Origin of the sequence: Hydrogenophaga sp., from assembly GCF_030158645.1 — a bacterium.
Taxonomy (GTDB): Bacteria; Pseudomonadota; Gammaproteobacteria; order Burkholderiales; family Burkholderiaceae_C; genus Hydrogenophaga.
In genome coordinates this window covers 1-56,486 of sequence record NZ_JAOASO010000038.1, presented here as the reverse complement: position 1 = coordinate 56,486, position 56,486 = coordinate 1, and the positions used below count along the sequence as shown (strand labels likewise).

Annotated in this window: 50 protein-coding genes and 1 other RNA gene (1 of these 51 running past the window's edge); 24 read left to right on the top strand and 27 right to left on the bottom strand. The window is 66.5% G+C overall.

Annotation, left to right across the window (positions count from 1 at the left end; all coding sequences use genetic code 11):
• The 4 genes from Q1W68_RS04175 to glp form a co-directional block, all read left to right on the top strand.
• A protein-coding gene (locus Q1W68_RS04175; protein ID WP_300653764.1) for a metal-dependent hydrolase crosses the window boundary here: on the top strand, nt 1-761 show its 3' portion. 61 nt of this gene lie to the left of the window's left edge; only the last 761 of its 822 coding nucleotides appear in the window; its start codon lies beyond the left edge, outside the window; its stop codon occupies nt 759-761.
• A gap of 48 nt (nt 762-809) precedes the next feature.
• Entirely contained in the window at nt 810-1,925 is a 1,116-nt protein-coding gene (gene moaA / locus Q1W68_RS04170) for a GTP 3',8-cyclase MoaA (protein ID WP_300715665.1), read from the top strand.
• Between the two features lie 101 nt (nt 1,926-2,026).
• Nucleotides 2,027-2,650, top strand: coding sequence for a molybdenum cofactor guanylyltransferase MobA (mobA, locus tag Q1W68_RS04165; RefSeq protein WP_300653544.1), 624 nt, complete (start codon nt 2,027-2,029; stop codon nt 2,648-2,650).
• Nucleotides 2,651-2,654: 4 nt separating this feature from the next.
• Nucleotides 2,655-3,932 (top strand): gephyrin-like molybdotransferase Glp, encoded by a 1,278-nt coding sequence (gene glp, locus Q1W68_RS04160; protein ID WP_300715664.1) that lies wholly within the window; start codon nt 2,655-2,657, stop codon nt 3,930-3,932.
• A gap of 86 nt (nt 3,933-4,018) precedes the next feature.
• On the opposite strand, the gene Q1W68_RS04155 is transcribed toward glp, so the two are convergent.
• The 4 genes from Q1W68_RS04155 to Q1W68_RS04140 form a co-directional block, all read right to left on the bottom strand.
• On the bottom strand, nt 4,019-7,096 hold the full coding sequence (locus tag Q1W68_RS04155; protein WP_300653957.1) for an efflux RND transporter permease subunit: 3,078 nt from the start codon (nt 7,094-7,096) through the stop codon (nt 4,019-4,021).
• A 25-nt stretch (nt 7,097-7,121) separates the two neighbouring features.
• On the bottom strand, nt 7,122-8,282 hold the full coding sequence (locus Q1W68_RS04150) for an efflux RND transporter periplasmic adaptor subunit (RefSeq protein ID WP_300653955.1): 1,161 nt from the start codon (nt 8,280-8,282) through the stop codon (nt 7,122-7,124).
• Between the two features lie 158 nt (nt 8,283-8,440).
• Nucleotides 8,441-8,875, bottom strand: a complete 435-nt coding sequence (gene rnhA / locus Q1W68_RS04145) for a ribonuclease HI (protein ID WP_300653953.1) — start codon at nt 8,873-8,875, stop codon at nt 8,441-8,443.
• A gap of 57 nt (nt 8,876-8,932) precedes the next feature.
• Nucleotides 8,933-9,733, bottom strand: a complete 801-nt coding sequence (locus Q1W68_RS04140; protein ID WP_300653952.1) for a class I SAM-dependent methyltransferase — start codon at nt 9,731-9,733, stop codon at nt 8,933-8,935.
• 110 nt (nt 9,734-9,843) lie between these two features.
• Between Q1W68_RS04140 and gloB the strand changes: the two genes are divergently transcribed.
• Complete coding sequence (gene gloB / locus Q1W68_RS04135) at nt 9,844-10,623, top strand: hydroxyacylglutathione hydrolase (protein ID WP_300653950.1); 780 nt, start codon at nt 9,844-9,846, stop codon at nt 10,621-10,623.
• Nucleotides 10,620-12,281, top strand: coding sequence for a transglycosylase SLT domain-containing protein (locus Q1W68_RS04130; RefSeq protein ID WP_300653947.1), 1,662 nt, complete (start codon nt 10,620-10,622; stop codon nt 12,279-12,281). Before gloB ends, Q1W68_RS04130 begins: the two co-directional genes overlap by 4 nt.
• 11 nt (nt 12,282-12,292) lie before the next feature.
• Here Q1W68_RS04130 and Q1W68_RS04125 read toward each other — a convergent pair whose 3' ends face one another.
• From Q1W68_RS04125 to dnaX, 5 genes are all read right to left on the bottom strand, one after another.
• Entirely contained in the window at nt 12,293-13,351 is a 1,059-nt protein-coding gene (locus tag Q1W68_RS04125) for an ABC transporter substrate-binding protein (RefSeq protein ID WP_300653944.1), read from the bottom strand.
• A 143-nt stretch (nt 13,352-13,494) separates the two neighbouring features.
• Nucleotides 13,495-13,899 carry an MAPEG family protein gene (locus Q1W68_RS04120; RefSeq protein ID WP_300653942.1) on the bottom strand — a complete coding sequence of 135 codons (405 nt, stop codon included), beginning with the start codon at nt 13,897-13,899 and terminating at the stop codon, nt 13,495-13,497.
• Nucleotides 13,900-13,934: 35 nt separating this feature from the next.
• Nucleotides 13,935-14,549, bottom strand: coding sequence for a recombination mediator RecR (gene recR / locus Q1W68_RS04115; protein WP_300653939.1), 615 nt, complete (start codon nt 14,547-14,549; stop codon nt 13,935-13,937).
• Nucleotides 14,550-14,564: 15 nt separating this feature from the next.
• Nucleotides 14,565-14,897, bottom strand: coding sequence for a YbaB/EbfC family nucleoid-associated protein (locus Q1W68_RS04110; protein WP_300659160.1), 333 nt, complete (start codon nt 14,895-14,897; stop codon nt 14,565-14,567).
• Between the two features lie 34 nt (nt 14,898-14,931).
• The gene (gene dnaX, locus Q1W68_RS04105) at nt 14,932-16,854 is read right to left on the bottom strand and encodes a DNA polymerase III subunit gamma/tau (RefSeq protein ID WP_300715663.1); all 1,923 of its coding nucleotides are present in this window, start codon (nt 16,852-16,854) and stop codon (nt 14,932-14,934) included.
• Nucleotides 16,855-16,927: 73 nt separating this feature from the next.
• Here dnaX and ffs point away from each other — a divergent pair.
• Nucleotides 16,928-17,024, top strand: an RNA gene (gene ffs, locus Q1W68_RS04100) — signal recognition particle sRNA small type.
• A 38-nt stretch (nt 17,025-17,062) separates the two neighbouring features.
• Here ffs and Q1W68_RS04095 read toward each other — a convergent pair.
• From Q1W68_RS04095 to Q1W68_RS04085, 3 genes are read right to left on the bottom strand one after another with little or no spacing between them, the layout of a single operon-like run.
• Nucleotides 17,063-18,376, bottom strand: a complete 1,314-nt coding sequence (locus tag Q1W68_RS04095) for a TIGR03862 family flavoprotein (protein WP_300650640.1) — start codon at nt 18,374-18,376, stop codon at nt 17,063-17,065.
• Complete coding sequence (locus tag Q1W68_RS04090) at nt 18,373-21,714, bottom strand: UvrD-helicase domain-containing protein (RefSeq protein WP_300715662.1); 3,342 nt, start codon at nt 21,712-21,714, stop codon at nt 18,373-18,375. Before Q1W68_RS04090 ends, Q1W68_RS04095 begins: the two co-directional genes overlap by 4 nt.
• Nucleotides 21,711-24,356, bottom strand: coding sequence for a PD-(D/E)XK nuclease family protein (locus Q1W68_RS04085; RefSeq protein WP_300650645.1), 2,646 nt, complete (start codon nt 24,354-24,356; stop codon nt 21,711-21,713). The genes Q1W68_RS04090 and Q1W68_RS04085 overlap by 4 nt, the downstream gene beginning before the upstream one ends.
• A 122-nt stretch (nt 24,357-24,478) precedes the next feature.
• Here Q1W68_RS04085 and trxA point away from each other — a divergent pair, with 122 nt between their 5' ends.
• The 4 genes from trxA to Q1W68_RS04065 all read left to right on the top strand — a co-directional run bounded on the left by trxA (nt 24,479) and on the right by Q1W68_RS04065 (nt 28,490).
• Complete coding sequence (gene trxA, locus Q1W68_RS04080) at nt 24,479-24,811, top strand: thioredoxin TrxA (protein WP_159606264.1); 333 nt, start codon at nt 24,479-24,481, stop codon at nt 24,809-24,811.
• A 184-nt stretch (nt 24,812-24,995) separates the two neighbouring features.
• Nucleotides 24,996-26,258: a transcription termination factor Rho gene (rho, locus tag Q1W68_RS04075; RefSeq protein WP_300715661.1), complete on the top strand. Its 1,263-nt coding sequence runs from the start codon at nt 24,996-24,998 to the stop codon at nt 26,256-26,258.
• Between the two features lie 99 nt (nt 26,259-26,357).
• The gene (locus Q1W68_RS04070; RefSeq protein ID WP_056274744.1) at nt 26,358-26,621 is read left to right on the top strand and encodes a type B 50S ribosomal protein L31; all 264 of its coding nucleotides are present in this window, start codon (nt 26,358-26,360) and stop codon (nt 26,619-26,621) included.
• 141 nt (nt 26,622-26,762) lie between these two features.
• Complete coding sequence (locus Q1W68_RS04065; protein ID WP_300650649.1) at nt 26,763-28,490, top strand: hypothetical protein; 1,728 nt, start codon at nt 26,763-26,765, stop codon at nt 28,488-28,490.
• 7 nt (nt 28,491-28,497) lie between these two features.
• On the opposite strand, the gene phoR is transcribed toward Q1W68_RS04065, so the two are convergent.
• The 7 genes from phoR to pstS all read right to left on the bottom strand — a co-directional run bounded on the left by phoR (nt 28,498) and on the right by pstS (nt 35,118).
• Nucleotides 28,498-29,817, bottom strand: a complete 1,320-nt coding sequence (gene phoR / locus Q1W68_RS04060; RefSeq protein WP_300650652.1) for a phosphate regulon sensor histidine kinase PhoR — start codon at nt 29,815-29,817, stop codon at nt 28,498-28,500.
• On the bottom strand, nt 29,814-30,545 hold the full coding sequence (gene phoB, locus Q1W68_RS04055) for a phosphate regulon transcriptional regulator PhoB (protein WP_300650654.1): 732 nt from the start codon (nt 30,543-30,545) through the stop codon (nt 29,814-29,816). Before phoB ends, phoR begins: the two co-directional genes overlap by 4 nt.
• The gene (gene phoU / locus Q1W68_RS04050) at nt 30,542-31,243 is read right to left on the bottom strand and encodes a phosphate signaling complex protein PhoU (RefSeq protein ID WP_069046350.1); all 702 of its coding nucleotides are present in this window, start codon (nt 31,241-31,243) and stop codon (nt 30,542-30,544) included. Before phoU ends, phoB begins: the two co-directional genes overlap by 4 nt.
• Before the next feature lie 53 nt (nt 31,244-31,296).
• Entirely contained in the window at nt 31,297-32,091 is a 795-nt protein-coding gene (pstB, locus tag Q1W68_RS04045) for a phosphate ABC transporter ATP-binding protein PstB (RefSeq protein WP_300650655.1), read from the bottom strand.
• 46 nt (nt 32,092-32,137) lie between these two features.
• Nucleotides 32,138-32,992 carry a phosphate ABC transporter permease PstA gene (pstA, locus tag Q1W68_RS04040; protein ID WP_300715660.1) on the bottom strand — a complete coding sequence of 285 codons (855 nt, stop codon included), beginning with the start codon at nt 32,990-32,992 and terminating at the stop codon, nt 32,138-32,140.
• A gap of 1 nt (nt 32,993) precedes the next feature.
• Nucleotides 32,994-33,992 carry a phosphate ABC transporter permease subunit PstC gene (gene pstC, locus Q1W68_RS04035; protein ID WP_300715659.1) on the bottom strand — a complete coding sequence of 333 codons (999 nt, stop codon included), beginning with the start codon at nt 33,990-33,992 and terminating at the stop codon, nt 32,994-32,996.
• A gap of 94 nt (nt 33,993-34,086) precedes the next feature.
• Nucleotides 34,087-35,118, bottom strand: a complete 1,032-nt coding sequence (gene pstS / locus Q1W68_RS04030; protein WP_300715657.1) for a phosphate ABC transporter substrate-binding protein PstS — start codon at nt 35,116-35,118, stop codon at nt 34,087-34,089.
• Between the two features lie 223 nt (nt 35,119-35,341).
• Here pstS and ppx point away from each other — a divergent pair, with 223 nt between their 5' ends.
• Both ppx and Q1W68_RS18390 read left to right on the top strand, forming a co-directional pair.
• Nucleotides 35,342-36,826, top strand: a complete 1,485-nt coding sequence (gene ppx, locus Q1W68_RS04025; protein WP_300650665.1) for an exopolyphosphatase — start codon at nt 35,342-35,344, stop codon at nt 36,824-36,826.
• 115 nt (nt 36,827-36,941) lie between these two features.
• Nucleotides 36,942-37,370 carry a hypothetical protein gene (locus Q1W68_RS18390; protein ID WP_366146693.1) on the top strand — a complete coding sequence of 143 codons (429 nt, stop codon included), beginning with the start codon at nt 36,942-36,944 and terminating at the stop codon, nt 37,368-37,370.
• A 31-nt stretch (nt 37,371-37,401) separates the two neighbouring features.
• On the opposite strand, the gene Q1W68_RS04015 is transcribed toward Q1W68_RS18390, so the two are convergent.
• The 4 genes from Q1W68_RS04015 to Q1W68_RS04000 all read right to left on the bottom strand — a co-directional run bounded on the left by Q1W68_RS04015 (nt 37,402) and on the right by Q1W68_RS04000 (nt 42,030).
• Nucleotides 37,402-37,884, bottom strand: a complete 483-nt coding sequence (locus tag Q1W68_RS04015; RefSeq protein ID WP_300650667.1) for a histidine phosphatase family protein — start codon at nt 37,882-37,884, stop codon at nt 37,402-37,404.
• A gap of 26 nt (nt 37,885-37,910) precedes the next feature.
• Nucleotides 37,911-39,989: a polyphosphate kinase 1 gene (ppk1, locus tag Q1W68_RS04010; RefSeq protein WP_300715656.1), complete on the bottom strand. Its 2,079-nt coding sequence runs from the start codon at nt 39,987-39,989 to the stop codon at nt 37,911-37,913.
• Nucleotides 39,990-40,088: 99 nt separating this feature from the next.
• Nucleotides 40,089-41,210, bottom strand: coding sequence for a glycosyltransferase family 1 protein (locus Q1W68_RS04005; RefSeq protein WP_300651961.1), 1,122 nt, complete (start codon nt 41,208-41,210; stop codon nt 40,089-40,091).
• Between the two features lie 7 nt (nt 41,211-41,217).
• Complete coding sequence (locus Q1W68_RS04000) at nt 41,218-42,030, bottom strand: GNAT family N-acyltransferase (RefSeq protein WP_300715654.1); 813 nt, start codon at nt 42,028-42,030, stop codon at nt 41,218-41,220.
• Nucleotides 42,031-42,157: 127 nt separating this feature from the next.
• Here Q1W68_RS04000 and Q1W68_RS03995 point away from each other — a divergent pair, with 127 nt between their 5' ends.
• The 11 genes from Q1W68_RS03995 to Q1W68_RS03945 all read left to right on the top strand — a co-directional run bounded on the left by Q1W68_RS03995 (nt 42,158) and on the right by Q1W68_RS03945 (nt 52,128).
• Complete coding sequence (locus tag Q1W68_RS03995; protein ID WP_300715653.1) at nt 42,158-43,429, top strand: hypothetical protein; 1,272 nt, start codon at nt 42,158-42,160, stop codon at nt 43,427-43,429.
• Nucleotides 43,430-43,505: 76 nt separating this feature from the next.
• Complete coding sequence (locus Q1W68_RS03990; protein ID WP_300715652.1) at nt 43,506-44,549, top strand: ArsJ-associated glyceraldehyde-3-phosphate dehydrogenase; 1,044 nt, start codon at nt 43,506-43,508, stop codon at nt 44,547-44,549.
• A gap of 54 nt (nt 44,550-44,603) precedes the next feature.
• The gene (gene arsJ / locus Q1W68_RS03985; protein ID WP_300648916.1) at nt 44,604-45,842 is read left to right on the top strand and encodes an organoarsenical effux MFS transporter ArsJ; all 1,239 of its coding nucleotides are present in this window, start codon (nt 44,604-44,606) and stop codon (nt 45,840-45,842) included.
• A gap of 10 nt (nt 45,843-45,852) precedes the next feature.
• Nucleotides 45,853-46,182 (top strand): metalloregulator ArsR/SmtB family transcription factor, encoded by a 330-nt coding sequence (locus tag Q1W68_RS03980; RefSeq protein ID WP_300648914.1) that lies wholly within the window; start codon nt 45,853-45,855, stop codon nt 46,180-46,182.
• A gap of 10 nt (nt 46,183-46,192) precedes the next feature.
• Nucleotides 46,193-46,693, top strand: a complete 501-nt coding sequence (locus tag Q1W68_RS03975) for an arsenate reductase ArsC (RefSeq protein ID WP_300715651.1) — start codon at nt 46,193-46,195, stop codon at nt 46,691-46,693.
• Nucleotides 46,693-47,757: an ACR3 family arsenite efflux transporter gene (gene arsB / locus Q1W68_RS03970; protein ID WP_300715650.1), complete on the top strand. Its 1,065-nt coding sequence runs from the start codon at nt 46,693-46,695 to the stop codon at nt 47,755-47,757. The genes Q1W68_RS03975 and arsB overlap by 1 nt, the downstream gene beginning before the upstream one ends.
• Nucleotides 47,738-48,460, top strand: coding sequence for an arsenical resistance protein ArsH (gene arsH, locus Q1W68_RS03965; RefSeq protein WP_300648908.1), 723 nt, complete (start codon nt 47,738-47,740; stop codon nt 48,458-48,460). Before arsB ends, arsH begins: the two co-directional genes overlap by 20 nt.
• Before the next feature lie 138 nt (nt 48,461-48,598).
• On the top strand, nt 48,599-50,044 hold the full coding sequence (locus Q1W68_RS03960; protein ID WP_300648907.1) for a permease: 1,446 nt from the start codon (nt 48,599-48,601) through the stop codon (nt 50,042-50,044).
• Between the two features lie 29 nt (nt 50,045-50,073).
• Nucleotides 50,074-50,322 (top strand): thioredoxin family protein, encoded by a 249-nt coding sequence (locus Q1W68_RS03955; RefSeq protein ID WP_300648905.1) that lies wholly within the window; start codon nt 50,074-50,076, stop codon nt 50,320-50,322.
• 37 nt (nt 50,323-50,359) lie between these two features.
• On the top strand, nt 50,360-50,920 hold the full coding sequence (locus tag Q1W68_RS03950; RefSeq protein ID WP_300648903.1) for a DOMON-like domain-containing protein: 561 nt from the start codon (nt 50,360-50,362) through the stop codon (nt 50,918-50,920).
• Between the two features lie 5 nt (nt 50,921-50,925).
• Entirely contained in the window at nt 50,926-52,128 is a 1,203-nt protein-coding gene (locus Q1W68_RS03945; RefSeq protein WP_300648901.1) for a DUF1343 domain-containing protein, read from the top strand.
• 7 nt (nt 52,129-52,135) lie between these two features.
• Here the strand turns inward: Q1W68_RS03945 and Q1W68_RS03940 are convergent, their stop codons facing one another.
• From Q1W68_RS03940 to ftsH, 4 genes are all read right to left on the bottom strand, one after another.
• On the bottom strand, nt 52,136-52,624 hold the full coding sequence (locus tag Q1W68_RS03940; RefSeq protein ID WP_300648899.1) for a GNAT family N-acetyltransferase: 489 nt from the start codon (nt 52,622-52,624) through the stop codon (nt 52,136-52,138).
• Nucleotides 52,621-53,964 (bottom strand): phosphoglucosamine mutase, encoded by a 1,344-nt coding sequence (gene glmM / locus Q1W68_RS03935; RefSeq protein ID WP_300648897.1) that lies wholly within the window; start codon nt 53,962-53,964, stop codon nt 52,621-52,623. The genes Q1W68_RS03940 and glmM overlap by 4 nt, the downstream gene beginning before the upstream one ends.
• A gap of 61 nt (nt 53,965-54,025) precedes the next feature.
• Nucleotides 54,026-54,856, bottom strand: a complete 831-nt coding sequence (folP, locus tag Q1W68_RS03930; protein ID WP_300648895.1) for a dihydropteroate synthase — start codon at nt 54,854-54,856, stop codon at nt 54,026-54,028.
• A 71-nt stretch (nt 54,857-54,927) separates the two neighbouring features.
• A partial coding sequence (ftsH, locus tag Q1W68_RS03925) for an ATP-dependent zinc metalloprotease FtsH (RefSeq protein ID WP_300715648.1) occupies nt 54,928-56,486 on the bottom strand: 1,559 nt, incomplete at its 5' end.

Sequence of the window (56,486 nt, the reverse complement as noted above, 5' to 3'; positions counted from 1 at the left end):
GGTGCGCGAACGACGCCTTTCTCACCGCCTGGTTCAACGCCCTGTCGATGAGTTTCCCGGTGGGTGAACAGTTCTTTCTGGACTCGGTGCGCCACGGCGCCAAGGGTCTGCCGCCCGAGCAGCAAACCGCGTGGCGGGCCGAGGTACAAGGCTTCGTGGGCCAGGAAGCCACGCACCGGCGCATCCATGCCCTGTTCAATGCCCAGGTGGAGAAGCACGGGCTGGTGAACACCTGGGGGCCGCGCATCGAAGAGCGCATGAAGCTGCTGGCGGGTTCCGACCCGCGCCATCACCTGGCCATCACAGCGGCCAACGAACACTTCACCGCGCTGTTCGCCGAATGGTTGCTCTCTCACACCGATGTGTTCCACGACACCGAACCGCGACTGAAAAACCTCTGGCTCTGGCACAGCGCCGAAGAGTCGGAGCACAAATGCACAGCATTCGACCTCTACCAGGCCCTGGGCGGCAGCCAGGCGTGGCGTGTGAAGTGGATGCGCCGCGTCACCGTGTTCTTTCTCACCGACGCCCTGCGCCAGACCGTGCTCAACCTGCACAAGGACGGCACACTGTGGAGCTGGTCCACGTGGCGCAGCGCGGCGCGTCACCTGCTGGGCCGCAACGGCCTGCTGAGCAGCAGCTTCAAACCTTGGCGCGCCTATTTCCGCCCCGACTTCCACCCCAACCAGCAGTCGAGCGATCTCTCGGACAACTGGCTCAGCAGCCATGCCGATCAGTACACGCGCGTCGGGGCGGGTTGAGCGAACGACCACAGCGCTACCCCGTGGGGTGTCATCGATAATGACCCCATGTCCGAACGTGTCATCCCCCTGATCGATCAGCGCCTCATCAACACCGTGGCGCGCATTCCCACCACACCGGTGGCACCCACCGGCCTGCTGGGCGACGCGCTGGGCCGCCCGCTGCGCGATCTGCGCATCAGCGTGACCGACCGCTGCAATTTCCGCTGCAGCTACTGCATGCCCAAGGAAATCTTCGACAAGGACTACGCCTACCTGCCGCACAGCTCGTTGCTGTCGTTCGAAGAAATCACCCGCGTGGCCAGGCAGTTCGTGGCGCACGGGGTGCAGAAGATCCGCCTCACCGGCGGTGAGCCGCTGCTGCGCAAGAACCTCGAAATCCTGATCGAACAGCTCGCGGCGTTGCGCACCACCGAGGGCCAGCCGCTGGACATCACGCTCACCACCAACGGCTCACTGCTCAAACGCAAGGCCGCTGCGCTGAAGGCCGCTGGCCTGCAGCGCGTCACGGTGAGCCTGGACGGCCTGGACGACACCATCTTCCGCGCCATGAACGACGTGGATTTTCCGGTGGCCGATGTGCTGGAAGGCATCGAGGCCGCGCAAGCCGCCGGGCTCGGGCCGATCAAGGTCAACATGGTGGTCAAGCGCGGCACCAACGACCACGAAATCCTGCCGATGGCGGCGCATTTCCGGCACACGAAGGTGGTGCTGCGCTTCATCGAGTACATGGACGTGGGCGCCACCAACGGCTGGCGCATGGACGAGGTGCTGCCCAGCGCCGAGGTGGTGCAGCGCATCCACCGCGAACTGCCGCTGGTGCAGCTGGGTGCCGCTGCGCCGGGTGAGACCGCCGAGCGCTGGGGCTATGCCGACGGCTCTGGGGAAATCGGCGTGATCAGCAGCGTGACCCAGGCCTTCTGCAGCGACTGCAACCGCGCGCGCCTGTCCACCGAAGGCCAGCTCTACCTGTGCCTGTTCGCCAGCCAGGGCCACGACCTGCGCCCGATCATCCGTGGCGGCGCCACCGACGAACAACTGGCCGGCGCCATCGCCGGCATCTGGCAGGGCCGCAGCGACCGGTACTCCGAACTGCGCGCCAGTCTCCCCCCCGACGCCTCCACCGGAACCCGACGCGTAGAGATGAGCTACATCGGCGGCTAGACCATGACCCCCACGCTCCACCGCTGCGCGGGTCGCTGCCCCCCAAGGGGGCTGACCTTGCTTGGGGCGGCCCTGCGCTGCGGTCTTCTTTCTTCGACAACATGATCCACACCAACGAAATCACGGGCCTGGTGCTCGCCGGGGGCCGCGGCTCCCGCATGGGCGGGCTCGACAAGGGCTTGCAGAACTTCAACGGCACGCCGCTGGCGCTGCACACGGTCTTGCGTCTGCAGATGCAGGAAGGCACTCTGGTGGGCGATCTCATGCTCAACGCCAACCGCAACCTCGCCGCCTATGAGGCATTTGGCGCGCCGGTGTGGCCCGACACACTCAGCGACTTCCCCGGGCCGCTGGCGGGTTTCATGACCGGGCTGGAGCGGTGCGAGACGCCCTACCTGCTCACCGTGCCCTGCGACACGCCGCTCTTTCCCTTCGATCTGGCGCAGCGCCTGGCCAAGGCCTTCGATGACGAGGGCACCGAGATCGCCATGGCCGCCGCGCAGGAAGAAGACGGCCAGTTGCGACCCCAGCCGGTGTTCTGCCTGATGCGCGTGGACCTGCTGGAGAGCCTGGTCGCCTTCACGCAGGCGGGTGGCCGCAAGATCGACGCGTGGACCGCGCAGCACAAGACCGTGGTCGTGCCGTTCAACCAGCCCGGCGACGACCCGCGCGCCTTCCACAACACCAACACCCTGGCCGAGCTGCACGCGCTGGAAAAGGGCTGATCCCATGAAGACGATCGAGCAGATCGCAGCCGAGCTGCAAGGCTACGACCCGCAGGCGCTGAGCGCTGACCAGGTCAACGAGTTCCTGGCCCACCTGGTGCAGCCCGTGACCGCCACCGAGGAAGTGGGGGTGTTCGAGGCGCTGGACCGTGTGCTCGCTGTGGACGTGGTCTCACCCATCAGCGTGCCGCCCCACGACAACTCGGCCATGGACGGTTTCGCTTTCGACAGCCGGCTGCTCCAGCCAGGCCAGCCGCTCAAGCTGCGCGTGGCGGGCACCGCTTTTGCCGGCAAGGCGTGGGCGGGCGCCTTGCAAGCCGACCAGTGCCTGAAGATCATGACCGGTGCCATCATGCCGGCTGCGCTGGACACGGTCGTGCCGCTGGAGTTCGTCAAGGTCGAGGGCGACAGGGTCGAGATTCCGCCCGGCGTGGTGGCAGCCGGCGACAACCGCCGGCTGCTCGGCGAAGACCTCATGGCCGGCCAGCCGGCGCTGCGCCGGGGTCAGACGCTCGGCCCCGCCGCGCTGGGCCTGATCGCCAGCCTGGGCCTGCCCACCGTCACGGTGTTCCGCAGAATCCGGGTGGCCTACTTCTCCACCGGCGACGAGATCCTGACCTTGGGTGAACCCATCCGCGAAGGCGCCGTGTTCGACAGCAACCGCTACACCGTCTTCGGCCTGCTCAAGCGTTTGGGTGTGGACGTGATCGACATGGGCGTGGTGCGTGACGAACCCGCACTTCTCGAAGCCGCTTTCCGCAGTGCCGCGACGCTGGCCGACGCGATCATCACCAGCGGCGGTGTGAGCATGGGCGAGGCCGACCACACCAAGGCCATGATGAAGCAGCTGGGCGACGTGGCGTTCTGGCGCATTGCCATGCGGCCAGGTCGCCCGATGGCGGTGGGCCGCATCACCGAGCGCGGCAAATCGTCGCTGCTCTTTGGTCTGCCGGGCAATCCAGTGGCCGTGATGGTCACCTTCCTGGCCTTCGTGCGCCCTGCCCTGCAGCGGCTCATGGGTGGCGCGGCCACGTCGCCGGTGCTCTTGCAGGCGAAGAGCCTGGAGCCGCTGCGCAAGAAACCCGGACGCACCGAATACCAGCGCGGGATCGTGAGCCGGGCGGGCGACGGTTCGCTCACGGTTCGCATCACCGGCAACCAGGGGTCGGGGGTGTTGAGCTCCATGGTGGAGGCCAATGGACTCATCGTCTTGCACCATTCGCAAGGCAACGTCGCTGTTGGCGACAGCGTGGACGTGATGATGTTTTCCGGGGTGATCTGAGTTTTCTCTCGCCGGTGGTTCCGGTCATCGGCGAGCGCGTTGGCACCCTTGACCGGTCGTGCCGACATCACGTCAACGAAAGCGTCCTACTTCGCCGGAACCACCTCGACAGGGCCATCCGCAGGCACGGGCGGCTGGTGCGACTTGGTGCGCGACAGCAGCGTGTACATGGTTGGCACCACAAAGATGGTGAGCAAGGTGCCCAGGCTCATGCCGCCAACGATCACCCACCCGATCTGCTGGCGGCTCTCGGCGCCCGCACCCGTGGCCAACGCCAAAGGAATGGCACCCAGCACCATGGCACCGGTGGTCATGAGGATGGGACGCAGACGCAAGGCTGCCGAGCGCTTGACCGCTTCCAGCTTGTCCACGCCCTGCTGGCGCAACTGGTTGGCGAACTCCACGATCAGGATGCCGTGTTTGGTGATCAGGCCCACCAGCGTGATGAGTCCGATCTGGCTGAACACGTTGAGCGTGCCGCCGGTGAACTTGAGCGCCAGCAGCGCACCCAGCATGGACAGCGGCACGCTGAGCATGATGATGAAGGGATCGACGAAGCTTTCAAACTGGGCCGCGAGCACCAGATAAATGAACAGCAGCGACAGCACGAACACGATCGCCAGCGAACCCGACGAGTTTCGGAACTCCCGGCTCTGGCCGTTCAGGTCGGTGGTGTAACCCGCGGGCAGCAGTTCGGCCGCCGTGGCGTCCATGAAGTCCAGCGCCTCGCCCATGGAATAGTCGGGCGACAGGTTGGCCGTGATCGAGGCGCTGCGACGTTGCCCGAAGTGGTTGAGCTCGCGCGGCACCACGACCTCACGCGTGGTGATCAGAGAGGCCAGCGGGATCATGGCGTCACCGCGCCCGCGCACAAACAGCCGATCGATGTCCTCGGGCGTGCTGCGGTTCGACGACTCGGTCTGCACGATCACGTCGTACTGTTCACCGTCGCGCTTGTAACGCGTCACGGTGCGCCCACCCAGCATGGTTTCCACGGTGCGGGCGATGGCGTCCACCGTCACGCCCATGTCGGCGGCGCGCTCGCGGTCCACATCCATGCGGATCTCGGGCTTGTTCAGCCGCAGGTCGGTGTCCACCTGCACAAAGCCGGGGTTCTGTGCGAGCTTGTCCTGGAACTGGCGCACCACGCGGGCGAGGTTCTCATACGAGTCGCCGGTCACGATCACATAGTTGATCGGACGCTCGCGAAAGCCTTGGCCCAGCGATGGCGGCGTGATGGGAAAGGCGCTGATACCGGGCAAGGCCGCGATCTTGGGCGCGAGTTCGCGTGCGATTTCCATGGTCGTGCGGTCGCGGTCCTCCCAGGCTTTGCCGCGCATGATCACGCTGCCCTGGGCCACGGAGGGGTTGCCCACGATGGTGAAGATGCGTTCGAATTCGGGGATGTTCTGTCCCATGCCTTCGATGGCTTCGGCGTACTTGCGGGTGTAGGCCAGGGTTGCGCCATCGGGACCGTTGATCGAGGCCAGCACGACACCGCGGTCCTCCATGGGCGCGAGTTCCTGGCGCGTGCCCTGCAACAGCAACCAGCTGCCCGCCGCGCTGACCAGCATCACCGCCACCACCAGCCAGCGCACCTTGAGCGACCACCCGAGCAAACGCTCATAACCATTGCTGAGCGCCGTGAGACGCCGCTCCATGAAGGTGTCGAATCGTCCCGGCTTGGGGTTGTGCTTGAGCAGCTTGGAACACATCATGGGCGAGAGCGTGAGGGCGACGAAGCCGGAGACCACCACAGCGCCGGCCAGCGCCAGCGCGAACTCGGCAAAGAGCCGCCCGGTGCGCCCCGGCGTGAAAGCCAGCGGCGCATACACCGCTGCCAGGGTCAAGGTCATGGCCACCACCGCAAAGCCGATTTCCCGCGCGCCCTTGATCGCCGCGGCGAACGGTTCCATGCCTTCTTCGATGTGCCGGTAGATGTTCTCCAGCACCACAATGGCGTCGTCCACCACCAGGCCGATGGCCAGCACCAGCGCCAGCAGCGTGAGCGTGTTGATGGAGAAACCGAACAGCGCCATCAGAGCGAAACAGCCGATCAGGCTCACCGGAATCGTCACCAGTGGAATGATGGAAGCGCGCAAGGTCCGCAGAAAGACAAAGATCACGAGCGCCACCAGGACGGCGGCTTCAGCGATGGTGGTGTACACCGCCTTGATCGATCGGTCGATGAAGATCGAGTTGTCGTTGGCCACCTCGACACGCACGCCCTCGGGCAGGTCGGCCACGATCCGCGGCAGCATGTCCTGCACGCCGGCCGACAGGTCCAGCGGGTTGGCGGTGGACTGTCGAATGACACCGAGCGAAATCGCCTCGCGCCCGTTGTAGCGCACCGATGTCCGTTCGTCCTGGGGTGCCTGTTCGACGCGGGCCACATCGCCGATGCGGATGGTCTGGCCGTTGACGGTGCGCACGCCGATCTCGCGAAACTGCTCGGGCGTCTGCAGGTCGGTCGCCGCCGTCACGTTGAATTCGCGCTGGGCGCTCTCGATGCGACCGGCCGGCACTTCCAGGTTGGACCTGCGAAGGGCGTCTTCCACGTCCTGCACCGTGAGGCTGTAAGCGGCCAGGCGGTCGGCATCGAGCCAGACGCGCATGGAGTACCGGCGCTCGCCGAAGATGCGCACATCGGCCGCTCCGGGGGCCGTCTGCAAACGCGGCTTGACGATGCGGTTGGCCAGATCGCTGAGCTCCAGCGTCGACATCGAATCCGAGTTGAGCGCCAGCCAGATCACAGGCTGTGCATCCGCCTCCACCTTGGCGATCACCGGCTCGTCCACGTCCTGCGGCAGGCGCTGTCGCACGCGGCTGACCTTGTCCCGCACATCGGCCGCGGCCGAGTCGGGATCGCGCTCAAGCTTGAAGCGCACCGTGATCTGGCTTTCTTCCTGGCGGCTGATCGAGGTGATGATGTCCACCCCCTCGATGCCGGCCAGGGAGTCCTCCAGCACCTTGGTCACCTGCGTTTCGATGACCTCGCTGGAAGCGCCGCCAAAGGTGGTGCTGACCGTGACATTGGGCTCGTCGATGCGGGGGTACTCACGCACCGTGAGACCGTTGAATGCGACCAGCCCCACCAGCAGGACCAGCAGCGAGAGCACGGTGGCGAACACCGGGCGCCGGATGGAAATTTCAGGCAATTGCATGGGGGCTCCGGTGGCTCGAGGCGTGTCAGGGCGTGGTGGACTTGGGAGCCTGCGGCGCGGCGTCTGTGGCAGGGGCCAGGTTGACCACGCGCACAGCGGTGCCGTCGCGCTGCAGTCGCTGCTGACCCGCGACCACCACCGTGTCGCCAGCGCTCACGCCCTTGACAATCTGCACCTCGGCGCCACGGCGCACGCCGGGCTGCACCTCGACCCGCCGCGACACCAGCTTCTTTGCATCGCCCTGACCTTGCTCCTCGAGCAGGAAAACAAACTGCTTGCCGCCCTGGGGCACCATTGCTTCCTCGGGGACCACCAGCGCTGCGTCGTTGACCGAAAACACGATCAGAACCCGCGCAAACATGCCCGGACGCAGATCGGCTCCGGGTGTCCGGGGCATCACCGCGCGCACGGAAATCGAACGGCCGTTGGCATCGAGCAAGGGGTCCACCGCCAGCACCTTGGCCTCGAAGCTCTTGCCCGGCAGTGCGTCGAGTTGCACCTGAACACCCTGTTCGGTCGCGATGCTGCTCTGGTAACGCTCGGGCAAGCGGAAATCCACGGTGAGCAACGAAGTGTCTTCCAGGTTCACCAGATCGTCACCATCGCCCACAAACTGGCCCAGGTTGATGCTGCGCAGACCCACCGTGCCGTTGAAGGGCGCGGTGATGCGCATGCGCTGCATGCGCGCCGTGGCCAGCGCCACCTGGGCCTCGGCCACCTGCAGGTTGGCCTGGCTTTCCTCCACCACCCGCGTGGCAACGAAGTTCTCCGCGACCAGTTCCTGGTTGCGCTTGAGGTTGGCACGGGCGATCGACAGCTGGGCCTGTGCCTGGCTGAGTTCTGCGCGCTGCAAGGTGTCGTCCAGTTGCACCAGCAACTGGCCCGTCTTGACCTGTGCCCCATCCGCAAACGCGATGCGGGCCACGCGACCACTGACCTCGGGCTTGAGCGTGACGCTCTGGCGCGAGCGCAGCGTGCCCACCGCCTGAGCATCGTCCTGGAGCCGGACCGCCTTGACCCGGGTCACTTCGACGCCTGGCGTGCCGGCACCGGCACCGCGCGCCGCGTTCGCAGGCGCCGCGCCGGCGGTGGCTGGTGCTTCGCGGTTCTGCAGCCACCACGCGGCCCCGGAAGCCAGGGCAAGGCCCGCTACCGCCACCACAAGATAAACAGCTTTCTTGGCCATGGTCGTTTTTTTGAAGGTTGGGTCAGGAGGTGCCCGAAAACCGCGCACGCGATGAGTGCCGGATTGATGGCATGCTCACAGTCAACGCAATGTAGCAGTGCAGAGCGCAGCGGGTGGCGTGAAGTTCCCGCCATCCCACCTCGGGCCGGGGCTGTTCGTCAGCCCGGCACACCACGGTTGGCCAGTCCGTCCGCGCGTTCGTTGCCCGGATCGCCCGCGTGCCCCTTGACCCAGTGCCATTCAATCTGGTGGATGCCGCCGTGCACCAGCGCGTCCAGCCGCTGCCAGAGATCGGCGTTTTTCACGGGCTGCTTGGCCGCGGTGGTCCAGCCTTTGAGCTTCCAGCCGTGGATCCATTCGGTGATCCCCTTGCGGACGTATTCGCTGTCGAGGTAGAGCGACACCCGGCAAGGGCGCTTGAGTGCGGCCAGGGCCTCGATCACGGCGGTGAGCTCCATGCGGTTGTTGGTGGTCTCTCGCTCACCACCCCAGAGTTCCTTTTCGTGTCCGTCGGAGCGCAGATACACGCCCCAGCCACCCGGGCCCGGATTGCCCTTGCAGGCGCCGTCGGTGTAAATCACCACATGGTTCAAACGTTGCTCTCCTGAAGCTGATGTGAGGAATTGGCAGGGGCGGTCGCTCGACCTCCATCAGCGCCGGTTGGCCACCGGCACGGGCGCTGGAGAGGCGGCGCGTCTGGGCTTCCAGGCCGGTCCCAGCAGGCGCATGCCGCGCACGCGCTTGACCGCCACCACGAAATACACCGCGCCAAAAATCGGCCACCACCGCGCACCCGCCCGGTCCATCCAGGCGGTGCGCTGCAACCACTTGTCGGTCTTCATCGCCGGGCGGTAACAGCCAAAGCGGTCCGACTCTACTTCAAAACTCAGCAGGCGCAGCCAGTCGCGCAGACGCCAGGGACCGATGAATTCGCCGGCATCCGGTAAAAAAAGATTGGGGGTGCCCGGCAGACCCACACGCCCACTCAGGCGCGCGCGCCCCTGGCGCAAACCCCACAGGCTCGCGGGATTGAAGCCGGAAATCACCACCCGCCCTTCGGGCACGAGCACACGCTCCACCTCACGCAGCACCTGGTGCGGATCGGCGCTGAACTCCAGCGTGTGCGGCAAGACCACCAGATCCAGGCTGGCCGCCGGAAAGGGCAAGGCCGCCGCGTCGGTGACCAGCGCCACCCGCAGCTGCCCGGGCGCAGCGTCCGGTTCGCCCGCATCCGCTGCCAGCACAGATTGAAGCTCTTCGGGCAGCGCCAGCCAGCGGTGCGGCATGCGGTTGGCCTGCAGGGTCTGCAGTTCGGGCAAACCCAGTTGCATGGCGTTGTAACCAAACAGATCGGCCACCGCCAGATCGAACTGGGTCTGCTCCCAGCCCAGCAAATACTGGCCGGGCGGGGTCTGAAACCATTCGGTCAAACCGGTCAACTTTTCGGTCATGGAGGGCTTGAGAGGGGCAATGAAACAGCTGAAGTCTGCGACACTGCAAACCACCGCGAAAGCCCCCGGACTCTACACGTCCCCATCCCATCAGCGCACGCATTCTCCCCATGGAACTGTTCCCCCTGCCGGCCTTCAGCGACAACTACATCTGGATCCTGCACAACCGTGAGCGCGCGCTGGTGGTGGACCCCGGCGAATCCGACGGTGTGCTGGCCTGGCTGGCGCAGCACGGCCTGCAACTCGACACCATCCTGATCACCCACCACCACGCGGACCACACCGGCGGTGTCGCCGCCCTGCGGGAAGCCACCGGTGCCCGCGTGATCGGGCCGGCCCATGAGCCCATGCCCGAACCGCTGCAGCGCGTGAGCGGTGGCGAACACGTGGACGCGCTGGGCCTGCGCTTCGAGGTGATCGACGTCCCCGGCCACACATCGGGGCACATCGCCTTTTACGCGGCACCACCGGTAGGGGAAGGCGCGCCGCTGCTCTTCTGCGGCGACACGCTGTTCTCCGGCGGCTGTGGGCGCCTGTTCGAAGGCACGCCAGCACAGATGCTCGACTCCCTCACCCGGCTGGCCGCCCTGCCCGGCAACACGCGCGTGTGCTGTACCCACGAGTACACCCTGTCCAACTTGAAGTTTGCTCAAGCCGTCGAGCCCGACAATCGGGTGCTCGCCACGCACGCAGCCACTTGCCTGCAACAACGCGCCCAGAACTTTCCCACCCTGCCCAGCTCCATCGCCATGGAGAAAAACATCAACCCCTTCCTGCGCACCGCAGAGATGGCCGTGGTGCGATCGGCTCAGACCCACGAGCCCTCCACCACCCCGGATGCCGTGTCGGTTTTCGCCACGCTACGGACCTGGAAAAACACGTTCAAATGACACCCTCCTGCGTTTCGCCTCTCGGTTCTCACCGCCCCGCCCTCCTGTCCCGATGGCGCGTCGCCGCGGCCCTGGCCCTCGGTCTGTTCCTCGCGGGTTGCGCCACGGTCGACACCGGTTCAACCGCCCACGCGCCCTCGGCCAACGAACCTGCCACCCGGGCGCCCAACGGGCAGCGCCTGCCCTCGTACCGGCTGCCCGGCAACATCCCGCTGAGCGACATCGGCGTGGCCAGCACCAGCGTGCCGCCGGTGGCCTCGCTGGCAGCACCGGCCGACCTGTGGGAGCGCATCCGCCGCGGCTTCGCCATGACCGACCTCGACAGCGACCTGGTTCGAGACCAGGAACGCTGGTACGCCACGCGCCCGGACTACATCCAGCGCATGACCGAGCGCTCCAGCCGGTACCTCTTCCACATCGTCGAGGAAATCGAGCGCCGCAACATGCCGATGGAGCTGGCGCTGCTGCCCTTCATCGAGAGCGCCTTCAATCCCCAAGCCGTGTCCAGCGCACGCGCCGCCGGCATGTGGCAGTTCATGCCCGCCACCGGGCAGTCGTTCGACCTGAAACAGAACGCCTTTCGCGACGACCGCCGTGATGTGCTGGCCTCGACCCGCGCCGCACTGGACTACCTGCAGCAACTCCACCGCCGCTTTGGCGACTGGCACCTGGCGTTGGCCGCCTACAACTGGGGCCAGGGCAATGTGAACCGCGCGATCACGAACAACCAGCGCCAGGGTCTGCCCACGGGCTACCTGGACATCAACATGCCGCTGGAGACGCGCACCTACGTGCCCAAGCTGCAGGCCGTCAAGAACATCATGGCCCGGCCACAGGCCTACAACGCCACGCTGCCGCTGATCGGCAACCACCCGTTTTTCGACACCGTCACGCTGGACCGCGACATCGATGTGGCCCTGATCGCGCGCCTGGCCGAGGTGAGCGAGGCGGATTTCCGAGCGCTCAACCCCTCGCTCAAACAACCGGTGGTCATGGCCGCCGGCACGCCCAACATCCTGCTGCCTTGGGACAACGCGGTCATTTTCCAGAACAAGCTGCAGACCCACACCGGGCCGCTGGCGAGCTGGACCGCCTGGGTGGTGCCCAGCACCATGACCGTGGCACAAGCCGCCGAGCGCGTGGGCATGAGCGAGTCCGAATTGCGCGATGTCAACAACATTCCCCCCCGCATGAGCCTGCGCGCGGGCTCCAGTCTGCTGGTGCCGCGCACGGGACAACGCAACAGCGACGTGCCCCTGCACGTGGCCGACAACGCCCAGCTCAACCTGCAGCCCGAGATGGTCCTGCGCCGCTCGGTCGTCAAGGCCCGCAAGGGAGACAACCTGGCGCGTCTGGCGCAGCGCTACGGCGTGAGCGCGGTCAGTGTGGCGGGCTGGAACAAGCTGGCGGTGAATGCCGCGCTCAAGCCCGGCCAGCGTGTGACGCTGATGCTCCCCAAACAGGTTTCACTGGCGGCCACCGGCAGCACGCCCGCCAAAAAGGTGGCGGCCAGCGCCACCCGCAAGGTGGCCAAGAGCGCGGGCCGTCCCACCAAAGCCAAGGCTGTCGCCAGCAAGAAAACCACCAAGTCGGTGGCAACGAGTGGCGCCAAGACGCGCGTGGCCTCCAGCGCCAGGACCGACAAGAAGCAGCCCTGATCCGGGTGGACTCAGGCCCGGAAACGGGCCTTGGCCTTTCGGGCGAACACGTTGGTGAAGGTACTGGCCAGGTCAAACCGGTCCATCGAGCCGGGTTCGTCGAACTGGGCAACCAGCCTCGCCGCGATCTCCGGCCCGTCGGCGGGCATGACCCCGTCGGGCGACCAGGCTTCGCGCGCCCGGTTGAAAGCCGCGAGGTAGAGCGAACGATCACCCTGGAAATAGCGCTCGGGAACGACCTTGATGATGTCGGACGGTCCGGCCGTCTGCAGCCACTTGAGCGCATGCACCATGGCGTCTGTCATGGACTGGCTGGCGCGCGGGAACTGGGTAAGAAAGTCGCTGGTGGCACACAGGCAGGCCGAGGGCATCGGACCACCGAACACATCGGCGTTGCCGCGCACGCTGCGCGTATCGGCCACCACCTTGAGCTCGCCCGCCTGTTCCAGCTGCGTCATGGTGGGGTCGGTGTAGCTGATCGCGTCGAGCGCGCCGTTGCGAAACGCGGACACGGCGGCCCAGGCGTTGGGTATCGCAACAAACTGCACGTCGGTCGAGCGCAAACCGCCCTGGCTGAACACCGCTCGCGCCACGCGGTGCGATGGCGAACCGATGGCCTGCACGCCCACCCGCTTGCCCCGAAGATCGGCGAGCTGGCGGTAGTGCGAAAACGTTTTGGTGGACACGCCAACCACGATCTGGGGCGTGCGCCCCTGCAGCACAAACGACTGCAGCGACTGGCCCCGCATCTGCCAGGCGATGGCGCTGCTGTAGGGCGCCGACAGCGCATGGGCCGCTCCGGACAGCAAGGCCTGCATGGCCTGGGCAGAATCGGCAAAGTCCCGAACGTCCACGTCAACACCTTCGCTGGCAAAGTAGCCCAGCCGGTCGGCGATGGTCAGGGGAAGGCAGGAAAAGTCGGTGCGGTTGTCCACCGCGATCACCAGCTTGGGCGCGTTGCGCGGCAGGGGCGCCGAAGGTGGCAAGACCAATTGCGCGCGCAAATCCGGCAGACCCGCAGTCAGTGCCGCCGCTGCCATCACCCGACCCCAATCTCTGCGCTTGAGCATGCCCGACGGCCCCCTCTGTATTGCTTTAGGAATACAGGGAGGTTACGGGTCGGCGCGAAAAGCCGCATCGGGACCATTCCTGAGCGGGTTTGTACCGAGCGTTCCGCCCGGGTGTTTTGCAAGCCGATGTAACGGCTCTGTGCTCAGGCAAACAGGATCGCGATGTTCGCCACCAGCGCCAGCACCCACACCAGCGTGCGCACGGTGGCCAGGTCGGCCACGTACATCATGATGTAGAGCAGGCGCAGCACGATGTAGAGGAAGGCCAGCACGTCCAGCCGCAACTGCGAAGCGCCGAGCTGGTGCGCAATGATCACCGCGCCCATGAAGAACGGCAGCGCTTCGAAGCTGTTGGCTTGCGCTGCGTTGGCGCGGGCGCGCCAGTCGGTCTGTTTCGCCAGCCATTGGCGCGGGTGGTGGTTGTCGTAGCCGCCCTGACCCCTGGGCGTGCCGAACATGCCCCACTTGGCCAGGCCCGCGCAGACGATGGGCAACAGGGACGCCACCAGCACGCACCAATACGCCACGGTCAATCCCGCCAGTTTCATGCTCGCCTCTTTCAGTAAATGTGAATCGAAGTGACTCAGCGCCGGTCCACCAGCGCGTGGGCGATGGTGCCCAGGTCCACGTATTCGAGCTCGCTGCCCACCGGTACACCCCGCGCCAGCCGGGTGACCTGCACCCCGCGCCCCTTGAGCGCCTGGGCGATCACATGCGCGGTGGTTTCGCCCTCGGCGGTGAAGTTCGTCGCAAGGATCACTTCACGCACTTCGGACCCGCCGGTGGGCGTTTGCGCGGGCGCGTCGATGCGGTCGAACAGCTTCTGCAAACCGATGTCTTTCGGGCCCACGTTGTCCAGCGGACTGAGCTTGCCCATCAGCACGAAGAACAGGCCTTTGTAGGCACCGGTGCGCTCCATGGCGGCCTGGTCGGCCGGCGTTTCCACCACACAGAGCTGGCTGCGGTCGCGCCGCGGGTCCAGGCAGGTGTGGCAGATGGTGTCTTCGGTGAAGGTGTGGCACAGCGCGCAGTGCTGCACCGTGGCGGCGGCGTGATCCAGCGCGCGCGCGAGGGCGAGAGCGCCCTCGCGGTCGTGCTGCAGCAGGTGAAACGCCATGCGCTGGGCCGACTTGACGCCCACCCCCGGCAGACGGCGCAAGGCCTGAACCAGGTGTTCGAGGGAATGGGCTTCGGCCATGCAATGCGCTGGCGGTCAGAAAGGGAATTTCATGCCACCGGGCAGGCCCGGCATGCCGGCGGTGATCTTGCCCATCTTCTCGGCCGAGGTCTCTTCGGCCTTGCGAACCGCGGCGTTGAAAGCCGCAGCCACCAGGTCTTCGAGCATGTCCTTGTCGTCGCTCAGCAGGCTGGGGTCGATGGTGATGCGCTTGACGTCGTGCTTGCAGGTCATGAGCACCTTGACCAGACCGGCACCGGACTCGCCCGTGACTTCCACGAAAGCCAGTTCGTCTTGCGCCTTTTTCAGGTTGTCCTGCATGGCCTGGGCCTGCTTCATGAGGCCGGCGAGTTGTCCTTTGTTGAACATGCTGTGTCTTTCTTGGTGAGGGTGAATGTGAGGCTCAGACCCGGGTGGCCTTGAGCGTGCCGGGCACGATTCTGCCGCCAAAGTCGCGCATCATGGTTTGCACGAACGGATCGCCCATGATCTGCGCTTCGGCTTCGCGCTGCAGCCGCTCGGCCTCCAGCGCCAGGCGCTTGGCCGGTGAGTCGGCCACGCTGCCAATTTCCACCACCAGGCGCACCGTGTGGCCCAGGGTTTGCAGGGCCGTGGCGAGGCGCTCGCGGCTGTTGCCCTGGTTGAGCGACTCGCGCTCCACGCGCAGCACCCAGCGGTCGGTGTCGCGCGCCACCAGCTGCGACTGCAGGCCGAGTTCGCGCACCAATGCCGAAATGGTTTCATTGCGCACCAGCTGCATGACGGCGTCAAACCAGAAATCGCCCTCTTCGCTGGACACAATCGGCGCCAGCCCTGCGGGTGCCGCTGGCGCGCGGACTTGCGGCTGGTCCGCGCGCCCGGGTTCACCGGCGTCCCGCACCGGAATGGCCACGGTGCGGCTCGGGGCAGGCGCGGTCTCGGCGGGCTCCTCCCAGGGCGGGCCGTCGTCTTCGGGCCAGGGTGCGTCGTCCAGCTCGGGCGGTGTGGCTGCCTGGGCCGTGTGGGTGGTGGGGGCGGCCACTGCAGCGGGCCGAGGCACTGGCACAGCCACCACCACGGGCGCAGGCGGAGCAAGCACCGCGGGTCTGGGCGCCGGAGCCGCTACAACAGGCGCTGCCACGGGTGCGCGCACTGGCGCTGAGGCGGCTTCAGCCGCCTTTTGAGGCATCGCCTCAGCGGATTTCAGAGTTTTTTTTTCCGCCGTGGCGTTGACCGACGAAGCAGGCTTGAACGCCAGCAAGCGCAAAAGCACCATGGTCAGGCCCGCGTATTCGTCGGGCGCCAGGCCCAGTTCGGCACGGCCATGCAGGCACAGGCTGTAGAGCAGTTGCGTCTCGTCCGCCGGCAAGCTGCCAGCCAGGCGCTCGATCTCAACCTCGTCGGGATCTTCCAGGCCGTCAGCCGGCGCGCGGCCCGGCACCGCCTGCAACACCGCCATGCGTTGCAGCACGCCGGTCATGTCTTCGAGCGTGGTGGCTGCGTTCAGGCCGTTGAGGCGCAGGGCGTCGATGGTGTCGACCACCGTGGCGCCGTCGGCCCGCGCCAGCGCGTCGATCAGGCGCAGCACGTATGACCGGTCCACCGCACCCAGCATCTGGCGTACCGTGGCCTCTTGCAACTGGCCGCCGCCAAAGGCAATGGCCTGGTCGGTGAGCGAGAGCGCGTCTCGCATGGAGCCGCGCGCGGCGCGCGAGATCAGGCGCAAGGCCTGGGTGTCGGCGGGCACCTGCTCGGTCTGAAGCACCTGCAGCAGGTGCGCCTGCACCGTCTCGGGCGCCATCGGCCGCAGGTTGAACTGCAGGCAGCGCGACAGCACCGTGACCGGTACCTTCTGTGGGTCGGTGGTCGCCAGCACGAACTTCAGGTATTCGGGCGGCTCCTCCAGCGTCTTCAGCATCGCGTTGAACGCGGTACTGGAGAGCATGTGCACCTCGTCGATCATGAAGACCTTGAAGCGCCCGACGACCGGCTTGTAGGCCGACTGCTCCAGCAACTGCGAGATCTCGTCGACGCCGCGGTTCGAGGCCGCGTCGAGCTCGGTGTAGTCGACGAAGCGGCCGGCGTCGATGTCGCGGCAGGCCGGACACACACCGCAGGGCTGCGCGGTGATGCCGCCCTGGCCGTCGGGCCCGGTGCAGTTGAGGCTCTTCGCGAGGATGCGCGACACCGTGGTCTTGCCGACCCCGCGCGTGCCGGTGAACAGGTAGGCGTGGTGCAGCCGCTGGGTGGTCAGTGCGTTCGAGAGGGCCTGCACCACATGGCCCTGGCCCACCATTTCGGTGAAATTGCGCGGGCGGTATTTGCGGGCCAGAACGACATAGGACATGCGCTTGATTCTAAGCGGCGGGTTCCGGGCCCAAGCCCTGCGACGCCACAGCGCATCGCCTACAATCCACCCCGACGGGCCTTCCCGCATGGTGAAGCGGCCAACCGGGTCAGGTGGGGAACCAAGCAGCCCTAACTGTGAATCCAGTGCCGGGGTCAAGGCTCGTCACCTTCTTCGTACAACGCGCCCCTCGGGCGCGTTTCTGTTTTCAGCGTGGCCCGGTCTGCTGAAGGTAGCGCGCCACGCCCTCCCCAGCCACCACGCCACTGGCCAGGCAGGCCGTGAGCAGATAACCGCCGGTGGGAGCTTCCCAGTCCAGCATCTCGCCGGCGCAAAACAAGCCCGGCTTTGTCTCCACCATCAGGTTCGGGTTCAAGGCATCCCAACGCACACCACCCGCGCTGCTGATGGCCTCATCGATCGGCCGGGCCGCGCTCACCGTGACGGGCAGGGCCTTGATGGCGGCGGCCAGGCGCGCGGGATCGTTCATCGCCTCCTTGTCCAGCCGCTCGTGCAGGATGCCCATCTTGATGCCCTCCAGCCCGAGCCGGCTCTTGAGGTGGCTCGACAGGCTGCGCGGGCCGCGGGGGTGGCTCACCTGGGCCAGCACATGCTCGGCGCTGCGGTCGGGCAGGAGGTCGATGTCGAAGCTGGCCTGGCCGTTGCGTGCGATCTCGTCGCGCAGGAGGCTGGAGGCGGCATAGACCAGGCTGCCTTCGACGCCGGTGGCGGTCGCCACGAATTCACCCTTGCGGTGGAACTGCTGGCCCTGGCTGTCGGTGGCGCGGATGGCCACCGACTTGAAAGGCTGACCGGCGAAACGCTCCCGGAAGTGCGTGCTCCAGCCTTGCGCCATGCCGTGTGCGGCAGCGCCCTGCACATCAAAGCCGCAGTTGCTCGGCAGCAGCGGGCTCACCGCCACGCCGGCCGCTTCAAGCCATGGCAGCCACGCGCCATCAGACCCCAGGCGGGCCCAGCTGGCACCTCCCAGGGCGAGCACGGTGGCGCGGGCTTGCACCTGCACCTGGCCGGACGGCGCATGGAACATCAGCGGTCCGCCGGTTCCAGTGCTCCAGCCTTGCCAGCGATGGCGCATGTGAAACACCACCGGCACACCACCCGGCCCCGGGTGACGCAGGCGGTGCAGCCAGGCCCGCAACAAGGGCGCAGATTTCATGTCGGTGGGGAACACCCGGTTCGAGGTGCCCACGAAGGTCTCGATGCCCAGACCGGTGGCCCAGTCGCGCAGGGCCTGAGGGCCCCAGTGCTGCAGCAAGGGCTGCACGTGGTCTTGGGCCGCGCCGTAGCGGGTGACAAAACGCTCCAAGGGCTCGGCGTGGGTGAGGTTCAGCCCGCCCTTGCCGGCCAACAAGAACTTGCGTCCGACCGAGGGCATGGCGTCGAACAGGTGCACGGCCAGGCCGGCGCGGCTCAGGACCTCGGCGGCCATGAGACCGGCCGGGCCGGCGCCGATGATGGCCACGTCGGCGTTGACAGATGGGGTTGCGTTGGAGTCGCTCATGGAGTGATCGATGGGTCTTGCAATTCGATCAGGCGACCGTGCAGGTTGATGAAGGCCAGGCGCACCAGGGCGCCCGGACGTGCGGCTTGAACCGCATGACGGTACCGCTGCATTTTCGTCAGCAGGTCCCGCTGCTGCTCCGGATTCTCCGCGCTCTTGAAATCGAGCACCCACCATTCGCCGGTGTCGGAGCGGCGCACCAGGCGGTCCAGGCGCAGCAACTCGCCGGCATGAAAGATGTCGACCTCGTTGCCGGTGTGGTCGACCACGGCATCGTCCCACGCCCAGGCGGCCTCGCCCTGCACCACGCGCCGCGCCATGGTCTGCGCCTGCGCGGCCTGCGCGGAGCTGAGCGCGAATTCGCGCGCCACGGCTTGCGTGTGCGCGGTGGTCCAGTCGAAGCCGCGCGCAGGCGTGGGATGCCACTGCAGCAGGCGGTGCAGTGCCAGGCCGACGCGGGTGCGTTCATCGTCGGCTGGCTCCGGCGCCACAGGCTTGGGTACCGCCGCGCGTGTCAAAGCCGGCAACGCGAGCAGGCGGAAGGTTTCGGCCGTTGCGGTGTCTTCAGTTGCGCGCCCGGCCGTTGGGGCGGGAATCTCCAGCGGCTGCGAGAGCGGCAACAGGCGTTCGTACCAGGTGGTGGCTCCGCTGCCGCGCGCATGCGGCTCGAAGCTGGAAATCACCAGCCGCGATTCGGCCCGGGTGAGCGCCACGTACAAGGCGTTGAGTTCTTCGAGCGAACGGGCCTGCTGCTCCAGCGCGAGGGCACTGGCTGCGCAAGCCGGCGGGTTCTTCTCGCTGGCCAGAAACACGAAGCGGCGCGGCACGGGTGCTTCGCCCGGCCAGTCGATCAGCACGCCCATGCTCTCGGGGCGCGACGAGCCGGTGTCGGTGTCGAGCATGAGCACGGTGTGAGCTTCCAGGCCCTTGGCGCCGTGGATGGTCAGCAGGCGCACCGCGCCGCTGTTGTGCGTGGGCGTGGCCTTGATGCCACCCGCCTTGAGCGCACGCACGAAACGGTAGGGTGTGAGGAAGCGCCCGCCGTCCTGTGCCAGTGCGTTGGCCAGCAGGTCGCGCAGCTGCGCCAGCACACCCGCGCGCTGACTCGCGGGCACGGCTTGCGCAAAGCGCGCGAGCACGTCGCCATCGCCGTAGAGGGCGGAGAGTGCGTCGTGGGGGGGCAGGCTTTGCACCCAACGCTGGTAGCGCAGGAGCCGCGCGGCGGTGGCGGTGAAGTCGTGGGCCAGTGACTCGGGCACTGGCGGCGCAGCAGAGCGCTCGTGGGCGGGCAGCCCTGCGAACCGCTGCAACACCGTCCACCACGACGGTTTGACTGGCTTGGACTCAGCGCCAGGCCGCACGGTCCAGTGTTGCTGCAAGCGGGCCATCCAGGCCAGCGCGTCGTCGCTCCAGCCAAACAGCGGCGACTTCAGCGCACGCGCCAGGCTCAGGTCGTGGCGGGTGGACACGAGCGCATCCAGCAGCGCCACCACGTCCTGCACGGCGGGCGATTCACACAAATCCAGCTTCTCGGGCTGCTCGCTGGCGATGCCGCGTTCGCGCAGCGCCTCGAACATCCAGGCCAGGCGCTCGCGCCGGCGCGCCAGCACCATCAAACCATCGGGGCTCAAGCGGCCCGAGTGGACCTCGTCGGCGATCCAGTCGGCCGCCTGGCGCGCCTCCAGCGCGGACATCGTGTCTTCGAGCAGCACGCGCGGCGTGACCAGGCTGTCGCGCCAGGTGGCCTCACCGCCCGCGCCACCGCGCTCGCGCGCACTGCGAGGCACCTGCGGCAGGGCCACCACCTCGCCGGGCTCGTGACTCTCGGTGGTGTGCTGGCGGAAGTCGCTGCTGTACGCCCCGGCCTGCACGGCGGCGAGCATGGCGCTGTTGAGCGCATCCACCACGGCGGGCGCACAGCGGCGGGTGTGGTCGCAACTGAGCAACGCGCCCGAGAGGCCCTGCACCACGAAGGCCTGCGCGGCCTTGAACACCTGCGGCTCGGCGCGGCGAAAGCGGTAGATGGACTGCTTGGGATCACCCACCAGAAACACGCAAGGCGCCTCGCCCGGACCGGCGCCGGCATAAGCCGAGAGCCAGCCGTAAAGCGCCTGCCACTGCAGCGGGTTGGTGTCCTGGAATTCATCGATCAACACATGGCGCACGCGCGCGTCCAGCCGCTGCTGCAGCCAGCCCGAGAGTTCGGCGTCCCCCAGCAGTCGGCGTGCGGCAGACTCCACGTCGTTCATGTCGACCCAGCCGCGCTCGTGTTTGAGCGCGGCAAAGCTGGTGAGCAACACCCGCGTGAGTCGGGCCATGCGCTGGTGGTGCAACCAGGCCTGGTGCTGTGAGCGCGCAGCCAGCGCGCGCATGGCCAGCTCTTGCGCGGCGCGCACCTGCTCGATGCCGGCGAGCTTGTCGCTGAACTTGCGCGGCTCGTTCTTCTGGGTGAGCAGCGCATCGATCACGCCCGAGCCGTCGCGGCCGGTGAGGGCCTTTTCCAGCTCGACACCCTTGGCGGCAAACGTGACGGCGCTGGCCCGGCCGAGCGCGATGGCGGCGGCCGACAACAAGTTGCAGGTGGGTGCGTGGTCCACCAGCCATTGAAGCGGATCGTTGAAGCTCTCGAACTCGGGAAACTGCTCGGCCATCGCATCCACCGAGGTCTGCACGACGCCCGCCGCATCGGCCAGCGCGAACTCCACGCGTTTCTGCAGCGCCTTGCGCAGCGCCTGCTGCGTCTGAAAACGGCCATGCGCGCTCACGGCGTCCACGAAGTCCTGTCGGTCGGCCGGGCTGGCCGCGAGCGCACCGTAGAACCGTGGCCACACTTGTTCCACCGCTTGCGTGTCGTCTTCCAGCAATTCGTACTGCACCGGCAGCTGCAACTCCTGCAACACCGACAGCGGCGCGCCCCGCAGCAAGGCGGCAAACCAGCTGTGGAAGGTGCGCACCTGCACCGGCCGGCCCAGGGCCGTCACGCGTGCATGCAGGCTGCGGGCCTCGGGAACGAGGCGCTCAGCGTCGGCCGCGCTCAGACCGCGCTGCTGCAGCGCGCCGGCCAGCTCGGCGTCCGACAGATCGGCCCAGCGCCGCAGCTCTTCGCCCAGGCGCTTGCGCATTTCGCCCGCGGCCTTTTTGGTGAAGGTGATCGCCAGAATGTCCTGTGGCGCGCCGCCGTCGAGCAGCGCACGCAGGATGCGCGAGACCAGCATCCAGGTCTTGCCGGCACCAGCGCAGGCTTCCACCGCGATGCTGCGCGCCGGGTCGCAGGCGAGCGCATAAAACGCTTCGCGGGACACGGGTGCGCCGTTGATTTGGTAGGCCGCCCCGTTCATGCCAGGCTCCAGAAATCTTTGCGGCACAGGCCGCGCGCCTGGCAGAACTCGCAGACACGGCCTTCGCCCAGTGCGGGCATGGGATGACCGGCGGCCACGCGGGCCATGTCGTGCGAGAGGCCGACGCGCAGTTGTTCGCGCGCCTCCAGCACGTCGGCGTGTTCCACCAGCTGGGTGGCGGTGTCGCCCGATGCCGAGCCGGGCCGGTCGTTGATGCTCAGGTAGGCGGCGCGCAAGGTGTCGTCGGGCAGCAGCGCGGCGTAAAACGCCAGTTGCACGTCCTCCAGCGGCTCTTTCAATCGGTCGGTCGTGGTCTTGCGGCTCTCGGTCTTGTAATCGATGACGAACGGGATCGGGCCTTCCGGGCTGTCCTGTGCGTCCACGCGGTCGAGCTTGCCGTAGAGCTTCCAGGGGCCCACGGCGGATGTCATCACCGCTTCGGCCTGCACGAAGCGCGGGCCGGGTCGATCGGACGTGGCTTCGAACGTGGCCAACCATTGCAGGTAGCCGTCGCGCGTGGCGGGCCACACCACCTCATAGGGCAGGAAGCCCGCGCCGCCCTCGCCCGCGTTGAGGCCCATGGCGGCAGCGGTGTCCAGGGCGAGCCGGTCGAGCGCGGCGCGGTCGGCCTCGGTGCCGGGGCGTGCATCGCCGCGTTGTTCGTGAAAGGCGCGCAGCACCGCGTGCAACCAGTTGCCCATGTCGCGCTGGTCGGGCTCGGCCGCGAGCTCGGGCGCGTCGACCAGGCGCAGCTGGCGCATGGCGAAAAACCGGTAGGGGCAATCGCGCAGATCCTGGTAGGCGCTGGCCGAGAGCGCGCCGGGCAACACATCGCCGGCCGAGGGCGCGGGAGGCTCGCAGGGAGCGGCGAGCAGCGCCGTTGCCGTGCGCGGGTCGACGCCGATGCGCGGCGCTTCGGTCTGCAGCGCCAGCACCCAGGCGCTTGGCATCACCGGCTCACCCAGCTCCTGCGTGCGCCACAACACGTCCAGCCGCGGCGTGCGCAACAACGACTGCCAGGCACTCGCTGCCGCCAGGCTCAAGGTCTCGCGCGAAGGCAGGCCCAGCAGCTCACGCTGCGCCGCCGTCCACGAGCCGGGCGGCTCAGGGCTGGGGTTGAGGTGCACCTCGTCACACCCCGGCACCACCGTGGCAGCGAAGGAGCGTCCGAGCATCTGCGCCATCGGCAGGATCACCACCGCTGCTTCGCCGGTACCGCGCGGCATGAAGGTCGCGCCTTCCAGCACGTCGCGCACCCAGGCCGCGAACAGGGCGAGCGGCTGGCGGCCGGGGGATCGGCCCGTCGTCGACTGGCCGGCGGTCTCGCCGATCTCGGAGAGCTCTCGCGCCGCCCCTTCTTCCAGGCGCAGCGCCTGCAAGGCCTGCTGTCCCGCCGCGTCGGCCTCAAGCGCCTCCCACAGGCCGGTGGCTTTCAATGCCTGTGCCACCGCATCCAGCCACTGCACCAGGCTGCGCGGCGACTGCAGTTCGCCCAGGATGTCGACCAGGCCTGGCGGCATGGCCTGCGCCAGGCTGGCTGTGCGCACGGCGGCGCGCCACTGAGCCACACCAGCCTCACGCGACAGCTGCTCCAGCGTGAGCACAGCGTCTTCGGGCCAGCGCGGCGCCTGCTTGAGAAAATCCAGCACGTCGTCCATGGAGGCACGCGGTGAAGCCGCACGCAGCAAGCTCATGAGCTGAGCAGCGGCGTGGGTGGTGGAAAGTTTCCAGCCGGTCTCGTCTCGCACAACCACACCCGCGCCGTGCAGCAGCGCACTGATGCGGCGGGTGAGCAGCCGGTCGGTGGCGACCAGGGCCACAGGAACATGGCCTTCATTGACCTGCGCAATCGCGCAAGCAGCTGCCCGCTGCGCTTCGTCCTCGGCGTCGTCGCATGCGTGCAACGTCCACCCCAAAGCGCTGAAACCACCCACAGGCCATGAGAGGCTCAGCGCGCGCTCACCCCAATGGGCCAGCAGCGCAGTGGCCAACGGATCGGTCTGAAAACCCTGCAACACCACCAGCGCCTGCGCCCCGACGCCGGGGCTGGCCTGCGTGCTCCACAACACATCGGTGGCGTAGGCGGATGTGCTGGCCCAGGTCAGCGCCAGCGTGGCGACCAACCCTTCCCATTGCAGCGAGGCCGGGCCCGGCAGCAGCGACGTCTGTAACGATTCGGCCCAGGCTGTGCGTTGCTCTGGCGGCACCGCAGCGGCCAGCGGCGCGAGTTGCCGCGCGGCTTCCACCAGACGCGTCACCATCACGGCGCGCAACGCGGCGTCGGCCCGTGCGGGCGCCACACGCTCGATGAAAGCCGCAGCCACGAGCGTGTCGCGCGCCATGTCCATGCTCAGATCGGTGGCGCCCGGCATGAAGGGCTGCAGCGACGCGGCCCAATTGCGACTCGACTCGAAACGCGGCGCAAAGCCGTCGGGCTGGTGGGTCGCCCAGGCGCGACGACCCACGTCCATGAGTTGTGCGTAGGGCACCAGCACCACCGCGTTGCGGGGCTCGATGCCACGCGCGGCCAATGCCTGCGACAGGTTCTGGACCACCGATGACCAGTCGCTGGCACCGCCTTCGATTTCTTGCCCGAACAGGGCGGGAAGACCGGATTCGGAAGGCGGGTTGGCTGGCGTCATGAAATGGGGGTTTCTGTCACAATGGCGCGGACCGGCTGGCCGGTGGTGAATCTTCACCCGCTTGAAGCCCGCGCACGTGCCCAAACTTTAACCTCCCCATACAACGTTTTTTAGGATGAATCATGGCGAGCGACCTGATCAAACATGTTTCCGATGCAAGCTTCCAGGCCGATGTGCTGGAAGCTCAGGCGCCCGTCCTGGTCGACTTCTGGGCCGAATGGTGCGGCCCGTGCAAGATGATCGCGCCCATCCTCGATGAAGTGGCCGGCTCTTACGACGGCAAACTCAAGATCGCCAAGCTCAACGTGGACGACAACCGCGACGTGCCCGCCAAGTTCGGCATCCGTGGCATCCCCACGCTGATGCTGTTCAAGGACGGTCAGCTCGCCGCCACCAAAGTGGGCGCCATGAGCAAAGCCCAGCTCACCGCCTTCATCGACCAGCAATTGGCCTGATTTCGTGCGATGCGTGCCTGGGTGCAATGCCCGGGCACCTTTTCAGCGGCCTTTTTTTCCTGTCATAATTTCCCGCAGGCGGATCCGAGACAGACCCCGCCCCTCATCTGCGCACCGTCCGACATCCGGACGCCAGCGCCCCCTCCCCCGGTTCCCGACTCAACTCCCTCCCGGAGTGAATTCCATGCACCTCAACGAACTCAAGGCACTGCACGTGTCTGAAGTCCTCAAGCAGGCTGAAGCGCTTGAGATCGAAAACACCGGCCGCATGCGCAAGCAGGAGCTGATGTTCGCCATCATCAAGAAGCGCGCCAAGGGCGGCGAGCTGGTTTACGCCGACGGCGTGCTGGAAGTGCTGCCCGACGGCTTTGGTTTCCTGCGCGCGCCGGACACCAGCTACACCGCCAGCACCGACGACATCTACATCTCGCCCAGCCAGATCCGCCGCTTCAACCTGCACACCGGCGACATGATCGAGGGCGAGGTGCGCATCCCCAAAGACGGCGAGCGCTACTTCGCGCTCAACAAGCTCGACAAGATCAACGGCCTGCCCCCCGAGGACAACAAGCACAAGATCATGTTTGAGAACCTGACGCCGCTGTTCCCCAAAGAACAGATGCGCCTGGAACGCGACATCAAGAGCGAAGAGAACATCACAGGCCGAGTGATCGACATCATTGCGCCCATCGGCCGGGGCCAGCGCGCCCTGATCGTGGCGCCGCCCAAGAGCGGCAAGACGGTGATGATGCAGCACCTGTGCCATGCCATTTCGGCCAACCACCCCGAGGTGGTGCTCATGGTGCTGCTGGTCGACGAGCGCCCGGAAGAAGTGACCGAAATGCAGCGCACGGTGCGCGGCGAGGTGATCGCCTCCACCTTCGACGAGCCCGCTGCGCGCCACGTGCACGTGGCCGAGATGGTGATCGAGCGCGCCAAGCGCCTGGTCGAACTCGGCAAGGACGTGGTGATCATGCTGGACTCCATCACCCGCCTGGCCCGCGCCTACAACAACGTGCTGCCCTCCAGCGGCAAGGTGCTCACCGGCGGTGTGGACGCCAACGCCCTGCAGCGGCCCAAGCGATTCTTTGGCGCGGCCCGAAAGATCGAGGAAGGTGGCTCGCTCACCATCATCGCCACCGCACTGGTCGACACCGGTAGGCGCATGGACGAGGTGATTTTTGAAGAGTTCAAGGGCACCGGCAACTGCGAGATCCACCTCGACCGCCGCCTGTACGAGAAGCGTGTGTTCCCCTCGATCCAGCTCAACCGCAGCGGCACCCGCCGCGAAGAACTGCTGCTGCAGCCCGAGATCCTGCAGAAGACCCGCATCCTGCGCCAGTTCATGTACAACATGGACGAAATCGAAGCCATGGAGATGGTGCTCAAGAGCATGAAATCGACCAAGAACAACTCCGAGTTCTTCGACATGATGCGCCGGGGCGGCTGATCCTGACTTTCCTGCTAAAATTGCAGGCTTTGCTAATTGCGACAAGTACAGGGAAATGGTTTTCCTGCGGCTGCCGCACCTGAACCTCAAGGACACGTCATGAAAGACGGCATTCACCCCAACTACCGCGAAGTCTGCTTCCAGGACCTCTCCAATGGCTTCAAATTCGTGACCCGCTCCTGCGCCAACACGAAAGAGATGATCAAGATGGAAGACGGCCGCGAGCTGCCGCTGTACAAGCTGGACACCTCCAGTGAGTCGCACCCCTTCTACACCGGCACGCAGAAAAGCGTGGACAACATGGGTGGTCGTGTGGAGCGTTTCCGCAACCGCTACGGCAAGGCAACGCCTGCCGCCAAGTAAGCGGCTGGCTGATCGGTGTCCCGCGGGGCACTGCGTCCCGTACAAGAAAAGCAGCTGGTTGTCCGGCTGCTTTTTTTTCGCCCGTCTTTCGCCTGTCTCCTTGCCGTCCCGCTGTCTCGGGCGCCTTGTATATTCCCCGCAGTGAACCAGCCCACCCCCGCCATCGTCACCCAGTCGGCCGTGCGCCGCCTGCCGCGGATCGCCCTCTTCCTGTTCTGCATCGCTTATGTGTTGCCGGGCTTTCTGGGGCGCGAGCCCTGGAAAAACGCCGACGTGTCCGCCTTCGGCGTGATGCTGGAAATGGCTGCGGGTCACAGCGACTGGTGGAGCCCGCAGGTGCTGGGGGTGGCGGTCGAAGAAGCCGGCCCGCTGCCGTACTGGCTGGGGGCGGTCTTCATCAAGCTGCTGCCCTTTTTCTCGCCCGAGTTTGCGGTCCGCATTCCGTTTGCGCTGCTGCTGGCCCTCACCATGCTCTGCACCTGGTACACCGTGTACCACCTCGCGCGCCAGCCGGCCGCGCAGCCGGTGCAGTTTGCCTTCGGTGGTGAGGCCAAGCCCACGGACTATGCGCGTGCGCTGGCCGACGCCGGTCTGCTCGCGCTGATGGCCTGCCTGGGCCTGGCCCAACTCTCGCACGAAACCACGCCCGATCTGGCACGGCTCGCGCTGGTTTCTCTGTTGCTCCTGACGGCTTCACGCATGGCCCACACCGGCCAACGGCAACCGCTGCGCAGCGTCGGCCTGTGGGCGCTGGCCTTGCTCGCGCTGGTCTTCAGCGGCGCACCCTGGATCGCAGCCACACTGGGTGGTGGCCTGCTGCTGGTCCTGTGGATCTCGCGCCGGCAGGCCAGCGAGCCCGACACCGCCTGGCTGTCCGATGAAGCGCCCTCGCAGCGCGATCCCCTGGTCTGGGCAGCCGTGCTGCTGGTGCTGATCCTGGGTCTGTCGGCGCTGGCGGGGCAGGTGCCGGTACCGGCCCTGCAGACCGCGCTGGCGCAGGTGCAGTGGCAGAGCTGGGGCAAGCTGCTGGTGTGGTTCACCTGGCCGGCGTGGCCGCTGGTGCTCTGGACGCTGTGGCGCTGGCGGCACCAGCTGCTGCGGCCCCACGTCGCCCTGCCCTTGTGGGCCGCCTGGGTGAGCATGGTGGACAGCGCACTGTCACCCGAGCGCGACCGCGCTCTGCTGCTGGCCCTGCCCGCGTTGGCGGCACTCGCCGCCTTCGCCCTGCCCACGTTGCGCCGCAGCGTGTCTGCGCTGGTGGACTGGTTCACCCTGCTCTTTTTCTCGGGCTGTGCGCTGGTCATCTGGGTGATCTGGTTCGCCATGCAGACCGGCGTGCCGGCCAAACCTGCGGCCAACGTGGCCAAGCTCGCGCCCGGCTTCGTGCCGGAGTTTTCGATCGGGTTGTTCCTCGCGGGTGCGGTGGCCACCGGTGCATGGCTCTGGCTGGTCGCGTGGCGCGTGGGCAAGCACCGGCAGGCGCTGTGGAAGAGCCTGGTGTTGCCCGCCGCGGGCAGCACCTTGTGCTGGTTGCTGCTCATGACCCTGTGGCTGCCGCTGCTGGATTTTGGTCGCAGCTACGGGCCGGTCTCGCGGCGCATTGCCACCCTGGTGCCCCCGCAAGGCTGCGTGGTGGTGGACGGATTGAGCCAGGCCCAGATAGCGGCGCTGCAGCACCACGGCGCTCTGAAGCTGGTGCGCAGTGGTGGTGGCGCAGGATCGCAGTGCCAGAGCATGGTGGTGGCGCCCGCGACCCAGGCCACGCTGCACCAACGCGTTGAATTGACGCACTGGGCCTTCAAATCCACCGTGAGCCGCCTCACCGACAGCAAGGAAAGCCTGCTGGTCTACCAGCGCGTCGGCAACTGAGTCCGGCTCAGCCGGTGATGCGCTCGCGCACCCGGTTGGGCGGCAAGGCGATCGCAAAGCGCGAGCCTTCGCCGACCGTGCTCTCGGCATCGATGTGGCCGCCGTGGCGCTGGGCCACGTGTTTCACGATGGCCAGTCCCAGACCGGTGCCGCCGGTTTCCCTCGAGCGGCTGCGGTCCACGCGGTAGAAGCGCTCTGTCAGCCGTGGCAGGTGCTCCGCCGCGATGCCCGGGCCGGTGTCTTTCACGAAAAACTCCACCCAGCCATCGCTGCGCAAGCGCCAACCCGTCTGGATGAGCCCGCCGCCCGGCGTGTAGCGCACGGCGTTGCTCAGCAGGTTGGACATGGCGCTGAGCAGTTCGGTCTTGGCACCCGAGACCCAGAGCGCGGGACCGGGCACCGGTTCGATACGGTGCTGTGTCGCCGAGATGGCCTGGGTGAGGCCGCGGGCTTCCTGGACCACGTGCGTGAGCAGCTCTTCGCCGTCGATCCACTCGCCCGGGCCGGGGGCCGGGCTGCCCTCCAGCCGCGAGAGGGTGAGCAGGTCGCTCACCAAGGTCTGCATGCGTTGGGCCTGCTGGCTCATGAGGCCCAGGTAACGCGTGCGATCGGCCTCTTCCAGCGGAATGCTCTGCATGGTTTCCACAAAGCCACTGAGCACCGTCAACGGCGTGCGGATCTCGTGCGACACATTGGCCACGAAATCGCGGCGCATGGTCTCGGCGAGCTGCACCGCGGTCACGTCGCGCGTGAGCATGAGCTTGCGCTTCTTGCCATAGGGGTGAATCTGCAGCGAAATTTTGGACGGCTGGGAGGGACGCGGCCCGATCCCATCGATCTGGATTTCCTGGTTGAAATCCCCACCCGCCAGGTAGGCGGTGAAGGCCGGGTTACGCACCATGTTGCGCACGTACTGGCCGAGATCGCGCTGCGGATCAAAGCCCAGCTGGTTGGCCGCGGTGAGGTTGGACCACTCGATTCGGCCGGCCGAATCGAGCAGCACAACCCCGTTGGGAGATGCCTGGATGGCCGCAAGAAAGTCTTCCAGGCGGGCATCGCTGCTCTGCGCCTTTTTTTCGAGTTTCTTGATCAACTTGCGGGCGCGATCCACCATTTCGCCCCAAGTGCCTGAGAGGCGGGGCTGACGGGTCACATCGGCCTTGTTGAGCCACCGCAGAAAGCTGCGGGCCCTCAACCCATCCAGCACCGACCATCCCAGCGCGCCCACCAGGGCGCCGGCAAACGTCCATCCCGGTGAATCCTGCGTCCAGCCCAGCACGGCTCCCAAGGCGACCAGGAGCAACAGCTCGATGGCTCGCCGGGTCATGAGGCGGAAATGGGGGTGCCCTGCGCCGGTCGCCCGGTGTTGTTCATCGACGTGAGCCGGTAGCCCGCACCACGCACCGTTTCGATCATGCCGGAGGCTTCACCCAGTGATTCCCTCAATCGTTTGACATGCACGTCCACGGTTCGCTCCTCGATGAAAACATGGTCTCCCCAGACCTTGTCGAGCAGCGTACCACGGGTGTGCACCCGTTCTGCGTGCTTCATGAGGTAATGCAAGAGCTTGAATTCGGTCGGCCCGACCTTGAGTTCGGAGCCGCGGAACGTGATGCGGTACGTGCCTGCATCCAGTGCCAGTTCACCCACCTGAACCGAGTCGTTGACGATCTCGGGCGCGCGCCGGCGCAGCACCGCGCGGATGCGCGCCAGCAGCTCCTGGGTGGAGAACGGTTTGGTGATGTAGTCGTCCGCGCCCGCGTCCAGTCCCTGCACCTTGTCGCTCTCGTCGCTGCGCGCGGTGAGCATGAGGATGGGGATGGTCTTGGTGCGTTCGTTCTTGCGCCAGCCCCGGGCCAGCGAGGCACCGCTTTCACCGGGCAGCATCCAGTCGAGCAGGATCACATCGGGCAGCACCGCATCCACCTCGCGCTGCGCGGCCACGCCGTCGAACACGACGGTCGGCGCGAAGCCGTTGTGCCGCAGGTTGACGGCGATCAGCTCGGCGATGGAGGGTTCGTCCTCCACCACCAGAACGCGTGGGAGCTTCCTCATCCGACCACCGACTCGACTTGGGACATGGGGGTGTGCCGAACGTCTTCACCCTTGACGATGAAGATGATCTGCTCGGCGATGTTCTTGGCGTGGTCGCCCACGCGCTCGATCGACTTGGCCAGGAACAACAGGTCCAGACTCGGCGAGATGGTGCGGGGGTCTTCCATCATGTAGGTGATGAGCTTGCGCAGAAAGCCGTTGTATTCATCGTCGATGGCGTTGTCGCCCTTGATGATGGCCACCGCCATGGTGGTGTCGAGTCGCGCGAACGAATCCAGCGTCTTGCGCAGCAGGGCCGAGGCCAGGTCGGCGGCCACCCGCAGCTCGGAGCTGGGCAGGTTGCGCGGTGAACCGTTTTCGATGATGGACTTGACCATGCGAGCGATGCGGGCGACTTCGTCACCTGCGCGCTCCAGGTTCTGCGTGGTGCGCGAAATCGCCATGAGAAAACGCAGGTCGCGCGCGGTGGGCTGGCGCCGGCCGATGGTGGAGATGATCTCGTGATCGATCTGCAGCTCCATCTGGTTGATGCGGTTCTCGTTCTCGATCACCTGCTCGGCCGACTCCATGCTCATGTGCACCAGGGCGTACACCGCCTGGTGGAGCTGGGATTCGACCAGACCGCCCATTTCAAGAACCTGGGACGAGATGGAGTTCAACTCGGCGTCGAACTGGCTGGAAATGTGTTTGTCGCTCATGAAATATCTCCCGTTGTGGCTCGGAACTGCTCGGTGTTCAACGCGGGCTGAAATCAGCCGAAACGCCCGGTGATGTAGTCCTCGGTCTCGGTCTTGGCGGGCTTGAAGAAAATTTGCTCGGTGGAACCGAACTCGACCAGCTCGCCCAGGTACATGTAGGCCGTGTAGTCGCTGCAGCGGGCAGCCTGCTGCATGTTGTGGGTGACGATGGCGATGGTGTAGTCCTGCTTGAGTTCGTGCACCAATTCCTCCACCTTGCCGGTGGAAATCGGGTCCAGCGCGGAGGTGGGTTCGTCGAGCAGCAAGACCGACGGCTTCACGGCCACGCTGCGCGCAATGCACAGGCGCTGCTGCTGACCGCCCGAGAGCGAGAGACCGCTCTGGTTGAGCTTGTCTTTCACCTCGTTCCACAGCGCGGCCTTGGACAGCGCCCACTCCACGCGGTCGTCCATCTCGCTCTTGCCCAGCGTTTCATAGAGCTTCACGCCGAAGGCGATGTTGTCGTAGATCGACATCGGGAACGGCGTGGGCTTCTGGAACACCATGCCGATGCGCGCGCGCAGCAGGTTGATGTCTTGTTTCTCGTCCAGGATGTTCTGGCCATAGAAATTGATCTGACCTTCGGCGCGCTGGCCGGGGTACAGGCTGTACATGCGGTTGAGTGTGCGCAGCAGGGTCGACTTGCCGCAGCCCGAAGGGCCGATGAAAGCGGTGACCTTGCGTTCCTCGATGTTCAGATTGACATTCTTCAGGCCCTGGAACTTGCCGTAGAAGAAGTTGAGGTTGCGCAACTCGAGCGCGTTTTTGGCGGCGACAGCGGGTTGGGCTGCGGAGGCGGTGTTGGGCATGGTCATGTCCATAACTTTGAAATTGAAGGGTGGAGCCGTGCGGGGATCAACCCGGCTTCTTCTCGCGCAGGAACACGCGGGCCACGATGTTGAGCACCAGCACCGACAAGGTGATGAGCAGAGCGCCACCCCAGGCCAGGCGGATCCAGTTGTCGTAGGGGCTCAGCGCAAACTGGAAGATCACCACCGGCAGGTTGGCCATGGGCGCGCCCATGTCGGTGCTGAAGAACTGGTTGTTGAGCGCGGTGAACAGCAGCGGTGCCGTTTCGCCGCTGATGCGGGCCACCGCCAGCAACAGACCGGTCATGACGCCGCTCTTGGCCGCGCGCAGCGTGACCAGCGTGGCCACTTTCCAGCGCGGTGCGCCCAGGGCAAAGGCGGCTTCGCGAAGACTGCCTGGCACCAGGCGCAGCATGTTTTCGGTGGTGCGCACCACCACCGGCACGGCGATCAGCGACAGCGCCAGGCTGCCCGCCCAACCCGAGAAGTTGCCCACGGTGGCCACCGCAATCGCGTACACGAAGAGGCCCAGCACGATGGAGGGTGCCGACAGCATGATGTCGGTCACGAAGCGGGTGAGTTCGGCGGTCTTGCTTTCGTCTCCGTACTCGGCGAGGTACACCCCGGCGAACACGCCGATGGGCGTGGACACCAGCACCGAGAAGCCGACCATCATCAAGCTGCCGACGATGGCGTTGGCCAGGCCGCCGCCTTCGCTGCCCGGGGCGGGGGTCGACTGCGTGAACATGTTCCAGTCCAGCGCGGCCAGGCCGTTGCTGAGCAACACGCTCAAGATCCAGAGCAGCACGACCAGGCCGAGCACCATGGCGCCCATCGAGAGGGTCAGGCCGATGGCGTTGGTGCGCTGGCGGCTTTTGTAGATGGCGTTGTTGAGTTCCATGTCAGAAGCCTTTGGCCTTTTCGGCGCGCAACATCATGATCTTGGCCGCCGAGAGCACCAGGAAGGTGATCACGAACAGCAGGAAGCCGAGTGCGAACAGGGTGGAGAGGTGGAAGTCGGCAGCTTCACCAAACTCGTTGGCCAGGGTGGATGCGATCGAGGTGCCAGGTGAGAACAGCGAAGTCGGCATGCGGTTGGCGTTGCCGATCACGAACGTGACCGCCATGGTTTCGCCCAGCGCCCGGCCGAGGCCGAGCATGATGCCGCCGATGACCCCCTTCTGGGTGTAGGGCAGCACCACGCGACGCACCACCTCCCAGGTCGTGCAGCCCAGGCCGTAGGCCGATTCGCGCAGGATGGGCGGAACGATCTCGAACACGTCGCGCATCACCGCCGCCACGAAAGGCAGCACCATGAAGGCCAGCACGATGCCGGCGGCGAGGATGCCGAATCCGTTGGTACTGCCGCCAAACAGAAAGCCCACCAGCGGCATGCCACCCAGCACCTGTTGCACCGGCACCTGAAAATAGTCGGCGAACAGCGGCGCGAACACGAACAGACCGAACATGCCGTAGATGATGGACGGCACGGCCGCCAGCAACTCGACCGCCGTGCCCAGCGGGCGGCGCAGCCACACCGGGCAGGTTTCGGTGAGGAAGAGCGCAATGCCGAAGGCCAGCGGCACGGCGATCAGCATGGCGATGGAAGCACTGGCGATGGTGCCGACGATCGCGATCGCGGCACCGAATTCTTCATTGATGATGTCCCACTCGACGCGCCAGATGAAGTTGAAGCCGAACTTCTGGAACGTGGGCCACGCGTTGATGAACAACGAGACGATGATGCCCATCAGGGCGATCAGCACCAGCAGCGAGAAACTCTGTGTGATGCGGTGAAACAGGACGTCCTGAAAGCGTTGCCGTTTGGCAATCGACGCCATGTTGGGGTTGTCCAGTTCAATGGACACGGGTTGCGAACTCATCGTGGTTCCCAGGCTCATGTTGACTCCGATCCGGTGGTTGACCGGCCCCACAAATCAACATCCGCCGGCCCGACTGAACCGACCGGCGGATGCAATTTGGAAGCAGCCTAACTTACTTGGCGATCTGCGACCACACCTTGGAGCGGATATCGGCGGTCAGGGAGTCGGGCAGCGGCACGTAGTCCAGCTCGGCGGCCATGCCCTTGCCGCTCTTGAAAGCCCAGTCAAAGAACTTCAGCACTTCGGCGGACTGCGCCTTGTCGGCCGGGTTCTTGTACATCAGGATGAACGACGCGGTGCTGATGGGCCAGCTCTCGGCACCCTTGGCGTTCACCATCGACACGCCCATGCCGGGCACGCTGAACCAGTCGGCGCCGGCGGCGGCCGAGGCGAAGGTCTTGTCGTCCGGGCTCACGTACTTGCCGTCGGCGTTCTGCAGCTGCAGGAAGTTCATGTTGTTCTTCTTGACGTAGGCGTACTCGACGTAGCCCACGCCACCCTTGACGCGGTTCACGTTGGCGGCCACGCCTTCGTTGCCCTTGCCACCCACGGACGAAGGTGCTGGCCATTTGACGGCAGCGCCTTTGCCCACGGTGTCGGCCCAGGGCTTGCTCACAGCGCTCAGGTAGTCGGTGAAGTTGAAGGTGGTGCCCGAGCCGTCGGCGCGGTGGATCACGGTCACGTTCTGGTCCGGCAGGGTTTTGCCAGGGTTCAGGGCGGCCAGCTTGGGGTCGTTCCACTTGGTGATGGTGCCCAGGAACAGCTCGGCCAGCACGGGGCCGGTCACGCGCAGTTCACCCGGCTTGAAGCCGTCGAGGTTGATCACGGGCACGGTGCCGCCGATGATGGCCGGGAACTGGACCATGCCGTCCTTGTCGAGGTCGGCACCTGACACGGGCGCATCGGACGCGCCGAAAGCCACGGTCTTGGCGCGGATCTGGCGCAGGCCACCGGAGGAGCCGATCGACTGGTAGTTCAGACCGGTGCCGGTTTCTTTCTTGTAGGCTTCAGCCCACTTGGCGTAGATCGGGAACGGAAACGTGGCGCCAGCGCCGGTGATGTCGGCAGCGATGGCGGAGCCCATGCCGGCGGTGGCTATGGCAGCAGCAGCGACGGCCTGGAGGAAGATGCGTTTGTTGATCATTGCGAGACTCCTTGCGGTTGGGAAGAGGAACAGGAGCGACTCTAGGCAGGCAATGTGACAACGCCGTGACATCTCACCAATGTCACAGAGTCCGCCGTGAAGACACCGGGCGGCTCCGGACCGCAAAGTGGGGTACTGCCCCGGGCATGCGTCACAATCCGGGCTCGCCCTGCCTTGTCTTGCCTTTTCCCTGAGCTGTTCTGGCTCGCAGCTCTCCCCTCGCATGCAAAACGGTACCTTACTTGCCGCCATCGACCTCGGCTCCAACAGTTTTCGGCTGGAAATCGGCCGCTACCACTCGGGGCACATCGAACGGATCGAATACCTCAAGGAGACCGTGCGCCAGGGCAACGGGCTGGACGAGGAAAAAAACCTGAGCCAGGCCGCCATGGAACGCGGCTGGGAGTGCCTGGCCCGTTTTGCCGAGCGGCTGCACGGTTTCAAGCGCCAGCAGGTGCGCGCCGTGGCCACCCAGACGCTGCGCGAAGCCAGAAACCGCGACGACTTCGTGCGCCAGGCCCAGACCATCCTGGGGTTCCCGATCGACGTGGTGTCCGGCTACGAAGAAGCAAGGCTGATCTACCAGGGCGTCTCACGCCTGTTGCCTCACTCCGACGAGAAACGGCTGGTGGTCGACATCGGCGGACGCTCCACGGAAATGATCCTCGGCCAAGGGTATTCGGCCCGCACCATGGAGTCCTACCGGCTGGGCAGCGTGGCCTGGTCCACCCGGTACTTTCCCAGAGGACAGTGTTCGCTGGCAGCCTTCAAGACGGCCGAGGTGGCCGCCAAGGCCGTGATCGACGAGGCGCTGGACAAATTCCCGCCGGCCGACTGGACCATCGCGTACGGCTCGTCCGGCACGGTGAGTGCGGTTGCCGACATGCTGGCCGCCAACGGCTGGGCCTCGGGCGTGGTCACCCGCTCCGGGCTGGACTGGCTCACCGACCGCATGATCAAGGCGGGCAACGTCGACCAGCTTCGCATCGAAGGCCTCAAAGACGACCGGCGTCCGGTGATCGGCGGCGGTGTGAGCGTGTTGCGCGCCATCTTTGATTTGTTCGGCATCGAGCAGATGCTGCCGGCTCAGGGCGCCCTGCGCCACGGCGCGCTGTACGACCTGATCGACCGCGACACCGACGGCGGCGACGTGCGTGAGCGCACCGTGAGCTGGCTGACCCACCGCTTCTCGGCCGACGAGGCGCAGGGCAAGCGTGTGAGTGCGGTGAGCACCGCCCTCTTCGCGCAGATCGCCGCGCTGGACGCGCAAAACGAACGTTATTCGCAAAAGCTGGCCTGGGCTGCGCGGCTGCACGAAATCGGCACCCACATTTCGCACGAGCGTTCGCACCACCACGGCGCGTACATCCTGGACAACGTGGACGCCCGCGGCTTCTCGTTGCCCGAACTGCACCGCATGAGTCAGCTGGTGCTGGGCCAGCGTGGCAAGCTGCGCAAGCTCGAAGAAGCGCTGCAGGACGAGTTGTTCGCCAAACAGCTCATGGCCCTGCGGCTGGCGGTGCTGCTGTGCCATGCGCGCCAGATGCCCGAGCACGAATCGGTCAAGCTGAGCTACAAGGCACGCGCCTTCAAGCTGGCCACCAACCCGGGCTGGGCGAAACGCTACCCGCAATCGGCGTGGTTGCTGGGTGAAGAGGTGGTGGCCTGGCAAAAATCGGCCTGGAAATTCACCGCCGACATTCGCTGACCGGCTGCGCTCGCGACGCTCTGCGTCACGCATCTGTCATGTCACTGTCACAACCATATAAACGGTTTATACGGTTTATACTGCCAGCCTTTTCATCGACCAACGGAGTCCACCCATGGCCAGTCAGAACAACAAGAAGCCCAAGCTCGTGCGCGACAGCTTCACCATCCCCAAAGCGGAATTTGCCGCCATCGAAACGCTCAAGACCCGCGCCATTGCGCTGGGCACCAGCGTGAAGAAAAGCGAGCTGCTGCGCGCTGGCCTCATGGCCTTGCAAGGCCTGAACGACGCCGCCTTCAAGGCCGCGTTGTCCGCCGTTCCCACGCTCAAGACCGGCCGCCCAACTGGCACCGAGAAGAAACCCGAAGCGCCGAAAAAGCCCGTGGCCAAACCGGTCGCCAAGCCTGCGGTGAAGGCCGCCGCGAAAGTGGCCACCAAGCCGGTGGCCAAGCCCGCCGTCAACGCAGCGGTCGCGAAAAAAGTGGCTGCCAAGCCCGCAGCCAAGAAGGCCGCTGCGCCCGCCAAAAAGGTTGCCACCGCCTGACACCGACCCGGGGCAAGTCCCCGGGCTTCGTTCAGATCAACTCGGGGGTTTGCACCGTCACCACGACGGTCTGGCTGCCGCTGGCGCGCTCGCGGTGCCGCAGCCACCACACAGCCCCCTTCTTCACCGAACAATCGTCCTCGGCCAGATTGAGCAGGCGGGCCACCACCCGCCCCAGCGTGGGCTGGTGCCCCACCACCACCACCGGCGACTTCCCGTGGGGCCACTGCACCAGTTCCAGCAACGCCAGCGGATCGCCTTCGGGCAACAGCGCTTCGCGCAGCTTGAACTTGCGTCCCAGGGCGAGCGCCGTCTGCTCGCAGCGCGAAGCCGGGCTGCTCCAGATGCGCGCACCGTCCGGCAGTTGCCGGTCCAGCCAGGCCGCCATGCGCGCGGCCTGCTTTTCGCCGCGCGGCGTGAGCCGGCGCAAAAGGTCCCGGGCGTCGCCCGGCTTGCCTGCAAGCCCATCGGGGTGCTCGTGGGCTTCGGCGTGCCGCCAGAGAATCAGGTCCATGCTGCGGCTTTCCGGGGCAATCACGGTCATCCCTTGCTGCCGTAGCGCGCCATCAGGCTGGCCTGGGCAGAGTGCATCACCGCACGCGTGCGACCGCTGCCCGTGATGCTGGCGGGCACGTAGCGGCCATCGGGCTGCAGCAGCCAGGCGTCCTTGGTGTCGTGCAGGTAGGCCGACAGGCACTCGTCCATGATGCGGTGGCGCAGCGCATGGTCGGTCACGGGCCAGGCCAGTTCGATCCGGCGCAGCATGTTGCGGTTCATCCAGTCGGCACTCGACAGCCAGAGCTCTTCCGCGTCACCGGTGCGGAAATAGAACACCCGGGAGTGCTCCAGCAAGCGACCGATCACCGAGCGCACGCGCACGTTGTCGGTGAAGCCGGGCACCTGGGCCGGCAGGATGCAGGCCCCGCGGATGATGAGGTCGATCTTCACGCCCTGCTGCGAGGCCACCGCGAGTGCCCGCGCCAGCTGCTCGTCGGTCAAGGCGTTCATCTTGACGATCACGCGCACATCCTGGCCGGCTTTGGCGGCCGCTCCTGCCGCCTCCAGCTTGTCCAGCATGGCCTTGTGCAAATGGAACGGTGCGATCAGCGCCTTGTTGAGCTTGGGCAGGCGGTTCTGGCTGGCCAGGTGCAGAAAAATCTGTTCCAGATCGGCGGTGAGCGCGTCGTCGGCCGTGAGGTAGCTCAGGTCGGTGTAGAGCCTGGCTGTGCCAGGGTTGTAGTTGCCGGTGGACAGGTGGGCGTAACGCTTGAGCCCGCTGGCTTCGCGGCGGGTCACCAGCAGCATCTTGGCGTGGGTCTTGAGCCCGACCACACCGTAGACCACCTGCGCGCCCACGGACTCCAGCCGCTCGGCGTAGTTGATGTTGGCTTCCTCGTCGAAGCGCGCCTTGAGCTCCACCACGGCCGTGACTTCCTTGCCCCGGCGCACGGCTTCGCGCAGCAGGTTCATGAGCTCCGACTTGGCGCCGGTGCGGTAGATGGTCTGCTTGATGGCCAGCACGTCCGGGTCTTCGACCGCCTCGCGCAGGAACGCCAGCACCGCGTCAAAACTCTCGTAGGGCTGGTGGATCAACACGTCGCCCTGCTGCAGCCGCTCGAAGTAGGACTGACCGGGGGTGAGCTGTGCGGGCCAGCCGCCGTTGTAAGCCTCGAAGCGCAACGCGGGCGCGTCCACCTTGTCGATCAGCTGGTTCAGGCGCACCAGGTTCACCGGACCGGGCACGCGGTACAAGGCCTTGGCGGGCAAGGCGAACTGCTCCAGCAAAAAGTTGGACAGAAACTCCGAACAACCGGCCGAGACCTCCAGCCGCAAGGCCTGGCCGTAGTGACGCTGTTGCAAGCCCTTGCGCAACGCGGTGCGCAGGTTCTTCACCTCTTCCTCGTCCACCGCCAGGTCGGAGTGGCGCGTGACGCGGAACTGCGAGAACTCGGTGACCTGTCGGCCCGGGAACAGGTCGCCCAGGTGGGAGCGGATCAGGCTGGAGATCGACACGAAGTGCGTCTGCTTGGAGCCCTTGATCGGGGGCATGCGGAAGAAGCGCGGCAGGATGCGCGGCACTTTCACGATCGCGATCTCGTTCTCGCGCCCGAACGCGTCCTTGCCCGCCAGGCGCACGATGAAATTGAGCGACTTGTTGGCCACTTGCGGAAACGGGTGCGCCGGGTCCAAGCCCACCGGCATCAGCAAGGGCTGCACTTCGTTGACGAAGAACTCCTTGACCCAGCGCCGCTGCCGCGGATTGCGTTCGCCGTGCGAGATCAGCTTGATGCCCTTTTTCTCCAGCAGGGGCAGCAGTTCGTCGTTGTAGATGGCGTACTGCTGTGCCACCAGCTCGTGGATTTTTTCCGACAGCTTCTCGAAACTCTGCGCGGTGTACAGGCCACGCTGCTCGTTGGCCTGCGCGGCGGTGAGGTGGGGTGCGACGCGAACCTCGAAGAACTCGTCGAGGTTGCTGGAGACGATGCTGAGGTAGCGCAGGCGTTCGAGCGGCGGAACGTCGGGGCGGCGCGCCCAGTCCATGACGCGCTCGTTGAAGGCCAGGATGCTGTGATCGCGATCGAGGAAAGGATGCTTGCTGTTGGAGTGGTTGCCGCTCATGTCAGGTCTTGTTGTTGTCGCGGGGTGCGACCGCCCTGGGGTCCTGGCGCACGGCGTCACACAGAGTGTGCCTCGCAGCGAGCGCCTGTCCCGTGACGATTATTCAACGGCCGAATGACGTTTGTGTGACAGTTTTGTGATGGCACCCGCCGGGTTCACCCGCACGCCGAAGCCTGGCTTCGGCCGCAGTCGGAGATGCCGGGGCAACACCACCAGGTTCGACAGGAACACCGCACTGGACCGCCCCCAGCCCGACAGCAGGGCGCGGTCGCGCGCTTCGTGGCGCTGGATCTTGAGCGCATCGTGCCAGGCCACGCGCAGATCGTCGTGCAACGCACCGCCCCGGCCCTGGCCCACGAGTTGCAGTGGCCCGTCCACCGGATACGCGGCCACCGGGACGCCGCTGGCCATCGCCTCCAGCATCGCCTGTCCCTGGGTTTCACCCCGGCAGGGAAACACGAACACGTCCGCTGCGGCGTAAACCTGTGCGAGTTCCTGGCGCGGCAACTCGCCCAGCCAGTGCACGTTGGGGTAGCGCGCACGCAGCCCCGAGGCCATGGGGCCTTCGCCGCAGACCACCTTGCTGCCCGGCACATCCAGAGCCAGGAAGGCCTCGACGTTTTTCTCAACCGAGAGCCGCCCCACATACAAGCTCACCGGGTGGGCGAGCGGGCCGATGGCAGCCAGCGGGCGCTGGCGGTCGTTCAGGGCAAACAGGTGCGTGTCCACCCCGGGCGCCCACAGGCGCAAACGCTGAAAACCACGCTCTTTGAGCCGGTTGAGCAGGCCCTCGTTGGGCACCATCACGCCACTGGACGGCTGGTGAAACCGCCGCAGCAACGAAGATCCCCAGGACAAGGGCAGTCCCACAGCGCCCTTCAGCGTCTCGGGGAAGCTGCCGTGGATGGCCGTGGTGAACGGCAAGCCGCGCCTCAGGCAGTGGCGCCTGGCGGCCCACCCAAGCGGCCCCTCGGTGGCGATGTGAATCGCATCGGCCTGGGCCGCGTCCATCAGCGAGCGCAAACGGGCGCCCGGGAACAGTGCAAACGCGAGACCGGGCTGACCCGAGTGCCACGGCCAGTGCCGCGTGTGGAACTGCCCGGGCTGGATCACCACCACCTCATGCCCGTTCACCTGCAACTGGCGCACCAGATCCACCAGGGTGGATACCAGCCCATGGACCTGGGGTTGCCAGGCGTCGGTGACGAGCAGGATCTTCATGCGCGCATCAGGCCCCCAGGAAGTGCTTTCGGTAGCGAGCGGGCAGATCGGAGAGCCGCATCAGCATGGGCAGGTCAGCGGCGTTGAAATCCGGATCCCAGGCCGGTGGGCCCATCACCTTGGCGCCCAGGCGCAGGTAGCCCTTGATGAGCGCCGGCGGCTGCACCTCCAGCGCGCTGTTCAGCCGGTCCACCGGCAACGGCAGGCGCGGGCGCACATGAAAGTCGATCGGCGCGAGGTGCTGGTCTTTCACCTGCCGCCAGATGCTGGCCGCTGCGTGCCCGCCGCCCACCATGCCGTGCGCACCCTCGTGCTGCATGGGAATGCTGGCGCAGCCGATCATGGTGTCGAGCTGGTTGCGCACCATGAAGCTGGCCAGCGCGCCCCACAGCGCCATGATCACGCCGCCGTGGCGGTGGTCCCGGTGCACGCAACTGCGGCCCAGCTCCACCATGCGCTCGCGCACGCCGCGCAGGCGGGTGAGGTCGAATTCGGTGTCGCTGTAGGTGCTGCCCACGCGCTTGGCCTGGGCCGGCGTGAGCACGCGGTAGGTGCCGATCACCTGTTGGCTGGACTTGTCGCGCACGAGCAGGTGTTCGCAGAAGTCGTCGAACAGGTCCACGTCGTGGCCGGGAACCGTGTTGGGCAAGCGGGCTCCCATCTCGGTGGCAAACACGTCGAAACGCAGCTTTTGTGCTTCACGCACCTCGCTCAGGTGCCTGGCCCACGACACTTCGATGCCGTGCGGCACGGGCAGCGCGGTCAGGTTGACGAGTGCCGGCTCTGCAGATGCAGCTTGAAAAATGGGTTCTGTGTTCATGAACATGCAGTGTGAAAACAGGTCATGACCTTCCCAAGGCAATCGCATGAATTTTTGGTGACAACCGCCCGGCGACGTTCATCGTCACACTTCAACTATTATTGAAATGATTGAAAGAGCACCTGCCATGAACCTTGCCGACACCCTCAACCTGGGCTGCGCCTGCCAGACGCTGTCACTGCCGCTTTTGCGCGAACAGCTCGAAACCGGCCCGGCCCTGGACGGCCTGGTCGCGCGCTTGACGCTCAGCCACCCGCATCTGTTTTCGGCCAGCGCCGTGTTCATGGACAGCGCCATGGAACGGCGCATCCAGCAGGCGGTGGCCGCGATCGAGCGCGTGATCGCCCTGCCCGCCTGGCAACAGCAGGCGCTGGCGCGGGCACCCGCCATCGCCGCGCACGACCACGGCCCGGCGGGCGTGTTCATGGGCTACGACTTCCACCTCACCGACGCGGGGCCGCGCCTGATCGAGATCAACAGCAACGCGGGCGGCGCACTGCTCAATGCCGCCCTGGCCCGCGCACACAGCGCCTGCTGCAACGCCATGGGCCAGGTGGCCGATCCCCGAGGCGCGCTGCGCGCACTCGACGCGGAGTTCGTGGACATGTTCCGCGCGGAATGGGCATCGCAGCGCGGCCAGGCACCGTGGCGCAACGTGCTGATCGTGGACGACGCGCCCACGCAGCAATACCTCGCGCCCGAATTCGACGTGTTTCGCGAACTGTTCGCCGCGCACGGGTTGACAGCCGTGGTGGCGGACGCGACCGAGCTGCAGTGGCACGACGGCGCGCTGCACCACCCCGCCCTGCCCGCGGGCATGGCCGTGGACCTCGTCTACAACCGCCTGACCGACTTTTATCTGCAGGAGGACGACCACCAAGCCCTGCGTCTGGCCCATGAGGCCGGCGCGGTGGTGCTCACACCCCACCCGCGCACACACGCCCTGCATGCCGACAAGCGCAACCTGGTCGCGCTGTCCGACGGCGACCTGCTCGCGCAGTGGGGCGTCAGCGAGGCAGACCGCGCGCTGCTCGACACCGTCGTGCCCAGCACGCAACGGGTGAGCGCCGACCGGGCGGACGCGTTGTGGGCCGCCCGCCGTGGCCTGTTCTTCAAACCAGCGGCGGGCTTTGGCGCACGCGCCGCTTACCGGGGCGACAAGCTGACCCGACGCGTGTGGGCCGAGATCCTGGCGGGCGACTACGTGGCGCAAGCCCTCGTGCCCCCGAGCGAGCGGCTGGTGCGGGTGCAGGACGGCACCCAGCGCCTCAAGCTGGATCTGCGCGCCTACACCTACCGCGGTGGGGTGCAACTGCTGGCCGCACGCACCTGGACCGGCCAGACCACCAACTTCCGCACCGAAGGCGGCGGCTTCGCGCCGGTCGTCGTCGTGCCCTGAGCGCGGCCGCATGAGGGTCACACGGGCGTCACAAAACCGTTCAACACTTCAACCAATCTTGAAAGGAAGTTCCCACATGAAAGTTGGCATCAACGGCATGGGCCGCATCGGCCGCCTGGCCCTGCGCGCCGCCCTGGGCGCAGCCGAACGCGACACCACCGACCCGCGCGCCGGCAACCGGCTGCAGGCGGTGCATCTGAACGAATTTAAGGGCGGCGCAGCGGCCACCGCGCACCTGCTGGCCTTTGACAGCGTGCAGGGCAAATGGCGCGCCGACATCGCCGCCGACGGTGAAGACGCCATCCGCATTGACCAGCATCGCCTGGGCTTCAGCGCCCACGCCACACCGGGCGAAATTCCATGGGGCGATCTGGGCGTTGACCTGGTTCTGGAATGCACCGGCAAGTTCCTCACGCCCGAGACGATCCAGGGCCATCTGGACCGCGGTGCGAAGCGCGTGATCGTGGCCGCACCCGTGAAAACGGGCGGCGTGCTCAACATCGTGGTGGGTGTGAACGAAACGCGGTACGAGCCCGCGCGCGACCGCATCGTGACCGCCGCCTCGTGCACCACCAACTGCCTGGCGCCGGTGGTGAAGGTGGTGCATGAGGCCATCGGCATCCGCCACGGCCAGATCACCACGCTGCACAACCCGACCAACACCAACCTGGTGGTGGACGCGCCGCACAAGGACCTGCGCCGCGCCCGCAGCGCGATGCTGAGCCTGGCGCCGACGACCACCGGCAGCGCCACCGCCATCGCGCTGATCTACCCCGAGCTCAAGGGCAAGCTCAACGGCCACGCGGTGCGCGTGCCGGCGCTCAATGCCTCGCTCACCGACTGCGTGTTCGAACTGCGGCGCGAGACCACGGTGGACGAGGTGAACGCCCTGTTCGAAGCAGCAGCCCGGGGCCCGTTGGCCGGCATCCTGGGCTATGAGACCCGCCCGCTGGTCAGCGTGGACTACGCCCGCGACACACGATCGAGCATCGTCGACGCGCCCTCCACCATGGTCACCGACGGCACGCTGCTCAAGGTCTACGCCTGGTACGACAACGAAATGGGCTACGCCTGCCGCATGGTCGACCTGGCCTGCCACATGCAAACCGTCGGCATCTGAACGCACCCAGCCAACCTCCGTTCGGGCTGAGCCTGTCGAGGCCCCCGCAAACCCATGAACACCGCCGAACGCCACTACGCCATCGTCACCGCCGCCTACTGGGGCTTCACGCTCACCGACGGCGCGCTGCGCATGCTGGTGCTGCTGCACTTCTACGGCTTGGGCTATTCGCCGTTCACGTTGGCGTTCCTGTTCCTGCTGTACGAGGCCGCCGGCATCGTGGCCAACTTCGTCGGCGGCTGGCTGGCCACGCGCTACGGCATCACGCGCATGCTCACCGTGGGACTGGTCACGCAGATCATCGGCTTCACGGTGCTGTCCTTCCTCGATCCCGCGTGGAGCGCAGCGATGTCGGTGGCCTGGGTGGTGCTGGCGCAGGGCATCTGCGGCGTGGCCAAGGACCTCACCAAAACCGCCAGCAAGTCGGCCATCAAGGTCACGGCCGATCAGGCGAAGAACCAGGGTTCGGGCCAGCTCTTCAAGTGGGTCGCTTTTTTCACCGGCAGCAAGAACGCCATGAAGGGTGTGGGCTTCTTCCTGGGCGGCCTGCTGCTGCAGACGCTGGGTTTCCAGCACGCGCTGTGGGCCATGGCGGCGCTGCTGGCGTTGGTGTTGGTCGGCGTGGTGAGTTCGCTGCCGCAGATGATGGGCAAGAACAAGGCCTCGAAGTCGGCCAAGGAACTGTTTGCGAAGAACACCGGTGTGAACGTGCTGGCCGCGGCGCGCGTGGTGCTGTTCGGCGCGCGCGACGTGTGGTTCGTGGTGGGTGTGCCGGTGTACCTGTATTCGCAGGGCTGGACCTTCACCATGGTGGGCACGTTTCTGGCCGCCTGGACCATTGGCTACGGCGCGGTGCAGGCCATGGCACCGACCTTCGTCAAACGCAGCGCCGACGGCCTGAGCACCGAGGTGCCCGCGGCCCGTTTGTGGTCGGCCTTGCTGGCGCTGGTGCCCATCGGCCTGGCGGTGGCGGTGGCGCTGGACGTGCCGCACCTCCCCTGGGTGGTGGTGGGCGGCCTCGGCGTGTTCGGCTTTGCGTTCGCGGTGAACTCGTCGGTGCACTCCTACCTGGTGCTGGCCTACGCCGGCTCGGAGAAAGCGGCCGAAGACGTCGGCTTTTATTACGCGGCCAACGCGCTGGGGCGCTTCAGCGGCACGCTGCTCTCGGGCCTGCTCTACCAGTGGGGCGGGCTGCTGTATGCGCTGCTGGGCTCGGCGCTCATGTTGATCGTTTGCTGGCTGGCCACGCTCAAGCTGCCCACCCGGGCCGCGTTGCATCACACCACCGCCTGAAGGACATTCCATGGACGAAACCCTCGCCGTCAAATCCCTCGGTGCCCTCGCGCAAGAGACGCGCCTGCGCATCTTTCGCGCCCTTGTGGCACAAGGTCCCCAGGGCCTCACGCCGGGTCAGCTCAGCGAATCGCTGGGTGTGGCCAGCACGGCGCTGTCGTTCCACCTCAAGGAGCTCAGCCACGCGGGTCTGGTGTCGCAGGAGCGCGATGGCCGCCACCTGATCTACCGCGCCGAGTTCGGCGCCATGAACGATTTGCTGCAGTTCCTCACCGCCCACTGCTGCCAGGGACAACCCTGTGAAGTGACCACACCCGTCCCCGTCTGCACCACCTGCTGAAAGGTTTCCCATGACGCCTCCTGTCTACAACGTCCTGTTCATCTGCACCGGCAACTCGGCCCGCAGCATCATGGCCGAGGCCATCCTCAACCAGCAAGGCGCGGGCCGCTTCCGCGCTTTCAGCGCCGGCAGCCACCCGGCCGGTGCGGTGAACCCCCTCGCCATCGAACTGCTGGAGCGCAACCGCTTCAAGACCGCCGACTTGCGCAGCAAGAACTGGAGCGAGTTCGCTGCTGCCGATGCGCCCCACATGGACTTTGTGCTGACCGTGTGCGACAAGGCGGCCGGTGAGGTGTGCCCCGTCTGGCCCGGCCAACCCATGTCGGCCCACTGGGGTGTTGAAGATCCGGCCGCGGTCAGGGGCAGCGACGAAGTCATCCAGCGCGCTTTCAACGACTGCTTCATCGTGATGAACCGGCGCATCGCCCTGTTCACGGTGCTGCCCATCGACAAGCTGGACAAACTCGCACTGAAGCAAGAGCTCGCCGGCATTGGTCAGGTCAAAGCCTGATGGGACTGTTTGAACGCTATCTGTCGGTGTGGGTGGCGCTCGGCATCGTGGCCGGGGCCGGGCTGGGCCTGCTCGTGCCGTCGGCCTTTCAGGCCGTGGCGGCGATGGAGGTCGCGCAGGTCAACCTGGTGGTGGCCGTGTTCATCTGGGTGATGATTTACCCGATGATGATCCAGATCGACTGGCACGCCGTGCGCGATGTGGGCAAGAAACCGCAGGGGCTCATGCTCACGCTGGTGGTCAACTGGCTCATCAAGCCCTTCACCATGGCCGCACTCGGCGTGCTGTTCTTCCAATACATCTTTGCGCCCTGGGTCGATCCGCAGTCGGCCAGCGAATACATCGCCGGCATGATCCTGCTGGGTGTGGCGCCCTGCACCGCGATGGTGTTTGTGTGGAGCCAGCTGGTCAAAGGGGACGCCAACTACACGTTGGTTCAGGTGTCGATCAACGACCTGATCATGGTGGTGGCGTTTGCGCCGATCGCGGCTTTTTTGCTCGGCGTGACCAACGTGACCGTGCCGTGGGAAACGCTGCTGCTGTCCACCGTGTTGTACGTGGTGCTGCCCCTGGTGGCCGGCATGCTCACGCGCCATGGGCTGATGCGGCGTGGGCCGGCTGCCGTGACGGTCTTCGTCACGACGCTCAAACCCTGGTCGGTGATCGGCCTGATCGCCACCGTGGTGCTGCTGTTCGGCTTCCAGGCCGAAACCATCGTGCGCGAGCCGCTGGTGATTCTGTTGATCGCGGTGCCGCTGGTGCTGCAGAGCTACGGCATCTTCTTCATCACCTGGTGCGGCGCGAAGTGGCTCAAGCTGCCGCACAACGTGGCCGGCCCGGCCTGCCTGATCGGCACCTCCAACTTTTTCGAACTGGCCGTGGCGGTGGCCATTTCGCTCTTCGGGTTGAACAGCGGCGCGGCGCTGGCCACCGTGGTGGGTGTGCTGGTGGAGGTGCCGGTGATGCTGTCGCTGGTGGCCCTGATCAACGCCTGGCGACCTGTCAAAGACGCTGAACCTGTGATTGAAGACAAGGGACAACAACATGTCAAAGCCGCTCCATGACCTGCCCCAGGCGGACCCCACCCACTTCAGGGTGCCCGACCCGCAACGCCTGCGGCCCGGCTTGGTCAGCAGCCACGCACCCCGGATCCTGCTGCTTTACGGGTCTCTGCGTCCGCGCTCGTTCAGCCGCCTCGTGGTGGAAGAGTGCGCGCGACTGCTGAGGGCCATGGGCGCTGAGGCGCGTGTGTACAACCCAAGCGGCCTGCCCCTGCCCGACGACGCGCCCGACACACACCCCAAGGTGGTCGAGTTGCGCGAGCTGGCGGCGTGGGCCGAAGGCATGGTGTGGTGCTCGCCCGAGCGGCACGGGGCCATGACCGGCATCATGAAAGCGCAGATCGACTGGATCCCTTTGTCGGTGGGCGCTGTGCGACCCACACAGGGCAAGACGCTGGCGGTCATGCAAGTCTGCGGCGGCTCGCAGTCGTTCAACGCCGTCAACCAGATGCGGGTGTTGGGCCGCTGGATGCGGATGATCACCATCCCCAACCAGTCGTCGGTTGCCAAGGCGTTCCAGGAGTTCGACGACCACGACCGCATGAAGCCCTCGCCTTTCTTCGAGCGCATCGTGGACGTGATGGAGGAGCTGGTGAAGTTCACCTGGCTCACACGCGACGTGTCGCCCTACCTGGTGGACCGTTACAGCGAACGCAGGGAAACGGCCGCCGAGCTGATGAAGCGCGTGAACCAGAGCGCCCTCTGACGCCACAGGCCGGTCCGGCGGGGCGGCGTCTGGCCCTTTGTTGATCCCGCTCAAACAGATCGCAAATGACCTGGTCCGCCCCCTTCCCGGGGCACGTCGGATTCCCATAATGAAACGATGTGACCAGGTGGGTGTGTGATGGAACTGTTTCTGAAGATGATCCACGGCGGAGCCGGCAGCTTGGCGGCCTACTTGGCGGCGCACGTCTTGCTGTGCCTGCTGCCCGCGTTTTTCATTGCCGGTGCCATGGCCTCGTTGATCCCCAAGGCCAGCATCACGCGCTGGCTCGGCCGCCATGTGCCCGCCTTCGTGTCTTACCCGGCGGCGGCGGCGGCGGGCTCGCTGCTGGCGGTGTGTTCCTGCACCATCGTGCCCTTGTTCGCCGGCATCTACCGCAAGGGCGCCGGGATTGGTCCGGCCATGACCTTTCTGTTCTTCGCACCGGCGGGCAACATCATGGCGCTGGCCTACACCGGCAGCATCCTCGGGCCCGAATTCGCTGTGGCCCGCCTCGTGCTGTGCCTGGTGTTCGGCGTCGGCATCGGTCTGTTGATGGCGCTGATGTTCTGGCGCGATGACGCGGCCCACGATGCACAGACCGACCCACTCTTTGCGGACAAGGCCAGCATCTCGCCGGCTGCGCTGGGGGTTCTGGTGTCGCTGGTGGCGCTGTTGATCGCAGGCACCCTGAAACTGTGGCCGCTGACCGCATCACTGGGATCGTTCGTGTTGCCCGGCACGTGGGCGCAAAGCTGGCAAACCACCCTGCTCGGCTGGGTCCCGTTTGACGCGGCCAAGGGCGAAGAGGGTGTGAGCCTGCACGGCTCGCTGCTGATCGTGCTGCTGGTGCTGATCGCCGCCGTCGCGCACAAGGGTCTTGAGAACGTCACCGAGGGTGCCAACCGCTGGACCTGGCTCGTGCTGGGCTTGGCCGCGACCACGCTGCTGGTGGCTTCGATGAGCCTGGTGCCGGGCAGCAACGGGCTGGACATCGTGGTCACGGGCCGCGCGGTGGCCGTGGCGCTGGCCATGGGGTCGGTCTGGTACCACGCAAAGCGGCTTGCCGCCGATGACTGGCCTTCGTGGCTGTGGGAAACCTGGCGCTTCGTGAAGCAGATCTTTCTGGTGCTGGTGATCGGCGTGTTCATCGTGGGCATGGTGCGCCAGCTGATCCGGCCGGAATGGATCGAGTCCCTCGCGGGCAGCAACACGGTGCAGGCCAACGCAGTGGCGGTGGGCTTTGGCGTCTTCATGTACTTTCCCACGCTGGTGGAAGTGCCGGTGGCACGCATGTTCCTCGACCTCGGCATGCACCCCGGTCCCTTGCTGGCCTACCTCATGGCCGATCCGGAACTCAGCCTGCAAAGCATGTTGATGGTGGCTGCCGTGATCGGCTGGACCAAGACGGCGACCTACGTTGCCTGGGTGGCGGTCTTCAGCGTGTGCGCCGGCCTGATTTTTGGCGCCTGGTCAGACGGCGCGGGCTGGCCCGCATTGACCGCGGTGATGGCGCTGGTGCTGCTCGCCTTGTCCGTGGCCCTGCGCCAGTTGCGCAAACGCCAGCGCGCGACCGTGCCCGCCTGATCCCGCCCATTCCCCACAGGAGAACACCCATGTTGACCGTGAAAATCCTCGGCTCCGGCTGCGCCAACTGCAAAAAGCTGGAGGCGGTGGCGCGCGAGGCCGCCAGCGCAGCCCGGATCGAAGCGGAGTTCGTGAAGGTGACCGACATGAAGCAGATCATTGCCTTCGACCTGATCTCCACACCGGGCCTGGTCATCAACGAGAAGCTGGTGAGCAGTGGCCGCATCCCCACCGCCGCCGAGGTGCAAGCCTGGTTGCTGTCGCCCGCCTCGCCTTGACCAGCACCGACCCGGGGGCCTGAGAGAATACGGGCCTGTGAATCCTCTCGAGACCCACGCCCCTCACCCACTGCATTGCCATCCGGCGACGCCGGCGGGTCTGCCGCTGGATGTGTCGGTCGCGGTGGACTTCACGCGCGCCGGTTTGCGACTGCGGTACGCGTTGACCGGCAACACCGCGGGCCTGCGCATTCCACCCGCCACCGCACCCGGTCCGGCCGACGACCTGTGGCAACACACCTGCCTGGAGGCCTTTGTGGCCGCAGAGGGTGAAGCGGCCTACCGCGAGTTCAACTTCTCGCCCTCGGGCCAATGGGCCGCCTACCGCTTTGCGGGCGAGCGCCAGCGCGACACCAAACGGGCACCCGACCTGCCGGCGCCGGTGATGCAATGTGCCATCTCACCGACGCGGCTCACCCTGGACGTGCACATGCCACCGGCCACCCTCCCCTCGCACCCGTTCGAGTTGGCGCTGTGCATGGTGCTTGAAGAGCGCGACGGGCGCCTGAGCTACTGGGGTTTGCAGCACCCGTGCGAGCGGCCCGATTTCCACCACCCTGCCGGGCGCGTCCTGCGCCTGGCCTTGCCCCAGAACTGAACGCCATGCAATTCGGCCTCGATCGTTTCCTGCAAGACCCTGCCCTTCGCGCCCCGATCAAAGGCCAGCGCGTGGCCTTGCTGGCCCACCCCGCCTCGGTCACGCGCGACCTCACGCACGCGCTCGACGCGCTGGCCGCGCTGCCCGACGTGACGCTGTCGGCCGCCTTCGGCCCGCAGCACGGCCTGCGCGGCGACAAGCAGGACAACATGGTCGAGTCCCCCGACTACCTCGACCCGACACTGGGCATCCCGGTGTTCAGCCTGTACGGCGAGGTGCGCCGACCGACCGACGCGATGATGGCCAGCTTCGACGTGCTGCTGGTCGACCTGCAAGACCTCGGCTGCCGGATCTACACCTTCATCACCACGCTGCGCTATGTGCTGGAAGCCGCCGCACGGCACGGCAAGGCGGTGTGGGTGCTGGACCGGCCCAACCCGGCGGGCCGACCCATCGAAGGTCTCACGCTGCGCGAAGGCTGGGAGAGTTTCGTCGGCGCCGGCCCCATGCCCATGCGCCACGGCATGACCATGGGCGAACTCGGCCACTGGTTCATCGCCACCCTGGGCCTGAGCGTGGACTACCGCGTGGTCACGATGAGCGGCTGGCAACCCGAAGCTGCGCCCGGCTTCGGCTGGCCCACCGAGCGCAGCTGGGTCAACCCCAGTCCGAACGCGGCCAACCTGAGCATGGCACGCGCGTACGCCGGCACGGTGATGCTGGAGGGCACCACCTTGTCCGAAGGGCGCGGCACCACGCGCGCGCTCGAGCTGTTCGGCGCGCCCGACATCGACGTGCCCCGCCTGCTGGCGGACATGCGCCGCATCGCGCCGCAGTGGCTGCGGGGATGCGTGCTGCGCCCGTGTTTCTTCGAGCCCACCTTCCACAAGCACCAGGGGCAGTTGTGCGCCGGTGTGCAAATCCACGTGGAAGACCCGAGCCACTACGACCACGCCACCTTCAAGCCCTGGCGGCTGCAGGTCCTGGCGTTTCGCGCGCTGCGTCTGCAGGCGCCCGACTACCCGCTGTGGCGCGACTTCGCCTACGAGTACGAACACGACCGGCTGGCCATCGACCTCATCAACGGCGGGCCGCTGCTGCGAGAGTGGGTGGACGATGTGAGCGCCGCCCCCGAGGTGCTCGAAGCGGCGGCGGCGGCCGACGAAGAGGCCTGGGCGGCGGCGCGCGCGCCCTTCCTGCTCTACTGAAGCGGTTTCAGCGCAGCCATTTCTGCATGAAATTGGCTGTGCCCATCACCTGGCCGAGCTCGTAACCGGCGAAGCCGATGCGCTCATAGAGGCGCACCGCCGGATGGTTGCCCGAGAGCACCTCGAGCGTCATCTTCACCGCACCGCGCTCGACGGCCATCGCTTCGGCGAGTGCCAGCATCTGCTCGGCGATGCCGCGCCCGCGGTGGCTGGCGAGCACGGCCACGTCATGCACATTCACCAGCGGCTTGCAGGCGAAGGTGGAGAAGCCTTCGATGCAATTCACCAGGCCCACCGGCTGCTCACCATCGAAGGCCAGCACGCTGTAGGCCTGGGGCCGCGCAGCCAGTTCGCGAACAAGGTGCTGTTTCGCAAACGCGGACAGGCCTTCGCCACCGCCCGCCGGGTCGCTGGCGTAGGCGTCGAGCAGGTCCACCAGGGCCGCGGCGTGCACGGGGTTGGCGCAGTCCGCGCGAACCACGGTCACCGCGCTCATGCCGGCACCTGCGCCCGCACGGCGGCCACGAGCCGTTCGGCGCAGGCCTGCGCTTTCTGTGCCTCACGCGCTTCCACCATCACGCGCAGCAGCGGTTCGGTGCCGCTGGCGCGGATGAGCACACGACCACTGTCGCCCAATTCGGCTTCCACGGCGTGCGTCTGCTGCGCCAGGAAGGTGTTGGTTTTCCAGTCCTGGCCGGGCTGCAGGCGCACATTGATCAGCGTCTGCGGGAACAGCGTCACATCGGCCAGTTGCTGCGCCATGGTCTTGCCGCTGTCCACGCAGGCGTGCAACACCTGCAGGGCCGACACCAGGCCGTCGCCGGTGGTGTGGCGGTCCAGCACGAGCAGGTGCCCCGAGCCTTCTCCACCGAGGATCCAGCCGTGTTTTTCCAGTTCTTCGAGCACGTAACGGTCGCCCACCTTGGCGCGCACGAACTTCACGCCACGCGCCTTGAGCGCCACCTCCACCGCCATGTTGGTCATGAGGGTGCCCACCACACCCGGCACGTCGTGGTCGCGTGCGAGCCGATCGGCCACGATGAGGTAGAGCAGTTCGTCGCCGTTGTACAGACGACCGTCGGCGTCCACCATCTGCAGGCGGTCCGCATCACCGTCAAGCGCAATGCCGTAGTGCGCGCCGTGCGCCTTGACCGCGTCCACCATGGCCTGCGGGTGCGTGGCGCCGACGCCGTGGTTGATGTTCAAGCCGTCGGGAGAGCAGCCTATTCTGATGACCTCGGCGCCCAACTCGTGGAAGACCGCAGGGGCGATCTGGTACGCCGCGCCGTTGGCGCCGTCCACCACGATCTTGAGTCCCTTGAGCGAGAGGTTGTGCGAGCAGGTGCTTTTGCAGAATTCGATGTAACGGCCGGCCGCGTCTTCCATGCGGCGGGACTTGCCCAACTCGGACGACGCAGCCCAAACCGGTGGCTCGTCCAGCGCGGCTTCCACCGCGTGCTCCCAGTCATCCGGCAGTTTGGTGCCCATGGCGCTGAAGAATTTGATGCCGTTGTCGGCAAACGGGTTGTGGCTGGCAGAGATCACCACGCCCAGGTTGGCGCGCTGGGCCCGCGTGAGGTAAGCCACGGCAGGGGTGGGAACGGGGCCAAGCAGCACCACGTCAACGCCGGCCGAGTTGAAACCGGACTCCAGCGCGGCCTCGAGCATGTAGCCCGAGATGCGCGTGTCCTTGCCGATCAGCACCGTGGGGTGCGACTCGGTGCGGCGCAGCACGCGACCGACGGCGTGCGCCAGGCGCAAAACGAAGTCGGGGGTGATGGGCGGCTGGCCGACCGTGCCGCGGATGCCGTCGGTGCCGAAGTATTTGCGGGGCATGTGCGTGTCCTGTCTCTTGTTGTGTCAAAGCTGCGTCATTATCGACGCGCTGCCACCGCGTTCACACGGGCTGGATGGCCTGCCAGACTTTGAGCGCATCCACCGTTTCGCGCACATCGTGCACGCGCACCACCCTCGCACCGCGCTCCACCGACAGCAGTGCCGCGGCCACGCTGGCGGCCACGCGGTCAGAAGGCAGCTCACGATCCGTGACGGCGCCCAGCGACGATTTGCGCGACCAGCCGGCCAGCATGGGCCAGCCCAGCGCCAGCAGCTCGCTCTGGCGCGCCAGCAAACTGAAGTTCTGCGCCACGGTTTTGCCGAAGCCCACGCCCGCGTCCAGCACGATGCGCTTGTGCGCCACGCCGCGCGCCGTGAGAGCATGCGCCCGATCGCGCAGGAAGGCCGCCACCACCGGCACCACGTCACCGGCCATCGGCGCCACCTGCATGGTCTGCGGGTCGCGGTGCATGTGCATCAAGCACACACCACAGCGCGGATGCTCCGCCACCACGTCCAGCGCCTCGCCACGGCGCAAGGCCCAGATGTCGTTGACGATGTCGGCCCCCGCGTCGAGCGCCGCCTGCATCACCTCGGGTTTGTAGGTGTCCACCGAGACCGGCACACCCAGCTTGACCGCTTCGCGAATCACCGGCAGCACGCGCCCGAGCTCTTCATCCAGCGGCACCGCCGGGCTGCCGGGCCGCGTCGATTCGCCGCCAATGTCCAGCAGGTGCGCCCCGTCCCGGATGAGTTGTTCGCAGTGCCTGAGTGCGGCCGCCGTGCCGGCGTGCTGGCCACCATCGGAAAAGGAGTCGGGCGTCACGTTGACGATGCCCATCACCTGTGGCGTGGACAGGTCGATGTCGAAACGGGTGGTTTGCCAATGCATGGTGGAAACTGTGAAACAGAAACGACAACGGGGCCGAAGCCCCGTGTGTCTGGTTGAACAACCCCGACCGCTCAGGCCGCCGTGGGTGCCGGGTCGGTCGCCACCGCGGGCGAACCACCACTGCCACCGCCGCCACCCACCGAGGGGTTGCGCGGCGTCCAGTCCTTGGGAGGACGAGGCGGTTTGCCGGCCATGATGTCGTCGATCTGCTCAGCGTCGATGGTTTCCCATTCAAGCAGGGCCTTGGCCATGGCGTGCATCTTGTCGCTGTTTTCCTCGATCAGGTCGCGGGCCAGCTTGTACTGAGCGTCGATGATGCGGCGGACTTCGCCGTCGACCTTCTGCATGGTCTGCTCGCTCATGTTGGTGGTCTTGGTCACCGAGCGGCCCAGGAACACCTCGCCTTCGTTTTCGGCGTACACCATCGGGCCCAGGGCATCGGTCATGCCGTAACGCATCACCATGTCACGGGCGATGGTCGTGGCGCGCTCGAAATCGTTGCTGGCGCCGGTGGTCATCTGGTTCATGAACACCTCTTCGGCGATGCGGCCGCCGAACAGCACCGAGATCGTGCTCAGCATGCGTTCCTTGTCCATGCTGTAGCGGTCGGTCTCCGGCAACTGCATCGTCACGCCCAGCGCGCGGCCGCGCGGGATCACGGTGACCTTGTGCACCGGGTCGGTCTTGGGCATCAGGCGCGCCACCAGCGCATGGCCGGCCTCGTGGTAGGCGGTGTTGCGGCGCTCCTCCTCGGGCATGATCATCGACTTGCGCTCGGGGCCCATCATGATCTTGTCCTTGGCCTTCTCGAAGTCGGCCATCTCGACCACGCGCGCGCTGCGCCGCGCGGCGAACAGGGCCGCCTCGTTGACCAGGTTGGCCAGGTCGGCGCCCGAGAAGCCCGGCGTGCCGCGCGCCAGGATGTCGGCGCGGATGTCCTGGCCGATCGGCACCTTGCGCATGTGCACGTTGAGGATCTGCTCGCGGCCGCGCACGTCGGGCAGCGTCACGTAGACCTGGCGGTCGAAGCGGCCCGGGCGCAGCAGCGCCGGGTCGAGGATGTCGGGCCGGTTGGTGGCCGCCATCACGATGACGCCGAGGTTGGTCTCGAAGCCGTCCATCTCGACCAGCATCTGGTTCAGCGTCTGCTCGCGCTCGTCGTTGCCGCCGCCGAGGCCGGCGCCGCGGTGGCGTCCGACAGCGTCGATCTCGTCCACGAAGATGATGCAAGGCGCGCTCTTCTTGGCCTGCTCGAACATGTCGCGCACCCGAGCCGCACCCACGCCGACGAACATTTCTACGAAATCAGACCCCGAAATGCTGAAAAACGGCACCTTCGCCTCACCAGCGATGGCCTTGGCCAGCAGCGTCTTGCCGGTTCCGGGAGGTCCGACCAGCAGCACGCCGCGCGGGATGCGCCCGCCCAGTTTCTGGAATCGTTGCGGGTCTTTCAGGAAGTCGACCAGTTCCTTCACCTCTTCCTTCGCTTCGTCGCAACCTGCGACGTCGGCGAAGGTGGTGGTGTTGTTGGCTTCATCCAGCATGCGCGCCTTGGACTTGCCGAAACTGAACGCGCCGCCCTTGCCGCCGCCTTGCATCTGCCGCATGAAATAGATCCACACGCCGATCA

Coding starts and splice junctions, on each gene's coding strand:
- moaA (WP_300715665.1), top strand. CDS start 810: ATGTCCGAACGTGTCATCCCCCTGATCGATCAGCGCCTCATCAACACC.
- mobA (WP_300653544.1), top strand. CDS start 2,027: ATGATCCACACCAACGAAATCACGGGCCTGGTGCTCGCCGGGGGCCGC.
- glp (WP_300715664.1), top strand. CDS start 2,655: ATGAAGACGATCGAGCAGATCGCAGCCGAGCTGCAAGGCTACGACCCG.
- Q1W68_RS04155 (WP_300653957.1), bottom strand. CDS start 7,096: ATGCAATTGCCTGAAATTTCCATCCGGCGCCCGGTGTTCGCCACCGTG.
- Q1W68_RS04150 (WP_300653955.1), bottom strand. CDS start 8,282: ATGGCCAAGAAAGCTGTTTATCTTGTGGTGGCGGTAGCGGGCCTTGCC.
- Q1W68_RS04140 (WP_300653952.1), bottom strand. CDS start 9,733: ATGACCGAAAAGTTGACCGGTTTGACCGAATGGTTTCAGACCCCGCCC.
- gloB (WP_300653950.1), top strand. CDS start 9,844: ATGGAACTGTTCCCCCTGCCGGCCTTCAGCGACAACTACATCTGGATC.
- Q1W68_RS04130 (WP_300653947.1), top strand. CDS start 10,620: ATGACACCCTCCTGCGTTTCGCCTCTCGGTTCTCACCGCCCCGCCCTC.
- Q1W68_RS04125 (WP_300653944.1), bottom strand. CDS start 13,351: ATGCTCAAGCGCAGAGATTGGGGTCGGGTGATGGCAGCGGCGGCACTG.
- Q1W68_RS04120 (WP_300653942.1), bottom strand. CDS start 13,899: ATGAAACTGGCGGGATTGACCGTGGCGTATTGGTGCGTGCTGGTGGCG.
- recR (WP_300653939.1), bottom strand. CDS start 14,549: ATGGCCGAAGCCCATTCCCTCGAACACCTGGTTCAGGCCTTGCGCCGT.
- Q1W68_RS04110 (WP_300659160.1), bottom strand. CDS start 14,897: ATGTTCAACAAAGGACAACTCGCCGGCCTCATGAAGCAGGCCCAGGCC.
- dnaX (WP_300715663.1), bottom strand. CDS start 16,854: ATGTCCTATGTCGTTCTGGCCCGCAAATACCGCCCGCGCAATTTCACC.
- Q1W68_RS04095 (WP_300650640.1), bottom strand. CDS start 18,376: ATGAGCGACTCCAACGCAACCCCATCTGTCAACGCCGACGTGGCCATC.
- Q1W68_RS04090 (WP_300715662.1), bottom strand. CDS start 21,714: ATGAACGGGGCGGCCTACCAAATCAACGGCGCACCCGTGTCCCGCGAA.
- Q1W68_RS04085 (WP_300650645.1), bottom strand. CDS start 24,356: ATGACGCCAGCCAACCCGCCTTCCGAATCCGGTCTTCCCGCCCTGTTC.
- trxA (WP_159606264.1), top strand. CDS start 24,479: ATGGCGAGCGACCTGATCAAACATGTTTCCGATGCAAGCTTCCAGGCC.
- rho (WP_300715661.1), top strand. CDS start 24,996: ATGCACCTCAACGAACTCAAGGCACTGCACGTGTCTGAAGTCCTCAAG.
- Q1W68_RS04070 (WP_056274744.1), top strand. CDS start 26,358: ATGAAAGACGGCATTCACCCCAACTACCGCGAAGTCTGCTTCCAGGAC.
- phoR (WP_300650652.1), bottom strand. CDS start 29,817: ATGACCCGGCGAGCCATCGAGCTGTTGCTCCTGGTCGCCTTGGGAGCC.
- phoB (WP_300650654.1), bottom strand. CDS start 30,545: ATGAGGAAGCTCCCACGCGTTCTGGTGGTGGAGGACGAACCCTCCATC.
- phoU (WP_069046350.1), bottom strand. CDS start 31,243: ATGAGCGACAAACACATTTCCAGCCAGTTCGACGCCGAGTTGAACTCC.
- pstB (WP_300650655.1), bottom strand. CDS start 32,091: ATGCCCAACACCGCCTCCGCAGCCCAACCCGCTGTCGCCGCCAAAAAC.
- pstA (WP_300715660.1), bottom strand. CDS start 32,992: ATGGAACTCAACAACGCCATCTACAAAAGCCGCCAGCGCACCAACGCC.
- pstC (WP_300715659.1), bottom strand. CDS start 33,992: ATGAGCCTGGGAACCACGATGAGTTCGCAACCCGTGTCCATTGAACTG.
- pstS (WP_300715657.1), bottom strand. CDS start 35,118: ATGATCAACAAACGCATCTTCCTCCAGGCCGTCGCTGCTGCTGCCATA.
- ppx (WP_300650665.1), top strand. CDS start 35,342: ATGCAAAACGGTACCTTACTTGCCGCCATCGACCTCGGCTCCAACAGT.
- Q1W68_RS18390 (WP_366146693.1), top strand. CDS start 36,942: ATGGCCAGTCAGAACAACAAGAAGCCCAAGCTCGTGCGCGACAGCTTC.
- Q1W68_RS04015 (WP_300650667.1), bottom strand. CDS start 37,884: ATGGACCTGATTCTCTGGCGGCACGCCGAAGCCCACGAGCACCCCGAT.
- ppk1 (WP_300715656.1), bottom strand. CDS start 39,989: ATGAGCGGCAACCACTCCAACAGCAAGCATCCTTTCCTCGATCGCGAT.
- Q1W68_RS04005 (WP_300651961.1), bottom strand. CDS start 41,210: ATGAAGATCCTGCTCGTCACCGACGCCTGGCAACCCCAGGTCCATGGG.
- Q1W68_RS04000 (WP_300715654.1), bottom strand. CDS start 42,030: ATGAACACAGAACCCATTTTTCAAGCTGCATCTGCAGAGCCGGCACTC.
- Q1W68_RS03995 (WP_300715653.1), top strand. CDS start 42,158: ATGAACCTTGCCGACACCCTCAACCTGGGCTGCGCCTGCCAGACGCTG.
- Q1W68_RS03990 (WP_300715652.1), top strand. CDS start 43,506: ATGAAAGTTGGCATCAACGGCATGGGCCGCATCGGCCGCCTGGCCCTG.
- arsJ (WP_300648916.1), top strand. CDS start 44,604: ATGAACACCGCCGAACGCCACTACGCCATCGTCACCGCCGCCTACTGG.
- Q1W68_RS03980 (WP_300648914.1), top strand. CDS start 45,853: ATGGACGAAACCCTCGCCGTCAAATCCCTCGGTGCCCTCGCGCAAGAG.
- Q1W68_RS03975 (WP_300715651.1), top strand. CDS start 46,193: ATGACGCCTCCTGTCTACAACGTCCTGTTCATCTGCACCGGCAACTCG.
- arsB (WP_300715650.1), top strand. CDS start 46,693: ATGGGACTGTTTGAACGCTATCTGTCGGTGTGGGTGGCGCTCGGCATC.
- arsH (WP_300648908.1), top strand. CDS start 47,738: ATGTCAAAGCCGCTCCATGACCTGCCCCAGGCGGACCCCACCCACTTC.
- Q1W68_RS03960 (WP_300648907.1), top strand. CDS start 48,599: ATGGAACTGTTTCTGAAGATGATCCACGGCGGAGCCGGCAGCTTGGCG.
- Q1W68_RS03955 (WP_300648905.1), top strand. CDS start 50,074: ATGTTGACCGTGAAAATCCTCGGCTCCGGCTGCGCCAACTGCAAAAAG.
- Q1W68_RS03945 (WP_300648901.1), top strand. CDS start 50,926: ATGCAATTCGGCCTCGATCGTTTCCTGCAAGACCCTGCCCTTCGCGCC.
- Q1W68_RS03940 (WP_300648899.1), bottom strand. CDS start 52,624: ATGAGCGCGGTGACCGTGGTTCGCGCGGACTGCGCCAACCCCGTGCAC.
- glmM (WP_300648897.1), bottom strand. CDS start 53,964: ATGCCCCGCAAATACTTCGGCACCGACGGCATCCGCGGCACGGTCGGC.
- folP (WP_300648895.1), bottom strand. CDS start 54,856: ATGCATTGGCAAACCACCCGTTTCGACATCGACCTGTCCACGCCACAG.